This is a genomic window from Eubacterium sp. CAG:156 (assembly GCF_000434315.1).
Taxonomy (GTDB): domain Bacteria; phylum Bacillota; class Clostridia; order Lachnospirales; family Lachnospiraceae; genus Eubacterium_U; species Eubacterium_U album.
The window spans coordinates 1-57671 of sequence record NZ_FR878188.1; the positions used below are offsets into that span (position 1 = coordinate 1).

Below are 57671 nucleotides of genomic sequence, written 5' to 3' on the forward strand. Positions count from 1 at the left end.
GTAACAGTTAATGATTTTAAGACAGCAACAGAAGCTGAAGAACCTGATCCTGCAGATTATGGAGTTTGGGTACCAGGTGTTCCTGTGATTATTGGAAATGCACTTGAAGCAATTAACTGTGCAGGCTGGTTGCAGGGATTAATCCTTGATGGTATTGTAGCCGGTGTTGGTGCTGTACTTGGTTTCGTACCACAGATGCTTGTATTATTTATTTTCTTAGCTTTCCTTGAAAGCTGTGGATATATGGCAAGAGTTGCGTTTATCATGGACAGAATTTTTAGAAAGTTCGGTCTTTCAGGAAAATCATTCATTCCAATGTTAATTGGTAGTGGATGTGGTGTTCCGGGTATCATGGCATCAAGAACAATTGAAAATGACCGTGACCGTAAGATGACAATTATGACAACAACATTTGTTCCTTGTGGAGCAAAACTTCCTATTATCGCATTAATAGCAGGTGCGTTTTTTGGAAATGCAGGTTGGGTAGCAACAAGTGCATACTTTATTGGTATTGCAGCAATTATCTGCTCAGGTATTATTTTAAAGAAAACAAAAATGTTTGCAGGCGATCCGGCTCCATTCGTAATGGAACTTCCTGCATATCATTGGCCAACAGTTAGCAACGTACTTAGAAGTATGTGGGAAAGAGGATGGTCATTCATTAAGAAGGCAGGAACAATTATTCTTCTTTCAACAATCGTACTTTGGTTCTTAATGAGCTTTGGTTGGGTAGATGGAAAATTTGGAATGTTAGAAGCAGAACAGTTAAACGACAGTATTCTTGCTTCAATTGGTAGTGTAATCGCCCCTATCTTCACACCACTTGGATGGACAAAAGCAGGTGAAGGATGGAAGATGGCTGTAGCAGCTATTTCAGGTTTAATTGCAAAAGAAAATGTAGTAGCAACATTTGGTATGTTATTCGGTTTTGCAGAAGTTGCAGAAGATGGTACAGAAATCTGGGGAAATCTTGCACAGATTATGACACCAATCGCTGCTTATGGTTTCTTAGTATTTAACCTTCTTTGCGCACCATGTTTCGCAGCTATGGGTGCTATTAAGAGAGAGATGAACAACAAAAAATGGTTCTTCTTTGCAATTGGATACCAGACAATTCTTGGATATGTAGTTGCATTATGTATTTACCAGTTAGGTACATTATTTACAGCAGGAACATTTGGAGTTGGAACAGTAGTGGCAATCTTACTTGTAATCGGATTTGGATACTTATTATTCAGACCATACAAGGAAAGTACATCTTTAAAAATTGACTCTAAAAAATTAGCAAAAAACTAATTTAAACATAATAAAATATTTATACAGAGGACTTTATAGGATATGTAGGTTAATGCCAATCGTATCCTGTAAAGTCCTTTTTTGTTTTTAGCGTACTATCTTCCAATATATGGTGTAAACAAGACATTAAGGTTTTGTTTACACTAATTTTTTTGTATGTTAAGATATAATTTATAAGGAGTTTTACAATAGTTGCACAGTTATAAATAACGGATTTTAATATTTGAAAATAAAGTTATGAGGGTGTAGTGGTTAATTTTAAAATTACGAAGAGTAGGAGGATACAATGATTAATATTGCAATAGTTGAGGATGAGAAATTATACGTATCTCAATTAAAAGAATATATATCAAGATATGAGAAGGAAAGCGGAAACAGAATTAATGTAAGAGTATTTCCGGATGGAGCGGAAATAGTTGAAAATTATTCAGGAGATTTTGACATAATTCTTATGGATATTCAGATGAAATATATGGATGGAATGACGGCTGCTGAACAGATTAGAAAATTAGACAGCGAGGTAATTATAATGTTTATTACAAATATGACCCAATATGCAATAAGAGGATATGAAGTTGATGCATTAGATTACGTTGTAAAACCGGTTGAATTTTTTCCGTTTTCGCAGAAACTTGATAGAGCGATAGGAAGACTACAAAATAAAAAGAAAGTATTTGTATCAATTCCTGTAGAAGATGGTGTTTTAAAAATGGAAATTGATGATATATATTATGTTGAAAGTATGGGACATTCTCTCATATATAGAACTAAGAAAGGCGAATTTACTGCAAGAGGTACAATGAAAGATATGGAGGAAATATTATCGCCATATGGATTTTTCAGATGCAATAAAGGATATATTGTTAATCTCAAATACGTCGATGGGGTAAAAGAGGGAGTGTGCCTTATTAATGACGAGGAGTTATTAATAAGTAGAGCAAAGAAAAAGCCGTTTATGGAGGCTTTAGTTAATTATATGAGTGGGGTGACTGAATAATGGAAACAATTTATCAGGATATTCCAAGATTTTATACGGCATTAGCAGAATGGGGAGCGTGTGTAATTTATATTTGCCTTATTAAGAAGAGGTTCAATAATAAAATAACAGTTGCATTATCAACGTTATTTTTAGTTGCACAGATTGCGTTGTTAGTTCCAACGGGAGATTTGCCAACAGTATGGTGGATTCCATGTATGGTGGCTGCGGCACTTTTAATGTATTTATTCATATATACGGTAGGAAATGTGCATTCAATTACGGCGGCATATTTATGTGCGAGAGCATTTCTTATTGCTGAGTTTACAGCATCATTTCAGTGGCAGTTGGATTGTTATCTGAATGCAAGAGTTGATGTTGAGCATTTTGTATTTGCAAAGATAGTAATGCTGGTTGTTATATATACAGCAATTTTTGTATTAGTTGCATTTATGGAAAAGCCGTTAATGAATCCTGAATATTTAAATAAAATTACATATAAAGAATTTATTGCAGTTATAGCTATAGTGGCAGTAGCATTTACATTTAGTAATTTAAGTTTTATTTGGAAAAATACTCCATTTTCAAGTGGATTTAGAAGTGACATATTTAACATTAGAACATTATTTGATTTAGCAGGAATGACAATTCTTTATGCTTATCAAAGTAGAGTTTGTGAACTTATGGCTGAGTCAGAAATTGTAACAATGGATTCAATGTTAAAGAGCCAGTACAATCAATATAGAAATTATCAGGAAAGCATAGATTTAATTAATATGAAATATCATGATTTAAAGCATCAGATTGCAGGTCTTAGGGCAGAAACGGATATCGATAAAAGAACAGAGTGGCTTGATGCAATGGAAGATGATATTAGAGGATTTGAGAGTGTTACTAATACAGGAAATAAGGTATTAGATACTATTATAGCGGGAAAGATAATGCATGGACAGAAATATGATATTAAGTTTACCTGTGTTATTGATGGAAAATTACTTGAGTTTATGCATGTTACTGATATTTGTACTATATTTGGAAATGCAATTGATAATGCAATTGAAAATGTAGTAATGATTAAGGATATTGAAAAAAGAATTATACACGTGACTGTTTCTGCAAAGAATAAATTTGTACTTATTCAATTTCAGAATTATTGCGAAGTTAAACCAAATGAGGATAAAAGAGGAATTAGATTATTTGAGAGTTCAAAGGCTGACAAAAGAAATCATGGATTCGGACTTAAGAGTATTCAATATACAGTTGACAAATATGACGGAACCATGAAAGCAGGAATGAATAAAGATTGGTTTGAACTCACAATATTAATTCCTTGTAGTAACAAATAATTGTTAAATAAATGTGAAAAGTGCACATATAAGTGCACTTTTTTTGTGCAAAAAGTATATGTAAAATGCAGTTGATGAGTGATTTTCGACAGTTTATGACAGAAAACTCAAATTAAATTAGGATGTGGTAAATTATAGTTACAAGGAAACAGCGGATATCGCTCAGATGAAAAAGGAGGAAATGAGATGTTAGCTATTAACTGGGATGACGTTATAGGAGTTATTCAGAGTATTTCAACACATTTAATAGTAGGTGTAATAGCAATTATTGTCGGTATAATTGCTATCGTAGCAGTAAAAGGATTAAAGAAACCTTTAAAGCGTTTGGTTCGTGGAGAGGTTTTGGTAGCAATGGTATTGGTAATTGTTGTGTTAGCAAATTTAATTTGTACAGGACCAATGAACACATTGTTAACATCAGTAGCAGGAAAGCCGGTTAGCAAAATCGACGCAAAGACAACTGAAGAAGCTACTGATTTAGTTTCAGAAATTGTGGAAGAAGGAGCAGTTCTTTTAAAGAATGATGATAACGTTCTTCCTGTAACAAGTGGTAAGTTAAACGTATTTGGCTGGGGTTCAACAAATCCTTGCTATGGTGGTACAGGTTCAGGTGCATTAAATGATGCATATCCTACAGTTAATTTAATCAAAGGTTTAAATGACGCAGGAATCGAAACAAACAAGGAATTAACAAAATTTTACACAGATTATGAAGATAAACATCCTGAAGTAGGAATGATGAGTTGTGATTGGACATTACCTGAGCCAAATGTAAGTCTTTACACAGATGAAATGATGAACAATGCAAAAGAATTTTCAAACACAGCAATGGTAGTTATTTCACGTGTAGGTGGTGAAGGTGCTGACCTTCCAACAGATATGGCAGCAGTTGCTGACGGAACATACAAAGCAGATATTCCGATGACATATGACGATTCAGTAAATGAAGGAAAAGACTGGGACAAAGGAGATCATTTCTTACAGTTATCAAACAGAGAAGAAGAAATGCTTGATCTTGTATGTAAAAACTTTGACAACGTAATTGTTGTATACAATGGTGCAAACCCATTTGAATTAGGATTTATTAATGATTACAAACAGATTAAGGGTGCATACTGGTGTGCAGGTGCAGGTCAGTCAGGATTTGACGGATTTGGACGTATCGTATCAGGTGAAGTTAACCCATCAGGTAGATTAGTTGATACATTTGTATATGATTTGACAAAAGCTCCAACATGGAATAACATGGGAGAATTTGAATATACAAATATGAGTGATTTCAAGGTTGATGCAACAGCTTTCAGTCCTGAAACACAGCCAACTTTTGTAAATTATGTTGAAGGAATTTATGTAGGATATAAGTTCTATGAAACAGCAGCTACAGAAGGTCTTATTGATTATGATAAGACAGTTCAGTACCCATTTGGATACGGACTTAGCTACAGCACATTTGAACAAAAAATTGTAAATTCAAGCACAGAAGGTGATACTGTAACATTGACAGTTGAAGTTAAGAACACAGGATCAGTTGCTGGTAAGGATGTTGTAGAAGTATATTATAATCCTCCATATACAAATGGTGGTATTGAAAAATCAAGTGCAAACTTAGTTACATATACTAAGACAGGTTCAATTGAACCGGGTGCAACTCAAACAGTTGAGGTTTCATTTGATAAAGAAGATATGGCATCTTATGATTCAAAGACAGCTAAAGCATATGTTTTAGAACAAGGTGACTATGTGGTATCTATAAATTCAGATTCACATACAGTATTAGACAGCGTTAATGTAAATGTTCCTGAAACAATTACATATGGCGAAGATAACAAACGTGAAAGTGATGTATCAGTTGCAACAAACGAATTTGATTTCGCAGAAGGTGATGTAACATACCTTTCAAGAGCAGATAAATTTGCAAACTATGAAGAAGCAACAAAGGCTCCAACAAGTACAGAAATGTCAGATGAAGCTAAAGCAGGATTTTATAATGTATCAAATTATGATGCAAAAGCAGGTGAAAAAGATGAAGATCCTGATGCAGAATATCCAACAACAGGAAAGAATGCAGGAATTAATTTAGTTGACATGCGTGGTGTAGACTATGATGATGAAAAATGGGATACATTTATGGATCAGTTAACAATTAAGGAAATGAACAGTATGACATCTCTTGGTGGATATCAGACTGCAGCAATTAAATCAGTAGGAAAATATAGAACAAATGACTGTGATGGTCCGGCTTCTATTAATAACAACTTTACAGGACAGGGTTCTGTAGGATTCCCTGCAGCAGTAGTAATTGCAGCTACATGGAATAATGAATTAGCAAATAAATTTGGTGATTCAATCGGAACAATGGCAGATCAGATGGATACAGCAGGTTGGTATGGCCCGGCTATGAACATTCATCGTACAGCATTTGCAGGACGTAACTTTGAATACTATTCAGAAGATGGTGTATTGTCAGGAGATATCGCTACAAGCGCAATTCAGGGTGCACAGGCTCACGGAGTATATGCATATATGAAACACTTTGCATTAAATGATCAGGAAACAAATAGAACAAGTATGCTTTGCACATGGGCAAATGAACAGGCAATCCGTGAAGTTTACTTAAAGCCATTTGAAAAATCAGTTAAAGACGGTGGCTCATTAGCAGTTATGTCATCATTCAACTACATTGGAAACTGCTGGGCTGGTGGATGCTCAGAATTATTAGAAGATGTTCTCCGTGGTGAATGGGGATTCAAGGGATTTGTTGAAACTGACTACTTTGGTGTATATGGTTACATGAACGCTGACCAGGCAATTCGTAACGGTACAGACATTATGTTAGTAAACTATGCAACAGAAGCAAATGATATGAAATATACTGAAACAGCAGGAGCACAGCAGAAATTACGTCAGTCAGCAAAACGTATTCTCTATGTTGTAGCAAATAGCCGTCAGTACAGTGAACTTGGAATTGAACAGTCACAGCAGCCAAACCGTTGGGAAACAATTCTTAAAGTTGTAGATGTTTGCGCAGCAATTATCTTAATTGCCTGGGAAATCTTATTAATAGTAAACTTCAACAAGAGAAGAAAAGAAGTTGTTGTAGAACAGGCAGAATAATATAGTTGTTTAAGAATAATTATAGATTATAACTAAAGGTAATCATGCTATTTGTAGGGCATGACGACCGGAAAACTCCCTCAAATGCATCCTTACTTAAGTGATTAAAACTTAAGTAAGGATGCATCTTTTTTATGCACAATGAAAGAGTTTCAGCCTGATTAATGTCAAACTGATTTAAAGATATAATGTCCTGGGTTTAAGATAGTATTTATGCTTACAAGTAGTGAAAGTGCTCTGCTAGTCCGGCTGACAATTATGCTTATAAGTAGTGAAAGTATTCTACTAATATATCTACAACTGTGATTACAATCAGTAAAAGCATTCCTTAAAGATACCCGTATAAAAGCACCGTTTATGTCTCTAAAACGGCAGTTTATGACAAAAGAATATATTTGATATTTTAGATGATATATTAAGATTAACAAAATGAAAGAAGAATTTAGCAACAAAAAAGAAAGTTAGTACATAAATATTGCGATTAGAAAAGGAGAGTAAAATGAAACATCAGGACTTACTTAATAAAATGACTTTGGACGAAAAAGCAGCAATATTAAGCGGAATGACAGAGTGGGAAACAAGAAATATTGACAGATTAAATATACCGTCAATGTTTTGCTCTGACGGACCTCATGGGATTCGTAAGCAGGAAGGTGATGGCGATCATTTAGGATTAAATGCATCAGTTCCAGCAACATGTTTCCCAACAGCAGCAACAGTTGCAAACAGCTGGGATCCGGAATTAGGCGAAGAAATAGGAAAAGCTTTAGGCGAGGAAGCAGTAGCTTTAAATGTAAATGTAATACTTGGTCCGGGATTAAATGTAAAAAGAAATCCTTTATGTGGAAGAAATTTTGAATATTTTTCAGAAGACCCATATTTAGCAGGAAAAATGGCTGCTTCATATATTAAGGGAATTCAAAGTAAAGGTGTTGCAGCATGCCCAAAACATTATGCAGTAAATAGTCAGGAATTAAGAAGAATGGCTTCTGATTCTGTATTAGATGAAAGAACATTAAGAGAAATATATTTAACAAATTTTGAAATTGCCGTAAAAGAAGGAAATGCGAAAGCTATTATGAGTGCATATAATCAGGTAAATGAAGTATATGCAAATGAGAATAAGCATTTATTACAGGATATTTTAAGAGATGAATGGGGATTTGATGGAATAGTTATTACAGACTGGGGAGCATCAAATGACCATACAGCAGGCGTTGCAGCAGGATCTAATTTAGAGATGCCGGCACCGGGACTAGGTTCAGCAAGAGAACTTTTAAAATCAATTGAAGAAGGAAGACTTACTGAAAAAGAATTAGATGAGTGCGTAGATACATTATTAGATGCAATTTTAACATTTGCAAAAAAAGAAAAAAGCAATAGTAAGTATGATAAAGAATTGCATCATGAGATAGCAAAAAAAGCAGCAGGAAAGAGTGCTGTATTACTCAAGAACGAAGAAAATATTCTTCCATTAAAAGAAGGAACAAAGGTAGCAGTTATAGGAGATTTTGCAATTGAACCAAGATTTCAGGGAGCAGGTTCATCGGTTGTAAATGCTACAAAAATAGAAACAATAGCAAATACAATAGCACAATATAAACTTGAAAATATAGGAATAGCAAAAGGTTATGACAGAATAGGTAAGGAAAATAATCAATTGCTTGAAGAAGCGAAAGAAATAGCTTCAAAAGCAGATGTAGTTCTCTATTTCTTTGGATTAGATGAATTAAGCGAGTCAGAAGGATTAGACAGACAACATATGAAAATTCCTGCAAACCAGATTAAATTACTTGAAGAATTAAGCAAGGTAAATAAAAACATTGTAGGAGTATTAAGTGCAGGTTCAGCAATTGAAACACCTTGGGATGTTAATTGCAAAGGACTTTTGCATGGATATTTGTCAGGACAGGCAGGAGCAGGCGCATTACTTGATATTATTACAGGAAAGATAAATCCATCAGGAAAATTAAACGAAACATTACCTGTAAAATATGAAGATGTACCATCATACAATTATTTCCCATCAAAGGAACGAACATCAGAATACAGAGAAGGAATATTTGTAGGATATCGTTACTATGACACAGCTAAAGTTCCTGTAAAATATCCATTTGGATATGGACTTTCATATACAACATTTGAATATTCAGATATAAATGTTGCAGAGGACAAGGTTACATTTACAATCACAAATACAGGAAAAATGGATGGCGAAGAAATTGCCCAGATGTATGTAAGCTGTAAGTCAGATAAAATATACAGACCTAAAAAAGAATTAAAAGGATTCAAAAAAGTATTTTTGAAGGCAGGCGAATGCAAACAGGTTGAAATACCATTTGATGATAAGACATTTAGATATTTCAATGTAAAAACAAATAAGTTTGAAATTGAAACAGCAGAATATGTTATTAACATAGCTTCAAATGTAGAAGACGTAAGAATTTCAGCAGAAATTTCTATAAAAGGAACAGAGGCAGAAAATCCATATGACAAAGAAAAAATGCCATCATATTACAATGCAGATATCAAAAATGTAGATGATAAGCAGTTTGAAACTTTGCTTGGAAGAAAAATCCATGATGGAAGCTGGTCAGGTGAACTATCAATGTATGATGCATTTTGCCAGTTATATTATGCTAAAAGATGGGTTGGAAGATTAGTTTACAAAATTTTAACAAGCATAAAGAAGAAGAGTGAAGCAAAAGGAAAACCGGATTTGAACATATTGTTCATTTACAACATGCCTTTTTATGCATTAGCAAAAATGACAGGTGGAATGGTTAGTACAGAAATGGCACAGGGAATTGTAAGCATTTGGAATGGACATTTCTTTAAAGGTGTCGGAAGGGTTATTAAAGGATTCTTTGCAAATAATAAAGCAAATAAAGAATACGAGAAAAGACTTTTAGAAGAGAAATAAATATTAAGCAAAGATAGAAATTGTTAGGAACAAAATTAAAATTATTGATTAATGTGAAAACTTAAAAAGATATAAGAAGTACAAGGAGAGATAAAATGAAACAGATTTGGAGCAATTTTAAAGAAAAACATCCTGAATTAGCAAAGTGGTTATACCAGATTTTTTACTTTATAGTATTCAGCGAAGGTGTAACAATATTTCAGTATTTAATATTTACATTTATGCCAAAGATGTTAGGAGTTGGACTTGCAGGAACAGAATTTATGTGGCCACAGATTGACATGCATATATTCGGTGTGGATTTCACTTGGAGTTTACTAGGATACAATGTTGTAAAAAATGCAGCAGGTGCAGTAGTAATCGGTGGTGGATTAGGATACTTTATTAGTTATGAGGTAGGCTCATTTTTAGCACAGTGTATTAACTTCCCATTACAGAGAAACATTACTTTTAAAAGTAAAGGAAATCCATGGTATCAGGCAATGTGGTATTTCATAGCATGGGTTGTAATTTCACTTATCTGTAACGGATTTAATAATTTATGGATGCCTATAGCATCAGCATATGTATCACCTGCAATTTATAACATACTTGTAACATTTATTACAGGCGGTGTATCAATGGTAATATTCTTCTTCGTATTTAAAATTATTTTCCCTGAAGGAGAAAAGGATAAATAGATTACTTTATAGTAAATAAAATTATATAAAATTTAAAAAGCCATAAATAATAAAGAGGATGCTTTCAGAAAATAGAAGTGTCCTCTTTTGCTTGAAAAAATAATATCTTAAAAAATAAATTGAAAAAACAATAAATGAAGAATAAAATAAGGTAGAGAATTTAACAGTCAACAAACAGAAAAGAGGTAATGAAATATGTACAATTTTGAATATTACACACCGACATTTATAGAATTTGGAAAAAAATCAGAAGAAAAAGTGGCACAGCTTATAAAGGCACAGAATGGCAAAAAAGTATTGATTCATTACGGTGGACATAGTGCAAAAAAATCAGGATTAATTGATAAAATTGAAAAATTATTAACAGAAGAAAATATACCATATGTAGAATTAGGAGGAGTGGTTCCTAATCCAAGGCTTTCATTAGTTTATAAAGGAATTGAGTTAGCGAAAAAAGAGAATGTTGATTTTATTCTTGCAGTAGGTGGAGGAAGCGTTATCGACTCTGCAAAAGCAATCGGATATGGAATTGCAAATGAAGGAGATGTATGGGATTTCTATGCACAGAAACGTGTTACGGATAAGTGTGCTCCTGTAGGTGTCGTTCTTACAATTGCAGCAGCAGGAAGTGAAATGAGCAACAGCTCAGTTATTACAAATGATGAAACAGGACTAAAGCGTTCATATCATACTGAAATTTCAAGACCAAGATTTGCAATAATGAATCCTGAATTTACAATGACATTACCAGAATATCAGACGGCATGTGGATGCACAGATATAATGATGCATACAATGGAGCGTTATTTTACAGCAGGAGAAACGATGGAACTTACAGATAAAATAGCAGAATCTGTAATGCAGATAGTTCTTAAAAATGCCCCAATTCTTTTAGAACAACCGGATAATTATGAATCAAGAGCAGAAGTAATGTGGGCAGGAAGTTTGTCACATAACGGACTTACAGGATGCGGTATTAAAAACAAAGATTTTGCAACGCACATGTTAGAGCATGAATTAGGCGGAGTATATGATGTGGCACATGGAGCAGGATTAGCTGCTGTATGGGGAAGCTGGGCAAGATATGTATATAAAGAATGCCTTGGAAGATTTAAGAAATTTGCAATAAATGTAATGAATGTTGAAGAGGTAGGAAGTGATGAAGAGATTGCTTTAAAGGGAATAGAAGCAATGGAAAAATTTTATCATAGTATAGGAATGCCAACATCGATAAAAGAACTGGGATTAGAATTGTCAGATGCAGATATAGAGAAACTTGCAGACCAGTGTTGTGATGCGTGTGGTGGACATAAAGGTTCAGCAAAAGTTTTATATAGGGAAGACATTGTAAAAATATATAAAATGGCAAGATAATTCGATGCCGGGGCCAAAAGTCCTAAGCCCACATGAGTTTACGCATAAGTTGGTAACTTTTACCCTTAACATCATAATATTAGATTAAGTGAAATATGGAGAAAAAATGAGTAAAATAAAGAAAAAGCAAATGGACATGATACATGGACCAATGTTTTATAAGATATTGTTCTTTGCACTTCCATTAGCCGCAAGCAGCATTCTGCAGCAGTTATTTAATTCGGCAGATGTGGCTGTAGTTGGAAGATTTGCAGGAAGTGCAGCTTTAGCAGCTGTAGGAGGAAACAGTCCCGTAATTAATTTGCTTATAAATATGTTTGTTGGATTATCAATAGGTGCAAATGTAATAATTGCAAATTTTATAGGACAGGGAAGAGAAGACAAGGTTAAAGAAGCAGTACACACTGTTATGTCAGTGGCACTTATAAGCGGAGTATCATTGCTTGTTATAGGTATAATCATAGCAAAACCAATTCTCTTAATGATAAATACACCATCAGAAGTTATAAATCTTGCAGTACTATATTTAAGAATTTATTTTTTAGGAATGCCATTTGTCATGGTTTATAACTTTGGAGCAGCGATACTAAGAAGTACAGGTGAAACCAGAAAGCCTTTATATTGCCTTATTATTTCAGGAATTATAAATATATTACTAAATTTATTACTTGTAATAGTATTTCATTTAAGCGTTGCAGGTGTTGCCATAGCAACAGTTATAGCAGATGGAGTTAGTGCTTTTTTAGTAGTATATTTTCTATCGCATAGTGATGATGCAATAAGATTAAATATTAGAGAATTATCGTTAAATAAAGAAATAGTTGTTAAGGTAATCAAAATAGGAGCACCGGCAGGATTACAGGGAGTTGTATTCTCTTTGTCAAATGTATTTATTCAGTCAGCTATTAATGGATTTGGAACACATGCGATGGCAGGTTCTTCTGCGGGATTAAATTACGAATATTTTACATATTACATGATAAATGCTTTTAATCAGACAGCGGTTACATTTACAAGCCAGAATTATGGAGCAAAGGATCTTGAAAGATGTAAGCGGGCATTTAGAATAAGTCTTGTTACAGGTATGGCATTAACACTTGTCATGAGTTTTATTTTTGTGGGCGCAACGGACTTTTTCGCAGGTATCTATACAAATGATCCTGTAGCAATAAAATATGCGATAATAAGAATGAAACATGTAACTTTGCTGGAATGCCTTACAGGCGTATATGAAATATCAGGAGGAGCGCTCAGAGGAATGGGACATTCACTTCTTCCGGCACTACTTACTGTAATAGGTTCCTGCGGATTTAGAGTAGTATGGTTATATACAGTATTTAAGGTTGTTCCGACATTTACAATGCTTATGAATGTATATCCTGTAACATGGGTAATAACCGGGACAATGGTAATGACCTCATATTTGATTATTAGAAAAAGAATAGAAGCAGGACAATAGGTAAAGATTAGTAAAAGACTATATAAAATAAATTAAGACAAAAAATTTCGGAGGGATTAGTTTAGTCCTCCGAAAATTTTGCAATGAAATTATGAATTTTTTTATTTCTGCATATGATTGCATAAATAAAAGAAGTAAGAGGTATTATTATTAAGCAACCAATACATGATAATAATAAAGAAAAGATTTCCTGAAAAAATGAAGAAGAATTAATAATGGTATTAGTTGAATATACATAAGTACGGTAATAAATAAACAACATAAGAGATTCACCAAGGAAAACAAATGATAAAGTGTTTACTGTTGTTCCTAATATATCTTTCCCAATAACAGCTCCTTCATAAATGAGCTTTCTTTTAGAATAGTCTGGATTATGAATAAATATTTCGTGTAAAGATGAGGATATAGCCATACTTGTGTCAATAACTGCACCTAATTGGCCCCACACAAAAGCAACCATTAAAATATTTACCATTTTAAATTCAACTGCGCTTCCTAAAAAGAAAACCTCTTCTTCCTGCATTTCAATCTCATTAAATCCACCAATATGTCCTTTAATACTGAAAATATAAATAATCACGCATGAAAAAATGCAGACCATTAAAACAGAAATCAGGCTGCTAACAGTTTTAATGTTCAATCCATTCTGAAATTTTATTGTAACAAGGCAAAATACCAAAGAACTTACAATTATAATCAAATAAGGTGAAACTCCAATTAAGAGGAGAAAAATACTAATTGCCCCAATAAAAACATTGCAAACTAAAGTTATAAATGATTTTGCACCTCTTTCGCCACCTAATACAAGCATTAGAACAAACAAAATGAAAAATAATATATAAACTATTCGCATTTTCTAAATCCTTTCTTAAATAGTAAAACAGCAATAATTCCTGAAATTGGAAGAGAAATAACAATCCCTATAGAACCAATTAAAAATCTTACAATATCAAAAATATAATCAATAGTAAAAACGGATATCAGATTGTATCCATTACTCAATTTTAAAATAATAATAGGTAAAGAACTGCTTAAGTAAGCAAAAAATAATACATTAATCATTGTTCCCATTACATCATAAATAATTTCATATATTGAATTTACAAGTTTACTGTAGGAAACAGATGGACTTGTGGCAACAATTTCACTTACAGCAGTATTAATGGTAATTGCATTGTCCATAACCGCACCTAAAAGACCAAGTAATGAACTTAAAAAGAATATATCTTTTAGAGGCAGTGATGCAACTTCGTATTGTTGCATGTCGTAAGGCAAATCACCATTTGCATAAATTGTTACATAGTATAAAGCGGCAATGATTAATACAGATGCTAAAGTTGAAATAATTGCTCCTAAAGTCTTTATATGAAAACCGCTTACCAGAATAAGAGTAACAACTGTGAAAAGAATTATTTCACATATCCACACGGGAAAATTGACTGAGTCTTCTGTAATAAAATTCATACAATATATAAAAGAGCAGATATTAATAATAACTGAAATTATAGTTAAAAATCCTAAACGTCCTGAGGTAAAGATAAGTAAAAGTATAACCATTCCAATAAGTAAAAATAGAAATGAATCACGTTTTTGAGAAATATTTGTTGCAGTTAAATTATCGTTACTTTTTTTTATAGAAGCAAATAATTTATCACCCTTATTATATTTTACAGAGGTAATTTCTGATTCAGAGTATGAATTATCAAATGAAACAGTATGACCTTTGTATTTACCATTTAAAATTTTTGCCTTAATGTTTTGCACAAATGTATTTTCTGTTTTACCGGTCGGACTTGTATTAACACCCGCATTTGATGTGGAAATATCAGTAATTTTTATTATTGTCCTTTTGTAAAAAGATTCATTATTAAAAATAAATAATGTCATTATAAGAAAGCAACCGATTAAAAGACAGAATTTAAATATAAGTTTTTTATTGCTTTTTAAAAGTGCTTTAAAGTTCATAATAACTCCTGTTTTTTGTAATTATTCAGCCATGAAGATAAGAATAAATCATTGTTGATATATGAAAATTTTTTAGCACATATTCTGAATAATTATTATATTTTATTTAATCTATTCTAACAAAATAATATAGATTTTTAAAAGTAATTTGTCAAATGCAATTGTTATCTAAATTGTTAGCATAAATTTTTTATTAGTATAAATTTTATTTGTATTATTAGTGTGAAAATTTGGTGGCAAAATTTTTTTGTTGTTAATGTAAATTTTGGCAACAAAAATTTTATTCGTTTATAATATTTTAGATATGTGATAGTATATTATTGCTTAAATTAAGAAAGATAAATATACGTGAGGTAATGTATGATAGATAAATTGTTAGATATAGATGGTAATATTCTTCTTTGGATTCAGGATAATATAAGAAATGATATTTTGACTCCAATTGTTAAATTTATAACTTCACTTGGAAATGCAGGAATGATTTGGATTGCAATAACATTAATTTTGCTAATTTTTAAAAAAACAAGAAAATTAGGTGGAATATGTGCATTATCTCTTATATCATCACTTGTAATTAATAACTTTATTTTGAAAAATCTTGTGGCAAGAGTAAGACCTTATGATCAGATTTCTGCATTAAATTTGATAATTGAAAAGCAAAAAGATTGGTCATTTCCATCAGGTCATACTGGAAGTTCATTTGCATGTGCATGGGCAATATTTAGAAATGCTCCAAAGAAATTTGGGGTACCGACATTAATCCTTGCAATATTAATTGCACTTTCACGATTATATGTCGGAGTTCATTTTCCGAGTGATGTTTTAGCAGGAGTTGTCACAGGAATATTGTCAAGTTATGTAGGTCAGTTTGTATTTGAAAAAATAAGCGAAAAAATTAAAACTGATAAACAGTAGGTAATCTATATGCTTTTAAATTAAAAAGAAAGACTTTAAAAAGTATATATAAGAAAAAATATAAGTAAAAAGCAATATAAAAAATTATGCATACAAAGAACATAATAAAAGGTGTATTTGCCATTTATGTAATAGTAATCTGTTACTGATTATTTTAATGGCTAATACACCTTTTATTTGCTATTTAACCTCCAAAATAAGAGAAGTGCATATAATCTTTACGCTCGCCCCAGAATCCTCGGCTAAATCCATATTTTTCAAGAATTTTTACCAAATTACATTTCAAAGGTATTGAGTATTTATTTTTCTTTGGCTTCCAGAAAGAACCGGCAAGAATTTGTTTCCCCTGGACCATATAGTTTTCGTTTGAATTGATGTCAAAGGCAAGGCCTAAGCAATGCTCAGAAGTTGATGAATTTCCGCGCCAATTATAACAACCGATATCATGTATTGGGAATCTTTCCTTGCTTTTATAAATTTCTTTAAACATTTTATCTACAGAAGGAGCAACACCTTTATGAACATAGAGATAAAAAGTTCTCGTATATTTTTTACCATGCCTGTTTATATCCCAAACTTTAGCTTTTACTAATTTCATATTTTTCCAAGCTTGTTTGCTGTTTTTGTATTTATAAATATTTTTATTACCAAATATACGTTTATGTCTGCTTGTGTAATCTTCATCTTTGTATGTGTAGTAATCACAGTATTTTGTATATGTCTCAGGTTCAATACTTTCTAATTTTTTACCTTTTACATTTACATATCCAAATACTTTGTAATAATAAGCAACTCCATTTGTAAGTTTTTTCTGTGTATAAGAAGTGGTTGAGTTACTTTTTATTGTTTTTAATTTTTTGTAACCTGAGTCATAGGATGTTGAGTAATAAATAATATATCCGTCAGCATCATTTAAATTTTTCCAGGTAATTGTATTTGTACCAGGTTTATTAGATGCAGATTTTTTAATTTTAGTTGCATCGATTCTTACGATATCTGATAAAGCAGAAGAAATTGTACCTGAATATTTTTGGCCATTAAATAACACATAAGGGCATACTTTATAATAATAAGTTTGTCCTACAGTCAGATTACAGTCCGTATATGATAATGCTGAATTTTCATAGAAAGAATCATAATATGACAAATTATTATTTGTGGCTGAAGAATTTATATAATCACAAATTAAAGTAAAATCAGAATCCGGATTAGTGCTTCTATAGATATAATAACCTGAAGCATCTGATACAGGATACCAGTTTACTGTCATTGATTTTCCACTTGAAGCTGTAACAGATTGAAGTGCGACCTGATTAAGAGGTATGAGTATCTGATTAGAAACAACTTCATCACTACATATTTCGCCAAAATAATAGTCGTAAGTATAAGCTACGATTTTATAATAATAAGGAACACATTTTGAAATATTGTAATCAGTGTATGATGTGCTGTATCGTGACAATGTAGTTAATAATTCATAAGCCCCATTTTCTGAAGTGGCTCTGTAAATATAAAATCCATTAACATAATAGTTGTCATAGTTCCACGTAAGTGTAACAGATGAAGAGTAAGAATCAGATGAAACAGTTGCGGTAAAATCTGTAGGGGCATTAGGTTTTGTAACAGTTGTTTCTGTCTCTTTCTCGTCAAATGCAAATGCATCTACATGAAAAAATGCTCCTAGTGAAAGAGCAAATATAATAGTCATAACAAGACTAAACTTTTTCATAATAAAAATCCTCCTTTATTTACAAATTCATAGTGTGCTAATAAACATATTCTTGAAAGAATACCTGCGCTATTTGTTACTTTCCGGATTAGACATAATTATATGTATCAAACACGTCATTTTTTCTTTTTTTCTGCGCCGTTTATGGTACCTAAAAAAGTAAAACTCGCCTAAAGGCTCAAACATTACTTTTTCAGGTACACTATGCTAGCAAAAATAGAAAAAATTTCCTATCGTTTGATACATATAATTATGTCTAATCTGAGATAAAAACAAATATCTGTGGTATTAAACAAAAATTGCTTTTGTTTTGAACTGACAAAAATAAATGTTGATTCCAGACAAAATAGTAACATATATATAATATGACATGTTTCTATAAAAATCTACTTTTATTAATTAGAATATTCAGCAAAAAATTTTGAACTAAAAATTTTGATTCCCCCAATATATATAATTAAATCCACTCTAGTAAAGATAAAAAATAAACAGTATATAACAGTTGACAGAACAGTTTGTGCTGTTATATACTGTTTATATAAGGAGGGAGTTATATGAATCTTATAATTAATAATTCCTCGCAGACACCTATCTATGAACAAATTGTTGATCAGGTTAAGGAACAGATAATAAGAGGAAATCTTAAGGAAGGTAATGCACTGCCTTCGGTAAGGGCAATGGCGAAAGAACTTAGAATTAGTGCTTTAACAGTAAAGAAGGCATATGATGCATTAGAGCAGGAAGGTTATGTTGTAACAGTTCATGGAAAAGGCAGCTATATTTCTAATATTGGTAGCAATATTAAGTTAGAGGAACTTAGAAGAGAAGTGGAAAAAGATTTTGAAACTGCCATTAGAAAGGGAAAGAGAAGTGGAATGACTGATGATGAGATAAAAGAATTGTTAGAACTTATTTTGGAGGATATGTAATATGATTGAGATTAGTAATATAAAGAAAAACTATCAGAACTTTAGGCTTGAATGTTCGTTAAATATTGCGCCGGGTAGAATAACAGGAATCATTGGAGCTAATGGAGCGGGAAAGAGTACTTTGTTTAAGGCGATTCTTGGTTTAATTAATCTGGATGAAGGACAAATAAAGATTTTTGGAAAAGACAGCAGAAAGTTAGATGTACACGACAAAGAAAAATTAGGAGTTGTGCTTGCAGAGAGTGGATTTAGTGAATATTTAAAAGTTAAGGCACTGGTTCCGATATTAAAAAATATGTATCCGGATTTTGATAAAGATATGTTTTTGAATAAATGTAACAATTTTAACATTCCACTTAATAAGATGATTAAAGATTTATCTACGGGAACAAAGGCGAAATTAAAAGTAATAGTAGCTATAAGTCACAATGCTGAAATATTGATTCTTGATGAGCCAACAGCAGGATTAGATGTTATAACAAGAAATGAAGTTTTAGATATTATTAGAACATATATGGAAGAGGAAATGCGAACTGTAATCATAAGTTCTCATATATCAAGTGATTTAGAAAATTTATGTGACGATATTTACATGATTAATGATGGTAAAATAATTTTGCACGAAGATATGTATAAACTTTTAGATTTGTATGGAGTTATAAAGGCAAATGAAGAACAGTATGAAAATTTAAAATCAGATACAAATTATAAAAATATAATTCTTTGCTGCGAAAAGGAAAAATATGGATATAAATGTATAACTAACGACAGAAAATATATAGTTGATAATTATCCGGAAATAGTTATAGAAAAAGGCAATATAGATGAATTAATTATGGTTTTAGTGAAAGGTGAGAAGATATGAAAGGTTTAATAATAAAAGATTTTCAATTACTTTTTAGTAATAAAAGGATTTTGTATATAGTATTTGCTATAGCACTATTCAGTGCGATGATGGGAGATGGAATAACACTTACATATATTTCATCTTTTGTTGCAGTAATGTTACAGGTTAGTGCATTATCTACGATTTCGTATGATAATTATCAACATGGAAACACTTTTTTAATGACATTGCCGTTAAGAAGAAAAGATTATGTGATAGAAAAATATATTTTTTGCAGTATTATTGCATGTGTTGGAATAATGTTTTCATTAATTCTGGGTTTATTAGCCAGAATGAGAACAAATCATATGAAAATAGAAATAGCTGTCGGAATAGTTATTGCATTAGTATTTTTAATTTACTCCTTTATAGCAATTCCTCTGGAATTAAAGTTTGGAAATGAAGTAGGAAGGACAATACCATTTATTATAGGAGCGGTAATATTTTTAATTGCACAGATTTTAATACAGGTTAATGATAGCTTATTTGATTCAATTATGAATTGGTTAAATAAATTAGAAAATATAAGTGATATAACAGCTTTAATGATTGCGATTGCAGCATTTGTGATTGCATTAACAATAACGATTCCAATTAGTATAAAAATCATTAATAAGAAAGAATTTTAAAAAAATATAAAATCAAACGGTTGAAATTTATTTTATTAAGTGATACTATACTAAAAGATTAGATTAATAAAGGCTGTGAAGGAGAGGAGTAACTTTCGGAGAGTTTATAGAGAGAAGATGGTAGCTGGAAATCTTCAATGAACCGTTAGTGAAGCAGTTCCGGAGCTTTGAACCCAACGGCATTATTGCTTAGTAGGCTTCAACGGGTTCTCCCGTTACAGAGAGATGATGTGGATGTGCATCAGCAGAGTGCAGAATAATAAGTTCTGAATATTAGGTGGTAACACGGAGTAATTCGCCCTAAACGTTTAACAACGTTTAGGGTTTTTTTTATGCATGACAAATTCATATTTATGAAAGTCCGTTTTAAAAGAAAACGAAATTTTGATTATCAGGAGGTAAATGAAATGAGAACATTTGAGAAATCATCAAAATTAGATTATGTATGTTATGATATTAGAGGACCAATTATGGACGAAGCCCAGAGAATGAGTGAACAGGGAATTGATATTTTAAAATTAAATATTGGAAATCCTGCACCATTTGGATTTAAGGCACCAAAAGAAATAGAAGAAGCAATTGGAAATAATGCTGCAATTACAGAGGGATATTCAGATTCAAAGGGACTTGTATCAGCAAGGGAAGCAATCCTTAAATATTGTCAAAGTAAGAATATGCCGAATGTATCAATTGATGATATTTATACAGGAAATGGTGTAAGCGAATTGATTACAATGTCAATGAATGGATTATTAAATTATGGAGATGAAGTTTTAGTGCCAATGCCTGATTATCCATTGTGGACTGCATCAGTTACTTTAGCAGGTGGTAAAGCAGTTCATTACAGATGTGATGACAAGCAAAACTGGTATCCTGACATTAAAGACATGGAAAGTAAAATCACTCCGAAGACAAAGGCAATTGTTGTTATAAATCCAAATAATCCAACAGGTGCATTATATCCGACAGAAATATTAGAGCAGATAGTTGATTTGGCAAGAAAACATGAATTAATATTATTTGCTGATGAAATATATGACAGACTTGTTATGGATGGAAAAGAGCATATAGCTCTTTCATCATTGGCACCTGATTTATTAACTGTAAGTTTTAACGGATTATCCAAATCACATTTAATAGCAGGTTACAGATGTGGATGGATGGTCCTTTGTGGAGAAAAGAAACATGCAAAAGGCTACATAGAAGGAATTAAATTACTTTCAGCTATGCGTTTATGTTCAAATGTTCCTGCACAGTCATTAATTCCGGTAGCACTTGATAATTTGGAAAGCACAAAAGAATTACTTGTTCCGGGTGGAAGAATTTATGAACAGAGAGAAGTGATTTATAATGCTTTAAATGAAATAGATGGGCTTTCAGTAGTAAAACCTACAGCAGCATTTTATATGTTCCCTAAGCTTGATATTAAGAAATTTGGTATTATAGATGATGAAAAATTTGTTCTTGATTTCCTCAAGGAAAAACATATTTTATTTACTCATGGTGGAGGATTCCATTGGGATCAACCGGATCATTTTAGAGTTGTATTTTTACCTGAAGTGTCTGTTTTATCGACAGCAGCAGACAGACTCAATGACTTCTTAAGCACATATCATCAGAATTAAAGTATTATAATGAATTAATTTGAATATCGTGGTAAAATGAGACTAGGAATGTTCTTTGACTTGAAAGAAACTTTCCTAGTCTTAAATATGCAGTAAAAAAGTCTGCATAAAAAGAAATATATAACGGAGGTTGCTAAAATGAGTAATTTTAAAGAGATTACACCGGAAGAATATAAAGGAAACGTATTTAATGATATAGGAAAAAAATGGATGCTTATAACAGCTGCTAAGGATGGAAAAGTTAATACAATGACTGCTTCATGGGGCAATATGGGAGTTATGTGGGGAAAAGATATTGTATCAGTGTTTATAAGACAGACAAGATTTACAAAAGAGTTTGTTGATAATGCAGACTGCTTTTCAATTTCATTCCTTGACCATGAAAAGTATGCAAAGGAACTTAGTTATTTAGGAACAGTATCAGGAAGAGATGAAGATAAAATAAATAAAGCAAATCTTCATGTAGAATTTAGCGGAGATGTTCCTTATATAGAAGAAGCAGATGATGTTATGATTTGTAAAAAGATGTTTAGACAGACTATGGAACCGGACGCTTTTATTGATAAAGAAGCATTAGAAAAATGGTATAGCGATAAGAATTATCATGACATGTATATGGCATCAATAGAACATATATTAGAAAAAAAATAATAAATGCAGGGTATTTTGTACCACATGCAAAAGAAAGGATAAGTATTGAAAGTAGGGCATATTAGAGATTATTTCATCCGTGGAATACTAAAAACTGACACATTTCAGAAAGTGCATGAAAATATAATGCCAATGAATGAATTAATGGCATATTACAGATGTGCTATTATGGAGGTAGAAACTAAGTTTAAAGTACTGAATGAAGAATTTTCACTTCAGTATGACAGAAATCCAATTGAAACTATTAAATCAAGATTAAAATCAGCAGATGGTATTGTTGAAAAATTGAACAAAAAGAATTTACCATTTACTGTTGAGGCAATAGAAGAATATATTAAAGATGTAGCAGGTGTAAGAGTTATCTGTTCATTTGAAGAAGATATATATCTTTTAGCAGACTGCTTATTAAAGCAGGATGATATAGTTTTATTAGAGATGAAAGATTATTTCAAAAATCCTAAGGAAAATGGATATAGAAGTTTACATTTAATTGTAGAAGTACCGATTTTCCTAAAAGAGGGAAAGAAGTATATGAAGGTCGAAGTTCAGCTTAGAACTATCGCAATGGATTTTTGGGCTACGCTTGAACACAAACTAAGATATAAAAAGAACATAAAACCGGAAATACTAGAAGAATTATCACAGGAATTATATGACTGTGCAGAAATGACAGCAAAGCTGGATGCTAAGATGTCATTGATTAAGAACAGACTTTCACAGGAAAACGGAGAAGAAATCAGATGAAAAAACTAATATCATGGAATGTAAACGGATTAAGAGCCTGTCTTGGAAAGAATTTTATGGAATTTTTTGATTATGTAGATGCAGATATATTTTGTTTACAGGAAACAAAGATTCAGGAAGGACAGGTAGACTGGAATAAAGAAGGATATTATGCATATTGGAATTATGCAGAAAAGAAAGGATATTCAGGAACAGCAATCTTTTCAAAAGAAAAGCCTTTAAACGTTACTTATGGCATAGGCATTGAAGAACATGATAAAGAAGGAAGAGTAATTACATTAGAATTTGATAATTACTATATGGTTACAGTGTATACTCCAAATTCTCAAAATGGTCTTGCACGACTTGAATATCGTATGAAATGGGAAGATGATTTTAGAAATTATCTATTAAATTTAAAGAAAAATAAGCCTGTTATAGTAACAGGAGATATGAATGTTGCACATAAAGAGATAGACCTTAAAAATCCTAAAACAAACAGAAAGAATGCAGGATTTACTGATGAAGAAAGACAGAAAATGACGGAACTTTTAGAGGTAGGATTTATAGATACATTCAGATATTTTTATCCTGATACAGAAGGAATATATTCATGGTGGTCATATAGGTTTAAGGCAAGAGAAAAGAATGCAGGATGGCGTATAGATTATTTCCTTGTATCTGATGATTTAAAAGATAAAATAATTGATGCACATATTCATACTGAAATAATGGGCTCAGATCATTGCCCTATTGAGTTGACAGTAGAATTATAAAAGAAATAGGTTGTGATTCAGTTAATACAATTGGTGATTGAGGTTGAGTTAACAGTAGAGTAATAAAATAAAGGTTACAGATTATCATATATAGTGATTAGTCTGTAACCTTTTTATAATAAGTTTAATTAAACATTTCTTCTTGTAAATGCATCATGTGCAATAAACAGGAATAAGAAAATGTGTATTGCAATAACGCTAACTGAAAAAATAGGCGTCATACCAAAGAATGTAAATGAATTTTCAACAATGTTTGAGAATGACATATTTGCAAATATCGTGTAACGTACAAAGTCTAATGATAACATTTGTGCAATTGAAACAGCCATATCCGAACCTAAGTAAATCATGATTGGAATTGCAATTGCTATAGCTGAATTCCTAAATAATGCTGATAACATAAATGCTATGATGGCAGTAATCATTATTGCTCCAAATGTCATGAAGAAATTAGAGAGGATATGTAATAATCCTGAACTTGCAATAATGCTTCCGTTTTTAACTATTAACAGAGGTGTAGATAATTCTCCCGTACCAAACAAGATAATAGTGAGTAAAACAGATAATACATATGATAATAATGTTAAAACAAATCCATATGTTAAAAATGTAATAAATTTGCTCCAAAAGATTTTGTATCTTTTCACAGGTGTTATAAGTAAGAATTTAATTGTTCCATTAGAAAATTCAGATGAAACAGTGGTTCCGGCTAAAATAATCAAAATAAGAGCAATAATAATTGTAGCATTAATACATCTTTTTAAAGATAAAAATGCATTGCCTGTGTATATATATGGTTCATATGATGACATCTGAGAATCAGGGTTTTTATAAATAACTGAATCAGTATTATTTTCTAACTGATATTTTGCTATCAGATAATTTGATTCAGTAGTATTAAATTCTGTTTCGTCATATGAAGCACCACTTTCTTTTGTTGAAAGTAAATCGGAATAGCTTATATCATATTGTGAAAAATTAGATATAAGACTGTATTTTTGAGTGTTTGAATCAGGATCTATATCATTTTTTAAATAGTTTTCATAAGTATCTTTTAATAATTTAGCACCGTCTTTTGTATGACCATCGTTGTTAATTGAATCGGCAGTTAACTGAATATAACTTTTCCAATCATTATCTTTAAGTGAAGAAACAATTGTATCACATAATTTTTGATAATGTTCACGGTCTTCATTTGAGTTGACTAAATCAGATGAACCATCTTTATCAAATGAATTAATTGAACTTAAATATGAATAGTAATCGCTTAAAGCATTTGATTCCCAACGTGAATTGTCATATATATCATGCATTGTATAATCAAGAGATTTAGCAAGTTTTAATTCTTCTATATACGCATCGTCTCTATATTCATCAGTTTCAGTAGTTGCATATTGTAATTCCTGATCAATAGAAGAGTAATAAATATCATCGTTATTATCACAGGAAAATTTTGTAAAAACTGAAATGCCAATTATAAATAATACAATGGCTGCAAGAAAGAAATAAGTGCTTTTTTTATGAAATAATTTTGAATATTCGTTTTTGATTAAATTAAGCAATTTGGTTACCTCCTTTTACGTTAGTTATTTCCATAAAGGCATCTTCAAGTTTCTGGTTTTCAATAGGAATAATGGCGTAAATGCTGATTTTGTTTTTAACAAGTAAATCTGTAATTGTAGAAACAATGTCTTTAGATGAATCCCTGTTAATCTTTAATTCAAATGTAGTATCGCCTGTTATTGAATTTACAATATCAGGGTTATAGTCTGTAATGATAGTAATAGCAGAATTACTGTCTGATACTTCAAAGTTGTAAGTTACATCCTGACCTGATACAATATGAAGCATATTTTCCATCGTATCAACACTTAAAATATTTCCGTTTGACAAAATAGCTACTCTGTCGCACATTAATTCCATTTCGCTCATAAGATGACTTGATACTAAAACACAAACATCTTCTTTGTGAGCCATGTTTGTTAAAATATCACGTAACTGTTTAATTCCTGCAGGGTCAAGACCGTTAGTAGGCTCATCTAAAATTAACACTTTAGGATTGTGCAATAATGTAATAGCAAGTCCTAAACGCTGTCTCATACCTAGAGAATATTTGCCTACTTTTTCATTTATACGATTTGATAAACCGACAAGCTCAATTACTTCGTTAACTCTTTCAATAGTTACTGACTTGTGTAAACGTGCATATTGTAAAATATTTTGCTTACCGGTCATATATTTATAAAATTCAGGATTTTCAACGATAGCTCCGATATTTTCCATGGCAGCTTCAAAGTCATGCTCAAGACTTTTTCCGTTGATTAAAATTTCACCATCATCTATATTGAGTAAACCTGTAATCATTTTAATTAAAGTTGTTTTACCGGCTCCGTTTGGACCAAGAAGACCGAATACTTCACCTGTTTTTGTTTCAAATGATACTTTGTTTAAAACAGTTCTGGAACCAAATTTTTTTTCTATATTCTTAATTTCCAATGCTGTACTCATGTTAATCCTCCTTATCGTCAAGTTTTGTGCAGTTTGAGTCTGTAACATAACTGTCCCAGGTACTTATTTTCCATTTGCCTGATTCATAAGTGTAGTAAATAGTACCTTCGCAAGTGCAGTTTACTTTATAATAATCATTAGTTGAGGCGTTGTTGGAATCTTGTGAATCTTCAGAACCATCATCGTAATAATCATTATTGTAATCGCTAAGTGTACAAATAGTACCCGGTGTAAATACTGTAGATGTTTCTTTTCCAACGATATCTACTGTGTATTTTATATTTGCACTGGCAATTTTAGGACCGGCTTTTGAAATCTTAACTGACTGAACTGAACCTGATGCATCTTTTATATCAAATAAAGAATTGTCAGCGTCAAGAGTGGAATCTAAAGTTGCTTTCATGCCTGAGATAGTAGAACCACTTGATGAATAATGTTTATCTGTCCAATAATTATTTAATATGTCTGTAATAAGTTCGCGATGTTTATTTAAATCAACTGATTCAGAGTTTGTTTTTAAAACATCGTTTATATAATTTTCAGTTGTTTGTCTAATAGTATCTTTTTGAGTTGAGAATGTTATGTAATCGACAGAAACATAGATTACAAGAATAACAAGACAAATAGCAGACAATATAATTCCACGATTTGTCTTCTTTAAAAATTTCTTCATAAAAAATAACCTCCAATTTGTTTTGTGAATTTATAATATCAAACTAAAAAATGTTTTTCATTTATAAAAAATTAAAATTGTCTTAAGATATGAGCATCAAAGTCGGGGAATATGACTTCGACATTTATAAGTAACATATAATAACAAATAATAAAAAATAATAAAAAATGATAGCGAATAATAAAATGTGTTTGAAAAAACATAAAAGTAATGTAAAATTAACTATATGAATGATAGGAAAGATTAAAAATATAGTTGGAAAAAGAATTTGTTTTATATATACTATTCCAACCAATATCAGTTAATCAAAGGTAGGAAACAATACATATTAAAAGGAGAAAAGTGAATGATTAATTTTGCAACGATAGGAACAAATTTTGTAGTTGATTGGTTTTTAGAGGCGGTAGAACAATGTGATAATTTATGTTATGTGGCAACATATTCAAGAGATAAGGAAAAAGGAGAAACATTTAGCAAAAAGCATAATGGGAAAATGGTGTTTACGGATTTGAATAAGCTTGCTAAATGCGATGAAATTCAGGCAGTATATATTGCAAGCCCTAATAGCTTACATTATGAACAGGCTAAACTTTTGATTGAAAATGGAAAACATGTAATGATTGAAAAGACAATTACAAGCAATCAAAAAGAATTAGAAGAATTAATAAATTTGGCAAAAAAGCATAATGTAGTAATAATGGAAGCAATGAGAAATGTAATTGACCCGGGATTTTTTGCTATAAAAGAAGCAATAGAACTTGTTAAGCCTGTTAGAAGAGTAAGCTTTCAATATTGTCAATATTCATCAAGATACGATAAATATAAGCAGGGAATATTTGAAAATGCATTTCGTAAGGAATTCTCAAATGGAGCATTAACGGATATAGGTGTATATTGTGTGCATCCGCTTGTAAAATTATTTGGTATGCCACAGGAAATAATGGCAATGGCACAAATATTACCTGATAGTATTGATGGACAGGGAACAATAATTGCAAAATATCCTGAAATGTTGGCAGAAGTATTGTATTCAAAGATAACAAATTCAAAGATACCTAGTCAGATTCAGGGAGAAAAAGGAGCAATTATTATTGAGGACATACCTAACCCGAGAAAAGTAAAAGTTATTTTTAACGATAATACGGAAAAGATAATTAAAGTGCCTGAATGTGAAAATAATCTTGTATTTGAAGCAAAAGAGTGGGCACGACTTATTGAAATTGGAAAATTTACAGACGAACACATTAAATATTCACATATGTGTGTTAAAGTTATGGATGAAGCAAGAAGGCAACAGGGGATTGTATTTCCAGCAGATTAGGGAAGAGGAGAAGTATGCAAAAAAAGAACTTGTTGATAGTATGGCGAGTTCAAATTCAAATGATACACCACAGGAATTTGTTGTAATTAGAATGAAATAGTTATATTTAAATTTTAAATCAGAACCACGTCTTTTAGGCGTGGTTCTGATTGTTTAACTTGCTAATTATATATACAAAAGAATAATTGTGCAAAATTATCTATCTCTTTTCTACAAATTGGAAGTTTTATTCAGCATCAGGAGCCTGACCATCATGTGCTAACCACTTACATTCTGTTATTTCCATATTTGTAAATGTCGCTTTAAATGAAGAATCTTCAGGACTACATGCATAAATTCCAAACTGGATTTCATCAGTTGCTTTATACATATGACAGATTCTCATCTGCTTATAATTAATGCCATCTTCTGAGCATTCAATGCAGTAATCGTCTTCACGTCTACTGAATCTATACCACATAGATTTAATTCCAGCATCAATTTCTGTTGTAGCCCAATCTGAATATCCTTTATTCGTTACAACGCTTCCAAGATGCTGAAACTTTTCATTTTCATATTCAATAGAACCTTTCAACCAGTTTTCACTATCGAGATACATAACAACACCACACTGGTCAAAGCGTACCTTAGTTTCAAATTCTGTCTTTACAATAAAAGAAAACATCTTTTTGGAAGTCTTAATCTGAAGAACGGGAGCATTATCATTTCTAAAATGGTAGTAAGTACGCTGCCATAAATCTGTATGTGGATTTGTTATTACTTCAATTTTATCTTCAGAGATAGTAAAATCTTTAGGTTTTCTTGTCCATTTCCATTGGTTATTATCTATTTTCATTTTAATCTTCCTTTCGTGGATAAATTTCAATTTGTAAATTCATATCCGTATTATACCATAAAAATAACAGCACTGTATATTAATATTGTAACATACAGTGCCGTTATTTTTATTATTTACATAAGGAGTCATTCCGTCTTCGTTTAGCCTCTCCTTATGAAAACTAGTGGACTAGACGGGAGTTGAACCCGTGTCCAAAAGCCTCTCCATTGTACTTCTTCTATCATAGTCAGTTATTTAACATTCCCTTAAACAAACCGGAACTAACACCGTTTTGCTCTTGGTAGCTTCATAAAATCACTGAAAGCGCAAAGCTTAGCAATCAGAGTTTCCTGCTAAAGTCGATGCCAATATCAGGGCCGCAGGCAACCTTGTATTGACAGCTGCCATTAATTAGGCAGCGTAAGCTAAATTATCTTCAGCGTTTAATTTTAATTGTATGATTTAACGCATCATCTACGGATAGCTTCTCCAACTTCAAAACCCCTGTCGAAACCAGTACTAGCCCTTACTGGGGGTAGGTAAAAGTCTACCTTGGTCTTATATTTTAAATCATATTTTAAATATAGTCAATTGGAAATATTGGCTATTTTTGCTTTGGTGTATATAAGTTAGAATACCAATATAAAACACCAATTCCAACACCACCAATGATATTACCGATAGTTACAGGCAATAAATTTTTAACGATGAAGTTCCACCAACTAAGACCTGTTACATCTAATCCGTAATTTCCATACATCTGATTAATGAATAAACCACCACTTATATAACTCATATTTGCAACGCTATGTTCAAAAGCACAAATAACGAAAACGATAATAGGGAAGAATAAACATATAATTTTGCTTGCAGCAGATTCGGCCATAAATGTCATAAATACTGCAACACATACTAAAATATTACAAAAAATACCTTTAATAATGGCATCAGTAAATGAAATATTGCATTTAGATACAGCAGTACTTAAAAGATTTGTTGCTAATTGTCCATTAAATAAAGTATAAACATGACCGTATGTGCATAAAAATGTAAATACAACACTTCCTATAAAACTTCCGATATAAACAACAACCCAGTTCTTAAGCATTTTCGCTACAGAAAGTTTTTTCTCAAGAACAGAAATAATCATAAGGTTGTTACCTGTAAATAACTCACTTCCGTTTAAAACTACCATTGCTAAACCGGCAGGGAAGATACATGCATTTATCAATCTTGCTATAGCTGTATTTTCTAAAGAACATGATGCAGTGGCAGCACCGGTTCCGGCTATGGAAATAAAGAATCCGGCTATAATTCCTAATACCAACATTTTTAATGTAGGTAAATTACCTTTGACAACACCTACTTTTGAATAACGTTCAGTTGCTTCTCTTGTACTAATCATTTTTGTTACCTCTATTTTTATTTTTCTTTTTTGTCCCCTCAAATATATAAAAACCAAAGATATTTTTACCATATATTAACGTGAATGTAAAGGTTGTAAACATAGAAGAAACACAATAAATGACAACAAATTATATAAAGTAACAAAATTGTTATTAAAAATTAATAAAATTTACGACAAAAATAATATTTTCTTTTTAAACAAATTATTGTATTATAGGCGTATCGTAAATAAGTATGCCTATTTAATAGGTAAGAAATAAAAATAATAGTTACGCTGTAGCAGGAGGGATTATGAGAAGATTAGCATTATTAATGATTTTTAGCATTGTAGCTACTATGACTTTTGGATGTGGAAAAACGGAAGGAGAAGAAAAGAGTACAAAAGAGGAAGTAACTACAATTCAGGAAACAGAAGAGCCATTGGAAACAAAAGATGACAAGGTTGATTTGTTAGAATACATAGATGAATTAAAAAGAGTAGCTTATTATTTTAATATGAAAGAATCTGATAGTGAAAAAGGAAATGTAGAGCAACATTGGAAAGGAAATGGCATCGAAATAAATGTAATTAAAGGTTCAAGTCAGAAACTTCATGACTATAACTATCCTGATTTTCAAATTATTGTAACTGATAATGATGAGATTTCAGTGCTTGGATACTCTTTAGGGGATGAGATTAATTATTACATGGATCCTGTAGTTGAAAAATTGGGATGGGATGTTAATTATGATGGAAGACTTGATGAAAAAAGAAGTGTTATATTTACGAAAGTTGCAGATGACAGAATACTCTATGTTTCATTTACATCAGATGACAAAGATATTACACAAATGGAAATATATACAGATTATAAAGAAGTAGTAAATGAAGTAGTACAGGATAAACAGAAAGAACTATATGAAAAATACGAAACAACTTTGTATAAATTACAAAACAAAGACCCAAATCAAAATGTTGAGTTCGCAAAAATAGGAAATAATTATTATCCATGTATGCTTGTGTGGAGTAAGGAAAGCCGCGAAATGAAACTTTATTATTTAAATAAAAAAGGTAAAATTGCCCATACTAAAGCATTTCAGTCTATGACATATAATCAGGATGGAACAGTTACGCTTGTTAATAATATAATTGGGAATACACAAATTGTTGTATGCCAATACAAGGATGAAAAGTTGAAAGTTATTTCAAGACTTGTAACTGACAACTCAGGAAATACAAAAAAATATCTAATAAACGATAATGAAGTAACAGAGAAAGAATATAATAAAGTCGTAAACTCATATAAGAGAGATAACGACAGATATAGAACATATTCTTATAATGGAGCTGAATACAGTGGATATGAAGACGTTTCGCATGCACTTTCAGCATTAGAAACAAAAATTCAGCAAATTGAGCAGGCAGAAGCAGAAAAATAACTATATTTCATAAAATCATCACATATTTTGTGTTATATTTTACATTATAGAAGTTGAAATGTTATTTCTATATGAAATATTAGTGCTGCGGAGGTACACATAAATGGATGAATTAAAGATTTTAGTTGTAGATGATGAATCAAGAATGAGAAAACTTGTTAAGGATTTCCTTGTAAAGAAACAATATAAGGTATTAGAAGCAGGAGACGGCGAAGAAGCAATTGAGGTATTCTTTGGAAACAAAGACATTTCATTGATAATTCTTGACGTTATGATGCCTAAAATGGACGGTTGGGAAGTATGTAAGGAAATAAGAAAATTTTCAAAAGTCCCAATCATAATGCTTACAGCAAAAAGTGAGGAAAATGATGAACTTAAAGGATTTGAACTTGGAGTTGATGAATACATATCAAAACCTTTCAGTCCTAAAATATTAGTTGCAAGAGTTGATGCAATTTTACGACGTGCTAATAAAATTGGCGCTGATATGACAATAGAAGCAGGAGATATTAAGATAGATAAGGCTGCTCATATTGTTAAGGTTAAAGATAAGGAAATTGAACTAAGCTTTAAAGAATTTGAATTGTTGACATATTTTATTGAAAATAAAGGAATTGCTCTTTCAAGAGAAAATATTTTAAATAATGTATGGAATTATGATTACTTTGGAGATGCCAGAACAATAGATACACATGTCAAGAAACTTAGAAGTAAATTAGGTGACTGTGGTGATTACATAAAGACTGTTTGGGGCATGGGATATAAATTTGAGGTAAACTAATGAAACATTCAATTAAGTATAAACTGCCAATATTAATTATTGTAATTATGACAGTAGCTATTGCGCTTGCATCAACATTTGGAACAGCTTTTATTGAAAAATATTATATTTCACATAAAAAAGACGTTATTGTTGATGTATATAATAAGATGGCTCAAGTTGTAAAAGAAGATAAGGATTTATCTGAAAGCGACAACGTACAGGCGCTAAATGATGAGTGTGAAAATGCCGGTGTAACAATAATTATGATAGACAGTTCCGGAAACACAATATATGAATATGGTGCAGGAAAGACATTACAAAGACGTTGGCAGGAAATGATATATGGTGCGGCATTTGGAGCCGAAAGAGAAAGAACTATTATAGAAAAGAATGACAATTATACGATGCAAAGAGCCAGAGATTTATTGTCTGACCAGGAATATTATGAATTGTTTGGAACATTAGATTCAGGCTATTACTTTGTAATCAGGGTATCGGTTCAGAATATGAGGGAGACTCTTAACATTACAAATAAATTCTATTTGATTCTTCTTATATCTATGACTGTTGTAATGACAATTATGATGATTATAGTAACGAGAAGATATACGGACCCGATACTTGAACTTGCAACAATTTCAACAAGAATGTCAAATTTGGATTTTGATGCTAAATATACAGGAAAACATAAAGATGAAATAGGCGTTCTTGGAAATAGTATGAATGAGTTGTCAGCTAAATTGGAAGGGACAATCCTTGAACTTAAAAAGGCAAATATAGAACTGCAAAAAGATATCGAGCAAAAGATTGAAATTGATGAGATGAGAAAAGATTTTATTTCAAATGTATCTCATGAATTAAAAACACCGATTGCTCTTATTCAGGGATATGCAGAAGGTTTAAAGGATAATATTAATGACGACCCTGAAAGTATGGAATTTTATTGTGATGTAATTATTGATGAGTCAGATAAAATGAACAAAATGGTTAAAAAACTGCTGGCACTTACACAGATTGAATTTGGAAATAAACAGGTAAATATCGAAAGATTTAATCTTGTTGATGTCATGGAAGGCATTATTAAATCCGTTCAGTTAAGAGCGGAGCAGGAGAATGTTAAAATAATATTTGAAAATAAAGAACCTGTATATGTTTGGGCAGATGAATTTCAAATTGAGGAAGTAATTACAAACTATGTAAGTAACGCATTTAACCATATTGACGGAAAAAGAATAATTGAGATGAAAATTGTAGAAAAAGATGGTATAGTAAGAATGTCAGTCTTCAATACCGGTAAACAGATTCCTGAAAATGAATTGGAAAATGTTTGGATTAAATTCTATAAAGTAGATAAGGCAAGAACCAGAGAATATGGTGGAAATGGCATTGGACTTTCTATCGTTAAGGCGATTGCTGACAGTATGAATAAAAAATGCGGAGTATTTAACCATGAGGATGGTGTTGAATTCTGGTTTGAATTAGATGGAAAAGCTTCAGAGGAAGGACTGGAATATGATAGCAATAATTGACTATGATGCAGGAAATATTAGAAGTGTTGAGAAGGCGTTTCAATTTCTGGGAGAAGAAACGATACTAACACGAGACAAGGATGTAATCTTAGATGCAGACAAAGTTGTACTTCCGGGCGTAGGCTCATTTGGTGACGCTATGGAAAAGCTTAATAAGTATGATTTAGTTGATACTGTGAAGGAAGTTGTGTCACGAAACATACCATTTCTTGGAATATGTTTAGGCTTACAGTTATTATTTGAAGAAAGTGATGAAACACCGGGAGTAAAGGGACTTGGAATTCTACCGGGCAAGATTATAAAGATACCTGAAGGTGAAAGTTTGAAAGTTCCACATATTGGATGGAATTCGTTAGATTTTCATAATAATGGAAGATTATTTAAAGGAATAGATGAGAAAGCATATGTTTATTTTGTTCACTCTTATTATTTGAAAGCAGATGACGAAAACATCGTAACAGCAACTACTGAGTATGGTGTACATATACATGCGTCCGTTGAGAAAGAAAATGTATTTGCATGTCAGTTCCATCCGGAAAAGAGTGGAGATATAGGACTGAAAATATTGAAAAATTTTGCAGAGATAAATTAAATTTTTTCGAGTAGGAAAATTCCTACTCGATTTTGTCGTATTTTATATTAGGAGGAAAATATGCACACAAAGAGAATTATACCTTGTTTGGATGTTAATAATAACCGAGTTGTAAAAGGAGTAAATTTTGTAAATTTGCGTGATGCAGGAGATCCCGTAGAGGTAGCAAAAGCATACAATAAGGCGGGAGCAGATGAATTGGTGTTCCTTGATATTACAGCATCATCTGACAATAGAAATACAGTTGTAGATATGGTAAGAAGAGTAGCTGAGCAGGTTTTTATACCATTTACAGTTGGAGGCGGAATCAGAACTGTAGACGACTTTAAGACTTTGCTTAGAGAGGGAGCAGATAAGATATCTATAAACTCATCGGCTATTATGAATCCAAGACTTATAAGTGATGCAGCTGATAAATTTGGAAGTCAGTGTGTAGTTGTTGCCATAGATGCAAAAAGAAGAGCAGACGGATCAGGATGGAATATTTACAAAAATGGTGGAAGAGTAGATGTTGGAATAGACGCTGTGGAATGGGCGCGTAAAGTAGATAAACTAGGGGCAGGAGAAATACTTCTTACAAGTATGGATTGCGATGGAGTTAAGAGGGGATATGATGTAGAACTTACAAGAATCATATCTGAAAATGTGTCAATACCTGTAATTGCATCAGGTGGGGCAGGTAAAAAAGAGCATTTTTATGATGCACTGACAGAAGGAAAGGCTGATGCAGCACTAGCAGCATCATTATTCCACTATAAAGAATTAGAAATAAATGACCTGAAACATTATCTTAAGGAAAAAGGTGTTCAGGTTAGAATATAATTGGAAAAACGAATTAAGATTCAGTATATAGAATTTTCCAGACAATAGCCTTAATTTAAAGTTAAGGCAATATAGATTATTATATAGAGCGAGAGATTAAAATGAAATATTATTTTATAATTAATCCAGAAAGTGGCAGATTTGCCAATGATAAAGAAGGGTTTATTGAAAGAATAGATAAAGCGTGCAGGCTTAGAGACATAAAATACGAAATTCATTACACTGATGGATTTGGTAAAGCCAGAAAAGTGGCAGAAAGCATCCCGGATGATGAAGAATGCATTGTGTTCTCAGTAGGCGGAGATGGAAATTTAAATGAAATAATAAATGGTGTTGTTAAGAAACATATGACAGTAGGTGTTATACCGGCAGGAAGCGGAAATGATTTTTACAGAACATTGTCTGCACTTGGAAAAGGCGAACACAGATGTGACTTAGGAATTATCAATGACAAGTATTTTATAAATATTGCATGTATAGGCTTAGATGCTGATATAGCAAATAACATAAGTGTAATCAGACAAAAGAAGTGGATACCTGTAGGTCAAAGATATACATGTAGCATAATTTATTCGTATTTTAAATATAAATTTAAAGAATTAACTACAATATTTGGTGAACAGTCTAAAAAAGGTGAGTATACAATAGTTACTGTATGTAATGGACAATATTATGGTGGAGGACATAGAATTGCTCCACATGCGTTAATAGACGACGGATATTTTGAAATATATATGGTTGATAAAATGCCTAAAATACTAATACCGGGACTTCTATTAAAATTAAAAAGCGGAAGACATGAAAAGTCAAAGAGAGTGGTAAGATATACAGACAAAGGATTGAAAATTCAGTCAGATACTCCTGTGACATGTAATGTAGATGGAGAAATGTTAACAGATACGGATTTTGAAATCAGAATTGAAAAGAGTGCTATAAAAGTATTTAATGATCCTCAGTTTGTAAAGGAAATAGTTGGAAATAATATTTGACAGAGGTTAAATAAATGGGAATGATAACAAATGATTGGTTAGAGGCAATACAGCCTGAATTTTCTAAACCATATTACAAAGAATTATACAGTTTTGTTAAAGATGAATATAGTAAAACGATAGTATATCCTCCGGCAGAAGATATATTTAATGCATTTCATTTTACACCACTTAAGGATGTAAAAGTGTTGCTGCTTGGGCAGGACCCATATCATAATGTAAATCAGGCACATGGATTAAGCTTTTCAGTATTGCCGGGAAATGACATACCACCATCGCTTCAAAATATTTATAAAGAATTGCATGATGATTTGGGATGTTATATACCAAATAACGGATATTTGAAAAAATGGGCAGATCAGGGAGTGTTATTGCTTAACACAGTATTAACAGTTAGAGCTCATCAGGCAAATTCACATCAGGGACATGGCTGGGAGCAATTTACGGATGCGGTTATAGAAGCCGTAAATGCACAGGACAGGCCAATAGTAATATTTTTGTGGGGTTCGCCTGCACAAAAGAAAGCTAAGATGTTAACTAATCCAAAACATCTTGTATTAAAATGTCCACATCCAAGTCCACTTTCAGCATATAGAGGATTTTTCGGATGCAAGCATTTTAGCAAAGCAAATGAATTCCTAAAGGCAAATGGAATAGAACCAATAGACTGGCAAATAGAAAATATTTAATTTACCTAAGATGAAAGGAAAAATATGAGCATATTAAATGTAGAACATTTAACACATGGTTTTGGCGATAGAGCAATTTTTGATGATGTATCATTTAGATTATTAAAAGGTGAACATATAGGACTTGTTGGAGCAAATGGTGAAGGTAAGTCAACGTTTATGAATATAATAACAGGTAAATTGCAACCTGACGAAGGCAGAGTTGAATGGGCTAAAAATGTCAGAGTAGGATATTTAGACCAGCATATCGTTTTAGAAAAAGGAATGACAATAGAGGATGTTTTAAAATCGGCATTTGACTTCCTGTTTGAAATGGAAGAAAACATGAATGACATTTGCAATAAAATGGGTGATGCGGATGAGAAGCAACTTGAAATATATATGGATGAACTTGCCGTTATTCAGGATATGCTTACAATGCATGATTTTTATTTGATAGATTCAAAGGTAGAAGAAATAGCAAGGGCATTTGGATTAACAGATTTAGGGCTTGATAAAGATGTAAATGATTTAAGTGGTGGTCAGAGAACAAAGGTATTGCTTGCAAAACTATTGTTAGAAAAGCCTGACATTTTATTGCTTGATGAACCGACAAACTATTTGGATGCTGAACATATTGAATGGTTAAAGAGATATTTACAGGATTATGAGAATGCTTTTATTTTAATATCACATGATATACCGTTTTTAAATAGTGTTATTAATTTAATTTATAATATGGAAAATCAAAAACTGGACAGATATGTAGGCGATTACGATAAGTTTAAAGAAGTACACGCCGTAAAACAGGCACAACTTGAGGCTGCATATAACAGACAGCAAAAAGAAATTGCTGATTTAAAGGATTTTGTGGCAAGAAATAAAGCTAGAGTTTCAACAAGAAACATGGCAATGTCAAGGCAGAAAAAACTTGATAATATGGATTTAATTGAACTTGCAGGAGAAAAGCCAAAACCGGAATTTAGATTTAAGGAAGCAAGGACGTCCGGCAAATTTATAATAGACACAATGAATCTGGTAATCGGATATGATAAGCCATTATCTGTGCCACTTAATTTGTCTATGGAAAGAGGACAGAAAATTGCAGTAATAGGAACAAATGGTATTGGAAAAACAACTCTTTTAAGAAGTATTTTAGGAGAAATTAAACCTATAGATGGAAAAGTTGAATTGGGAGATTATCTGCAAATAGGCTATTTTGAACAGGAAATAAAGGAAGAAAACCGTTCTACATGCCTTGAGGAAATCTGGGATGAATTTCCTTCATTTAACCAATATGAAGTAAGAAGCGCGTTGGCTAAATGTGGACTTACTACAAATCATATTGAAAGTCAGATAAGAGTGTTAAGCGGAGGAGAGCAGGCAAAAGTCCGTCTTTGCAAATTAATTAACAGAGAAACAAATCTTTTGGTTCTTGACGAACCTACAAATCATTTGGATGTAGATGCTAAGGCAGAATTAAAGAGAGCGCTTACAGAATACAAGGGAAGCATACTTATGGTATGTCATGAACCTGATTTTTATGAGGATTGGGTAACAGATGTGTGGGATGTAAGCCAGTGGAGTCTGTTAGATTAAGATATAAGACATATAATAAATTAGATAGAATATCACAAAACAAGGCATGGGTTCATTTCCAACCCATGCCTTGTTTTGTGTAATGTACCAAATGGTATATGTTTTAATTTTGTTTTTCTTTTAATCTTTTATTTGCAGTTGCAAGCATAAGTTTAATTCTATTTAACTGGTTAACTTCACTTGCACCGGGATCATAGTCAACAGCTACAATATTTGCTTCAGGATGCATTGCACGAAGCTTTTTGATAACACCCTTTCCAACAATGTGGTTAGGAAGGCAGGCGAAAGGCTGTGTACAAACTATGTTTGGAACTCCATCTTTTATTAAGTGGAGCATTTCACCTGTAAGGAACCATCCTTCACCGGTCTGGTTACCAATTGAAACAACTTCCTCAGCCATTTCTGACATTTCCCAAATATCGCTTGTAGGAGTGAAGTGTTTGCTCTTTATTAAAGCCTCCTTAGCTGTTTTTCTGAAGTATTCTATAGCTTTTATTCCAATGGTACTTAGAATTACTGATGATTTTTTAAAACCTAATTTTTCGGCCTTAAATGTAGAGTTTCTAAATCCATATAAGAAGAAGTCTACAAGGTCAGGCATAACGGCTTCAGCACCTTCAGATTCCAATAAGTTTACAAGGTCATTGTTAGCAGTAGGAGAGAATTTAACAAGAATCTCACCAACAATACCAACACGTGGTTTTTTAATATCTTTTACAGGAATAGCATCAAATTCTTCAACAATCTTGCGAAGATTATTTTTATATCGTTTCATTCCAAATTTATTATCTGCAAGTTCAGCACATAATTTATCTTCCCATTTTTTATGAAGTGCATCTGTTTCGCCGTGATTTACTTCATAAGGTCTTGTTCTGTATACAACTCTCATAAATAAATCGCCGTACATTGCTGCCTGAACTGCTTTAACTGCAAATTTAGGAGTAATCTTAAATCCACTGTTCTTTTCAATACCGGATAAACTAAGGGAAAGAACAGGAATGTATTCTAATCCGGCTTTCTCTAATGCACGTCTGATAAATCCGATATAGTTAGTAGCACGACATCCGCCACCTGTCTGAGTAATAACAACAGCCACTTTGTGTAAATCATATCTTCCAGATAATAATGCTTCCATAATCTGACCTACAACAATAAGTGAAGGGTAGCAGGCATCATTGTTAACATACTTAAGACCCATATCAATGCATGATTGTTCACTTGGAAGAACTTCAAAGTTGTATCCACATGAATTCATTGCAGATTGAAGCATCTTAAAGTGAATTGGACTCATCTGAGGTGTAAGTATTGTATATTTTTCATCAAACATCTGCTTTGTAAATTCAACTTTTTTGATTGAAGATGGCTTGATGTCTCTTTGATAATTTCTTTCTTTTCTTATTCTAATGGCTGAAAGAAGAGAACGTATTCTGATTCTTGCAGCGCCTAAGTTATTAACTTCATCGATTTTAAGAACAGTGTAAATCTTTCCTGATTTAGTTAAAATATCATTTACGCAGTCAGTCGTAACGGCATCAAGACCACATCCAAATGAATTGAGCTGAACTAAATCAAGATCATCTCTTGTTTTTACATAGTTAGCAGCTGCATAAAGTCTTGAATGGTACATCCACTGGTCAGATACAATCAAAGGTCTTTCAACAGGAGCTAAATGTGAAATAGAATCTTCTGTTAAAACGGCAAGACCATAACTGTTAATCATTTCAGGAATACCGTGGTTGATTTCAGGGTCAACATGGTATGGACGACCTGCAAGTACGATACCGTGAAGATTATGTTCCTTTATATATGCTAATGTCTCTTCGCCTTTTTTGCGAATGTCATCTCTTGAAGCTAATAATTCTACCCATGCAACATGTGCAGCCTGAGTAATTTCGGCTTTAGGAATATCAAATTCTTTTGAAAATTCTTCAACAAGTCGGCTTGTAATAGTTCCCTCATTTGTTAAAGCCATAAACGGATTCATAAATTTGATAGAATTATCGTTTAATTCTTCAACGTTATTTTTTATATTTTCTGCATAAGATGTAACAATAGGGCAGTTGTAGTGGTTATTAGCATCCGGTGTTTCATTTCTTTCGTATGGTATACACGGATAGAAAATAAAATCAATACCGTTTCTGATTAACCAGGTAACATGACCGTGAGCAATCTTTGCAGGATAACATTCTGATTCACTAGGAATTGATTCAATACCTAATTCATATATTTTTCTTGAAGACTCAGGTGAGAGAACAACTCTGTATCCTAATCTTTTAAAGAAAGTAGCCCAGAATGGGAAATTCTCATACATATTAAGTACACGTGGAATTCCTACAGTTCCTCGTTTAGCATTTTCCTCAGACAATGGTTCGTAATCAAACATTCTGTGGAATTTATATTCAAATAAGTTAGGAATGTTATCTTTATTTTTCTCTTTTCCAAGACCTTTTTCGCAACGGTTTCCGCTTATGAAACGTCGTCCGTCAATAAATTTATTTATAGTAAGCATACAGTTGTTTGTACAACCTTTGCATCGTGTCATTGTTGTTGTGTAATCAAATTTGTTAATTGCATCGATAGAAAGCATTGTTGTTGCTTCGCCGTGATAACGTTCTCTTGCAATAAGGGCAGCACCAAATGCACCCATAATACCTGCAATGTCAGGACGGATAGCTTCACATCCTGATATTTTTTCAAAACTTCTTAAAACAGCATCATTGTAAAATGTTCCACCCTGAACAACAACTTTTTCCCCAAGGTCTTTAGGGTCTGTAATTTTAATAACTTTATATAAAGCATTCTTAATAACAGAATAAGCAAGTCCGGCAGAAATATCTGCAACTCTTGCACCTTCTTTTTGTGCCTGCTTTACATTTGAATTCATAAATACTGTACAACGTGTACCAAGGTCTGTAGGATTCTTGGCAAATAAAGCTTCTTTAGCAAAATCGACAACTGAGTAATTAAGCGATTTAGCAAATGTTTCAATGAAAGAACCACAACCTGATGAGCAGGCTTCATTTAACTGGACGCTGTCTACAGTCTGATTCTTTATCTTAATACATTTCATGTCCTGACCGCCGATATCAAGAATACAGTCAACGTCAGGTTCAAAGAATGCAGCTGCATAATAATGTGCAACAGTTTCAACTTCACCTTCATCAAGCATTAAAGCCGCTTTAATTAAAGCCTCACCGTATCCTGTAGAACAAGAACGTACAATTTCAGCATCTTTAGGCAATTTAGAGTAAATATCTTTAATTGCACCAATAATAGTTGCCAAAGGATTTCCATTGTTACTGCTGTAGAATGAATATAATAAAGTTCCATCTTCTCCGACAACAGCTGCCTTAGTAGTAGTAGAACCTGAATCTATACCTAAGAAACATTTTCCTGAATAAGTGCTTAAATCACCTTTCTTTACTGTATCTTTGTTGTGTCTTACAGTAAATTCAGTATATTCAGCTTCATTTTTAAATAAAGGTTCCATACGTTTGATTTCCATATCCATCTTAATTCCTTTAGAAAGACGGTTATACAAATCTGTTATATTAACTAAAACTTTTGAATCGTGATTCATTGCAGAACCTGTAGCAGCAAATAAATGTGAATGCTCAGGTGCAACAATATGTTCATCATCGAGATTAAGAGTTCTTATAAATGCATTTTTTAATTCAGGAAGGAAGTGAAGAGGTCCTCCTAAAAATGCAACTGTACCACGAATAGGTTTTCCGCATGCCAAACCCGAAATGGTCTGGTTTACAACTGCTTGGAAAATAGAAGCAGCCAAATCTTCTTTTGTAGCTCCTTCGTTAATTAATGGCTGAATATCTGTTTTGGCAAATACACCACAACGTGCGGCAATTGGATAAATTGCCTGATAATTAGCAGCATATTCATTTAAACCACTGGCATCAGTCTGAAGAAGAGAAGCCATCTGGTCAATGAAAGAACCTGTACCACCGGCACAGATACCGTTCATACGCTGTTCAATTCCATTTGTAAAATAAATTATTTTTGCATCTTCGCCACCAAGTTCAATTGCAACATCTGTCTGAGGTGCATAATCATTTAATGCTGTAGAAACAGCTACAACCTCCTGAACAAATGGAACTCCTAAGTGTTTTGACAAAGTAAGTCCGCCTGAACCTGTAATCATAGGTGATAAGGTAATGTCACCTAATTTTTCTTTAGCCTTTTTTAATAATCCGGCTAAAGTTTCCTGAATATTTGCATAGTGACGCTCATAGTCAGCAAACATAATTTCATTATCATTATTTAAAATTGCAATTTTTACAGTTGTTGAGCCAATGTCAATACCAAGGCTGTAATATGCTTTATCATTCATTGTTGTTTACCTTCCTCTTAAGTTATAAAAATCCATAAACGTTATACATTATATTATAATTTGCGACAAATAACAACATATAAATAAGTACATAAGAGTAACAAATTTGTGAATTGTTTGTAAAAATGTCCTGATTTTTTAATTAAAATTTAACAATCAGGGTGTAACATTTGAATGTGTCAAAAAAGATATGTAAAAAATGTATTGTATGTTTGACAAAAGATACTAATAAAATTATACTTGTATAAGATTTTAGAATAGGAGATTTCTATGAAACAATCAAACTTTGAAAGAAAATTCAGCAGATATGCGATAAGCAATTTGTCATTATATTTGGTAATAGGATATGCCATAGGTTATGCAATTTATTATTTGATTCCGGGTCTATATGAATATATTACATTTGACCCATATTTAATATTACATGGACAGATTTGGAGACTTGTATCATGGGTAGTTACAATGCCTGAGGCATTAGGTCTGTTTACTATAATTATGCTTTTCTTTTACTATTCAGTAGGAAATAATCTTGAAAATACATGGGGAAAGTACAGATATAATGTATATATTTTCTCAGGTATGTTGTTTACGATTATAGGTGCATTCCTTTTGTATGTGATTTTAGTAATAATATGTAATACAACAGGTGAATATGAGACAGTGTTAAATGCAGTTGGCATGAGCTATAGTGGCACAAGTGTAACGGATTTAGCAGTAATATATAGAGGTATTGGCATGGGAATAGGTAATTTTGTAAGTACTTATTATATCAATATGTCAATATTCCTTGCATTTGCAGCTACCTATCCTAATGCAGAGGTATTGCTTTATTTCATAATTCCTATAAAGGTAAAATGGTTAGGAGTATTATATGGAGCGTTCATTTTTGTAGAAATACTTCAAGGCTCATGGGTAACAAGAATGATGGTAATTACATCATTACTTAATTTTATGATTTTCTTCTTTCAAACAAGAAATAAATTATCACCATATCAGATAAAACGAAAAAGAGAATATCGAAAGAATATACGTCAGGCTACACAGCCTAAATATGAAAATGGCGCTAAGCATAAATGTGCAATCTGTGGAAGAACAGAATTAGATGATCCTAATTTGACTTTCAGATATTGCTCAAAATGTAGTGGAAATAAAGAGTACTGTCAGGACCATTTATTTACACATACACATTGTTAATTGAAAATGGAGGAATAAAATATATATGGCTCAAAAAGAATTTGAAAGAGGTGCGGGAATATTGATGCATATTAGTAGTATTCCTTCACCTTACGGAATAGGTTCTTTTGGAAAAAATGCATATGAATTTGTTGACAGATTAGTTGCTGCGAGACAAAAGTACTGGCAGGTTCTGCCACTTGGAACAACAAGTTATGGAGACAGCCCATACGCTTCTTTTTCTGCGTTTGCAGGTAATCCTTATTTTATCGATTTGGATACATTAATTGAAGAAGGTCTTATTACAAAAGAATATGTAGATAGTTTTAGATGGAACATTGAAGAACAGTATGTTGACTATGGTTTGATATATAATTCCAGATTTATTGTTTTAAAAGAAGCTTATAAGAATAGTAATCACAAGGCATTGAAAGAATATAAAGAATTTGTTAAAGAAAATGATTTTTGGATTGATGATTACTGCTTGTATTGTGTATGCAAAAATGATGCTGAGTCGACTTCGTGGCAGGATTGGGAAGAGGATATAAGATTCAGAAAGCAGGAAGCGTTAGATAAAAAGATAGAAGAATTTTCAGATGAACTGGATTTTTATAGGTTTTTACAGTTTAAATTCTTCGAACAATGGTTTAAACTAAAAGAGTATGCCAACGAAAAAGGAATCGAAATAATAGGAGACATTCCAATTTATGTTGCTATGGATTCAGCAGATGTATGGTCTCATCCTGAAATTTTTCAGCTAGATGAGAATCTGGAGGCAAAAAAAGTGGCAGGAGTTCCGCCGGATGCTTTTTCTGATTTAGGTCAAAGATGGGGGAATCCGTTATATGATTGGAAAAAGTTAGAAAAAGATGATTTTTCATGGTGGCGAAAGAGAATGGAACACTCCGCAAAATTATACGATATAGTTAGAATTGATCATTTTATTGGAATGACAAAATACTATACAATACCTGCAGAAGATGAGGATGCCAGAAACGGAAAATGGGAAAAAGGTCCGGGAATGAAACTTATAAAAGCTATATCAGAAGCAACGGGAGATAAGAAAATCATTGCTGAAGATTTAGGTGTAAAAATACCTGAAGTAGTGGAAGCCCTTGAAAAGAGTGGATTTCCTGGAATGAAGGTTTTAGAATTTGCATTTGACGGAGACAGAAAGAATGAGCATTTGCCATATTTTTGGACGCAGAATACTGTGGCTTATGGTGGAACTCATGATAACGATACCTTAATGGGATATTTTACAGGTTTGCAATATTGGGAGTTAGGATACATAAGAGAGTTCTTAGAATGTAGACATGGCTCGATTGAAGATATTGTGGATAAATTATTTACATGCGCCTATGCCAGCGTGGCGAATGTTGTAATATTCCAAATGCAGGATGTTTTAAAAGTTGGCAATATTGGCAGAATGAATCTGCCATCATCAATGGGAACTAACTGGCGTTGGAGAATGACCAAAAACCAGTTTGGTGATAAAGAAGTTGAGAGACTTAGATATTTAACCGATATATACGGCAGATAATTATTAGGAGGACTGAAAAAATGGAAAAGAAACCGTTTGTAACACTTGAACAACTTAAGGAAATTGAAAAGACTTATCCTACGCCATATCATATTTATGATGAAAAGGGTTTTATGGAGAATGCAAGAAAAGTTAATGAAGCATTTTCATGGAATAAGGGATTTAGAGAATATTTTGCTGTTAAAGCTGAACCAAATCCATTTATCATAAAGAAGTTAAAAGAAGTCGGATGTGGTGTTGACTGTTCATCATATACAGAACTTATGATTGCTGACAAATTAGGGTTTAGAGACGATGAGATTATGTTCTCTTCAAATGAAACACCTGAAGGTGAATTTGGATATTGTGCAAAACTTGGCGGAATTATTAATCTTGATGATATTACAATGATTGATTTCATGGAAAAAGAAGCAGGCATTCCTGAAACTGTAAGTTGCAGATATAATCCGGGTGGAGTTTTTGAAGCATGTAACGGAATTATGGACAATCCGGGAGATGCTAAATACGGAATGACTCACGAGCAGATTATTGAAGCTTATAAAATTTTAAAAGAAAAAGGCGTAAAGAATTTTGGAATTCATGCATTCTTAGCTAGTAATACAGTTACAAATGAATATTATCCTAGACTTGCTAAGACAATTTTTGAACTTGCAGTTGAGTTGAAGGAAAAGACTGGAGCACACATTAAATTCATCAATTTATCAGGTGGTGTTGGAATACCTTACAGACCGGATCAGGAACCAAATGATATTATGGTTATTGGCGAGGGAGTAAGAAGAGTATATGAAGAGGTGCTTACACCTGCAGGAATGGATGATGTAGCTATTTATACTGAAATGGGAAGATTCATGATGGGACCATACGGTGCACTTGTAACAAAGGCTGTACATGAAAAGCATATTTACAAAGAATATATTGGCGTAGATGCATGTGCTGCTAACTTGATGAGACCTGCAATGTATGGAGCTTACCATCATATTACTGTTATGGGTAAGGAAAATGAACCTTGCGACCATACATATGATATTGTTGGTTCATTATGCGAAAATAATGACAAATTTGCAGTAGACAGAAAATTGCCAAAGATTGATATGGGAGATTTCCTTGTAATTCATGATTCAGGAGCTCATGGATTCTCAATGGGATATAATTATAACGGAAGACTTCGTTCTGCAGAATTATTGTTACAGGAAGATGGAAGCGTAAAATTAATTCGTAGAGCAGAAACTCCAAAAGATTATTTTGCTACATTTGATTTCTGTGACATAATGAAATAGTCATGGAGGAAAATATGAGACAGATAATTAATGAGATTTCTAAGGGTAAAAATATAGATGATAATCTAAAAAAATATGCAGATGGATTTAGCAAAATAAATAATAAATTTGCATATATCAGACTTGCGCTTAACTACTATACTTTTTTGCAGATGCAGCAGGATGAAAATGATGTAATAAGTTCTGATATTGTCTTAGAATTAAATAAGATGAATGAAGTTATTGCAGACATGAGTGAAGAAGATATAAGTGTAGTTGAGGATATGCGTAATAACATCATTAGAAAAATGCAGGCCTTAACATATTATGTAGATAAGTATAATGTATACGAATTTGCGTACAACAGAGTTGAATATAAATATCACGATTATGATATGCCGGCAAATTATAGTGATGAAGAATTTACAAGAAAAATAATGAAATATATATTCGATGATGAAGACGCGACAATAATTAACAGTAAAATATGTGAAATTATAGGTCAGCTTCCAATCAGAATGACTAAATCAAAGTTTTTTGAATATGTAAATTCGGGATTAGATGTATATAATCAGGGCGAAAAGAGTAGTTTAGATGATTTTGTTTATAGAATAAGAACAAGTGCTATTTTAGAAGAAAAGGAAGATTACAAACTTTTATATCCGGAAATTCATGATACATTTGAAGAATTAGATAAATATGATTTGAAGAATATAACAGAAGATGAAGTTAATGAATTTTCTGAAAAATTATCAGAGTTAACAGCTTATATTGATGATAATGTGTCTGCAAATATGATGATGCAGGAATTGATTAATGATGTTTTGCTTGTGCTATATACATCAGAGAGTCAGGAAAATGATGACATTACAGCAATATGTAGCGAAGTTGTCAGTGAAACTAATTTGATGTTTACAGGAAAATTTGCTCATAAGACAAATGAAGAATTAGAGGCGATGTTTGTTAAATTAGAAGGCAAACAGGAAGAACTTTATCACAATATAATGAATTACGATATTGTTGACCAGATATTAGATAAGAATAAAGATGACATTATCAGAAATAATCTTGAAAAAACATATGAAAAGGTATCAAGACTTCCTCTGTTAAATTCAGACAGTTTATTTGTGGAATTTGACAAAAAACAGGATAAGGATAAGGTAAATGAAGAATATTTAGAAAAGGTAAAGGAAAATCTGTACAAAGAATTTATCGACAAATTCGCTAATAGTCAGAGGCTGATAAAGAAGTCGATAATGTCTGCAACATTGAGTGAATTACCTGTATTTTTCAACAATATAAGTGAATTACAGGATTTCGTATACAATTGTTTAAAGGGATGTACTGATATGGCAGAAAAAAAAGGATGCTTAGAAATTATTTCATCGATGATTGTATAAATGGAGGTGCATATGAAATGGTGCGATGATTTGTATATAGGACATGAAGCAATGGACGATAAGGATAATATTGTCTCTAAAATAAAAGAAGGAAAAATGCAGTTTAATATTTATGTATTGGCTGCACCCTTCAATGATACGGATGTCCTTGACATTTATCCGTCATATGTGCTCTTACAAAAGAGATATCTTAATTCGGAACTTATGATTTATGGTATAGCTAAAGGCAAGGAAGAAGCTTATGATATGACCCAGTTGATTATTATGGATTGTTTCCGCGCAACCGGGCAATTTAAACTAAAGGAATATATGGAAAATAATCATAGTTTCACTTGATTGCAACAGAAGGAGTAAAATGTTACATATTTTATTAATTTTATTAAAAATAATAGGAATTATTCTGCTGGCAAGTCTTGCTTTAGTTGCGCTGTTGTTTATTTTACCGGCATCATATAAGATTGAAGGAATAAAAAATAAAGAACAAAGTTATTTAACAATTCATGGTGGATGGCTTTTTCATCTTCTTCATTTTAATATGGAATACAGTGAAGAACTGAAGTATTCATTGAGAATTTTTGGATTAAAAATTTTTAGTGATGATACTGATGAAAATGAATATGATTCTTATGAAACATTTGAAAATGACAAAAAATATGAAAAACGTGGCAGTACAGAAGATAATGATAAAAATATGAATTCTGTAGAGAGTGACGATTTCATAAAAGCCGGACAAGAATTTAAGGGTGATAACATTGAGGAAAATGCTTCGGCAAACAACCAGAAACATTTAGATAAAGAAAGTGTAGATGAACGTCAGTCTTATATTAACAAAGAAGAATCATCAACCGATGAAGAGAATAGTGATTTAGACTATAAAGTAAAGCAGTTAATAGAGTTTATTAAAAATATATGGTTTAAATGTAGAAAACTATTTGGTAAAATAAAGCATAAGGTTCGAAGCACAAAACACAAATTTAAAAATAATCAAAAAAAATTTAAATATTTAATAGAGTATTTAAAGAGTGAAGAAGTAAAAACTGCATATAACTATATTAAAAGTAAGACAAGTCAGATTGTAAAGTTACTGAAACCTAAAAAAATAAGAGGAAAACTTGAGTTTGGATTTGAAAGTCCGGACAAGACGGGGAAGATGCTTGGAGTTATTGCAGTTGTATGTACTGCGTTAAAGCTTAATATGGATAATTTTCAAATAGAACCTGATTTTGAAAACAAGAAATTTAATGGAATAATCAAGGCATGGGGACATTTTTCTATAGGAGTTGTAGGTGTTTATATTTTACAGATTTATATGAAAGATGAAGTGCATGCCGTTATTGATAAGTTTAGTTGACAGGAGGTATTTATATGTCAGAAGATAGAAAAGCCACAGATGATTTACTAAGAGCAATGGAAAAATTTATTACTACAAAATCTGTTGTAGGTGAAGCAATAACTGTTGGAGATACAATTATTCTTCCTATGGCTGATGTTTCTTTTGGAATGGGTGTTGGTACTTTTTCAAAAGATACAAGTGCAGGTGGAGGAGTTGGTGGAAAGATAACACCAAGTGCCGTATTGGTTATAAAAGATGGTTCTTCAAAACTTATCAGTATAAATGACCAGGATGGGTTCTCGAGAATCATTGATATGGTTCCTGATATTGTTAATAAATTTACAAGTAAAAATGATGATGCAGATACATTTGATGAAGAGTAAATGAAAATTAAGAATTATTACAATTGATTTTAGAAATAAATTAATAAAAATGGCTTGTTTATAGGTTATTTTTATTAATTTTTTTCATATAATATCTATATAAAAACACTAGGAATTAAAATGGGAAAAGTTTGTGGATTTGCTCTATTTTGGGTTGCGCTTGGAATGACTATAGCGTTAATAATAAGTAGCACTTTTTTAGTGGTCTGCTTGATAATTATGTGCCTGATTTTAGGGTATAATCTTTTTTGCTCATGCAAATAAAATACAGAAAGGTAAATGAACAATGAACATAGCAGATTTATTTGAAGAAGGAAAAACAATATTTTCTTTTGAGGTATTCCCACCAAAGAAAGAAAGTGGAATAGAAACGGTATATGACACAATAGAAAAACTTACAGATTTGAAACCTGATTTTATTAGTGTTACTTATGGAGCAGGTGGAAGTGGAGTAACAAATCCTATAACAAAGGATATTTGCTCAAAAATTAAGAATGAATATAAATTAGAAACAATAGCTCATTTGTCATGCATTAATAACACAAAGGATGAAATAGATAAGATTCTTGAAGAATTAAAAAAAGAGGGAATAGACAATATTTTAGCCTTAAGAGGTGACAGAGTTGAAGGGTTAGAGCCTAAAAAAGATTTTACATATGCATCTGATTTGACTAAATATATTATGGACAAGGGCGGATTTCATGTTTCAGGAGCATGCTATCCTGAAGTACATATGGAAGCAAAAGATGCAGTTGATGATATAAAGAACTTAAAGAAAAAAGTGGATGCAGGAGCAGACCATTTGATTTCTCAGTTATTTTTTGATAATAGAGTATTCTACGATTTTTTGGAAAGAGCCAGAATTGCAGATATTAATGTACCGATTGAAGCCGGAATTATGCCTGTAACAAGTAAGAGCCAGATTGAAAGAATGGTTACAATGTGTGGAGCAAGTATTCCTGCATCATTATCAAGAATAATGCAGAGATATGAATCAAATCCGGAAGCTTTAAGAGATGCAGGAATTGCATATGCGATTAATCAGATTATTGATTTGGCAGCTAATGGAATTGATGGTGTACATATTTATACAATGAACAACCCTTATGTAGCAAGAAAAATTACAGAAGGAGTTGAAAGTGTGGTTAAGCACAACAGATAAGGAATAAAATGAGAGATAAAGACATAATACTTGACTATGTAAATGTAAATGAAGCTTTAAGATATTTAGGATATGGGGATAATAAACCTGACGATAATACAAAAAAATTATTGGATATATGTAGTGAAGAATTGCTAAAGGTTATACAGCCTAAATATGTTTATAGAGTATTTGATTTAAATGAAGATTATTCTATAGATGGTGTGGATTTTGAATTAAAAGGAGAGGCAATAAAAAATCATCTTAAAGGATGTGAAAAAATTGCTATGATGTGCGTTACATTATCTGCTGGAGTGGATTCTTTAATTAGAAGAAAACAGATAGGAGATATGGCACAGGCTGCCATAATTGATAGTATGGCTTCGGCTGCTGTAGAACAGGTATGCGACAAGGTTGAAGAAATTATAAAAAAAGAATTTCCTAATTACGAATATACATGGAGATTTGGCATAGGATATGATGATTTTCCGTTAGAATTGCAACAACAGTTTTTAAATGTTGTAAATGCATCAAAACAGATAGGCGTATGTGTTAATGATAGTTTTATGCTTACACCTACAAAATCAGTTACATGTATTATTGGTATGGGATATAATCTTAAGACATCAAACAAGAAAAGTTGTGATAATTGTAGCTTTAGAGAAAAATGCCAATATAGGAAGGCGGGAAAGAACTGTGGACGTTAAAGAATTATTGAAAAAAGGATATATTGTTTTAGACGGAGCTATGGGAACCATGCTTCAGAAAAAAGGAATGAAGATGGGAGTGGTTCCTGAAACTTTGGGAATTACCAAACCTGATTGGATTATTGATATTCATAAACAATATATTGAAGCCGGTTCGGATATTGTTTATGCAAATACATTTGGCGCAAACAGATATAAGTTAAAGGGTACAGGATATTCAACAGAAGAAATAATAAAAAAGGCAATTGAAAACGGTAGAAAAGCATGCGAGGGAAGCGAAAGCTTCGTTGCACTTGATATAGGACCTATAGGACAACTTCTTGAACCAACAGGAAGTTTAAGCTTTGAAGAAGCATATGATATTTTTAAAGAAGAAATTCTTGCCGGAAAAGATGCAGATGTAATTGTAATTGAAACAATGACTGATTTGTTAGAAACAAAAGCTGCTGTTCTTGTGGCTAAGGAAAATTCAAACTTACCAGTGTTTGTTACAATGACATTTGAAGAAAATAAGAGAACATTTACAGGATGTTCAGTCTCAGCAATGGTACTTACAATTGTGGGACTTGGGGTTGATGCAATTGGTGTAAATTGCTCTCTTGGACCTGACCAGTTAGCACCAATAGTAGAAGAAATAGGAAAATGGTCAGATATTCCGGTAATTGTAAAGGCTAATGCAGGTTTGCCTGACCCTGTTACAAATGAATATGATGTAACACCTGAGCAGTTTGTTGAAGATTATAAACAGATGCTAAAATTTGGTGCTAGAATATTTGGCGGATGTTGTGGTACAAATCCTGAGTATATTCGTGCCGTTAAAGCAATGCTTGTAGAAGCACAGAAGAATAATGAATTTGAATCAAACAGACAGGAAAGACAACTTGCAATATGTTCTCCAATTAATACCGTAGTGGTAAACCAACCTAGAATTATCGGTGAAAGAATCAATCCTACAGGTAAAAAGCGTTTTAAACAAGCGTTAGTTGAAAAAGATATGGACTATATTTTAGGACAGGCAACTGAACAGATAGAAGCCGGAGCTGAAATATTAGATGTAAATGTTGGTCATCCTGAAATCGATGAAAAAGAAATGATGATTAAGACTGTAAAAGAACTTCAAAGCATTGTTTCAGTTCCACTTCAGATCGATTCAACAAAACCGGAAGTTATTGAGGCGGCTTTGCGAGTTTATAATGGTAAGGCAATTGTAAACTCGGTAAATGGCGAAGATAAGGTGTTAGATACCATTCTTCCTATTGTTAAAAAGTATGGTGCTGCAGTTATTGGACTTGCATTGGATGAAAATGGTATTCCGGCTGATTACAAAGGCAGAGTTGAAATTGCTAAGAAAATATTAAATAAAGCATTAAGTTATGGGATTCCAAAAGAAGACGTTATTATAGACTGTCTTGTTTTAACGGTTTCAGCAGAACAGAAAGCTGCAGGAGAAACTTTAAAGGCATTAAATATTGTTAAAAATGAATTAGGATTAAGAACTGTTTTGGGTGTATCGAACATTTCATTTGGTTTACCAAACAGAGAATTAGTAAATAAGACATTTTTGACAATGGCACTTACAAATGGACTTGATTTGCCTATTATGAATCCGAATGTTCCGTCAATGGTATGGGCTGTAAGAACTTATAAGGTGCTTGCAGATATAGATAAAAATTCAATGGAATTTATTTCCCATGCGGATGAATATACAGAGGTAGTTGGAAACAGTAAAACAAAAGAAGGCGCAGTTCCAGCTGATAATGGTGATGCAAATGACGGTAAGAACAGTAAATTGCTAAAGGCAATGGAACAGGGACTTAAAAATGAGGGGGCAGAACTGACAAGAGCGTATCTTGAAAATAAAGACGCCATGGAAATAATAAATGATATGCTTATTCCGGCATTAGATGTTGTGGGTGACAAATTTGAAAAAGGAAAAATATTCCTTCCACAGCTAATTATGGCAGCTGATGTTGCAAAAGTATGTTTTGATGAAGTTAAGAATTATATGTCAGCTAAAGGTGGTCAGTCAGAACAAAAAGGTAAGATTGTAATAGCTACTGTAAAAGGTGATATTCATGATATCGGAAAAAATATTGTGAAAGTAATTCTTGAAAACTATGGTTATAATGTAATTGACCTTGGAAGAGACGTGGACCCTATGAAGGTAGTAGAAGCCGTAAAGGAAAATGATGTAAAACTCGTAGGTTTATCAGCACTTATGACTACGACATTAGGTTCAATGGAAGATACTATTAATCTTTTAAAGGAAAATAATCTTGATTGCAAAATAATGGTCGGTGGAGCTGTGCTTACTGAAGATTATGCAATGAAAATCGGAGCTGATTATTATGCAAAGGATGCAAAACGAAGTGCAGATATTGCTAAAGAAGTTTTGGGTTAGAGAATATAAAAATAGCGGTGGTAATAGATGGAAATCTGACCACCGTTTTATTATTGTGCTACTCCAATTCTTGACAAAGAGTTAAGTTTGGATATTTTAAATATAAAAATAAAAAAGAACCAACAGTGTTGGTTCTTTTTTATTAAGCACGTTCAACCTTACCTGATCTTAAGCAAGAAGTACAAACGTACATTTTCTTTGCGCCTCCGTTAACTTTAACTTTAACAGATTTGATATTTGATTTCCACATTTTATTTGAACGTCTATGAGAATGGCTCACAGCGTTACCAAAATGAGCACCCTTATCGCAAATTTCACATTTAGCCATAATAGCACCTCCTTACACAAAACAATTAGGTCAAATTAACGTAATTGACCTGACACAAAGAGCATTCTAACAGAAAATATTGCAATTTGCAACAGTTTTTTGTATAAATATAAAAATAAATCCAACAAATTACCTATTTAAATAAGAAACAGTTCAGCCAAAAGCTCGAATCCGCAGATAAATCTGCTACTTCTCGCTTATTTAGCTTACCAAATGCCACCATACCATTAGGCCCAATAGCCTGCGAGCAGTCTTTGAACCTAATGGTATGGTGGCGCTTGACTGAACTGTTGATAAAATCTGCTTTTATTTTTTTAGAAAAGAATGTATAATATAGTAAGCTATGTATAAAAATGATTTTGAGATATACAGGAGGTATATATATGAAAGGAAAGATGAATACTGATTTAGGTCAGGTTTTAATTAGCCCTGAAGTAATCGCTAAATATGCCGGAACAACAGCATGTGAATGTTTTGGTATTGTTGGTATGGCAATGGTAAGTGTAAAAGACGGTCTTGTTAAATTATTAAAGAGAGACAGCTTATCAAAAGGAATAAATGTTACAATTGATGAAAATAATGAGATTTCAATAGAATTCCATGTTATTATCGCTTATGGTGTTAATATTTCTACAATAGCTGAGAATATTATTTCTAGTGTTAAGTATAAAGTAGAAGCTTATACAGGAATGACAGTTAAGAAAATTAATATATATGTTGAAGGAGTTAGAGTAATAGACTAACTAATTACTCAAGGAGGAAATTATTTTGGTTAATAAGATTGATGCTAGTATGTTTCAAAAAATGTTCTTAGCAGGAGCAAAAAATCTTGAAGCAAAGAAAGAATGGATTAATGAATTAAATGTATTCCCTGTACCGGATGGAGATACAGGTACAAATATGACATTAACAATTATGTCAGCAGCTAAAGAAGTAGGCGGAATTGAAAATCCTGATATGAAAGTAATTGCTAAAGCAATATCATCAGGTTCCTTAAGAGGAGCCAGAGGTAATTCAGGTGTTATCCTTTCCCAGTTATTCAGAGGATTCACAAAGGAAATTAAGACATGTGAAGAAATTGATGCAATGGTTTTAGCAAAAGCCTGCAATAGAGCGGTTGAAACAGCATACAAAGCAGTTATGAAACCTAAAGAAGGTACAATCCTTACAGTTGCAAAAGGAATGGCAGATAAAGCAGCACAAGTAGCTGAAACAGAAGAAGATTTAACAGTAATGATTGATGAAATCATTAAACATGGTGATGATGTACTTAATCAGACACCTGAAATGCTTCCTGTTTTAAAACAGGCCGGAGTTGTTGATTCAGGTGGACAGGGATTAATGCAGGTTGTAAAGGGTGCTTACGATGCATTCCTTGGAAAAGAAATAGACCTTACAATAGAAGATGCAGCTAAACCGGTTGACAAGTCTAAATTAGAAGTTACAGATAATTTTGATATTAAATATGGATACTGCACTGAATTTATTATTAATTTAGATAAAGAAATGCCTATTGAAACAGAAAAAGAATTTAAAGCATATCTTGAATCTATAGGTGATTCTATTGTAGTTGTTGCTGATGATGAAGTAGTAAAGGTTCATGTTCATACTAATGATCCGGGACTTGCTATTCAGAAAGCTCTTACATTTGGATCTCTTTCAAAGATGAAGATTGATAATATGAGAGAAGAGCATCAGGAAAGATTAATTAAAGATGCTGAGAAAGTAGCAGCTCAACAGGAAGAAGAAAAAAAGAATGAGCCTAGAAAAGACTATGGATTTGTAGCAATTTCTGTAGGTGAAGGCTTAGATGAAATATTTAAGGGATTAGGAGTTGACTATATTATTTCAGGTGGTCAGACAATGAATCCAAGCACAGAAGATATTTTAGAGGCAGTTGATAAGATAAATGCCGATACAATATTTGTTCTTCCTAATAACAAGAATATTATTCTTGCAGCACAGCAGGCTGAAAGTTTAGTTGAAGATAAAAAGCTTGTTGTAATTCCATCAAAGACAGTTCCTCAGGGAATTGCAGCTATGATTGGATTTGTACAAGAATCTTCAGTAGAAGAAAACAAGGAATCAATGATTGAAAACATGTCATATATAAAGACAGGACAGTCAACTTACGCAGTAAGAGACACAGTTATTGATGATAAGGAAATTCATGAAGGAAATATTATGGGTATAGGTGATGACGGAATCCTTTCAGTAGGTGAAGATATTGCTGATACAACAGTTGATATGATTCGTGAAATGGTTGATGAAGAATCAGAAATTGTCAGCCTTTACTATGGTAGCGATGTGACAGAAGACGATGCAAATGAATTAGCAAAAAAAGTTGAAAAAGCACTTCCGGACGTAGAAGTAGAAGTTTATCCGGGTGGACAGCCAATTTACTATTATATAGCATCAGTGGAATAGGCTTGGAGGAATACGTATGGAAGAAACATTTGTAGAATATATTGTTAAAACAAAAACATCACTTTCAGCAATTGGAATTAGAATAGGATGCATATTTATTGTTATATGTTGCTTTTTACTTACAGCAG

Annotated in this window: 48 protein-coding genes, 1 other RNA gene and 1 other annotated feature (1 of these 50 running past the window's edge); of the genes, 38 read left to right on the forward strand and 11 right to left on the reverse strand. The window is 32.2% G+C overall.

Annotated elements, in window-relative coordinates; genetic code table 11:
• From feoB to ABMA45_RS10215, 8 genes are all read left to right on the forward strand, one after another.
• Nucleotides 1-1296: ferrous iron transport protein B (gene feoB / locus ABMA45_RS10180; protein WP_348030288.1), on the forward strand; the 1296-nt coding region annotated here is incomplete at its 5' end.
• Between the two features lie 286 nt (nucleotides 1297-1582).
• On the forward strand, nucleotides 1583-2293 hold the full coding sequence (locus tag ABMA45_RS10185) for a LytR/AlgR family response regulator transcription factor (protein WP_022089786.1): 711 nt from the start codon (nucleotides 1583-1585) through the stop codon (nucleotides 2291-2293).
• A complete protein-coding gene (locus tag ABMA45_RS10190) occupies nucleotides 2293-3618 on the forward strand; it encodes an ATP-binding protein (protein WP_022089787.1) in 1326 nt (441 codons plus the stop codon). The genes ABMA45_RS10185 and ABMA45_RS10190 overlap by 1 nt, the downstream gene beginning before the upstream one ends.
• A gap of 186 nt (nucleotides 3619-3804) precedes the next feature.
• Nucleotides 3805-6732 carry a beta-glucosidase gene (locus ABMA45_RS10195; protein WP_022089788.1) on the forward strand — a complete coding sequence of 976 codons (2928 nt, stop codon included), beginning with the start codon at nucleotides 3805-3807 and terminating at the stop codon, nucleotides 6730-6732.
• Nucleotides 6733-7231: 499 nt separating this feature from the next.
• Nucleotides 7232-9655 carry a glycoside hydrolase family 3 C-terminal domain-containing protein gene (locus ABMA45_RS10200; protein WP_022089789.1) on the forward strand — a complete coding sequence of 808 codons (2424 nt, stop codon included), beginning with the start codon at nucleotides 7232-7234 and terminating at the stop codon, nucleotides 9653-9655.
• A gap of 95 nt (nucleotides 9656-9750) precedes the next feature.
• Nucleotides 9751-10335 carry a hypothetical protein gene (locus ABMA45_RS10205; RefSeq protein WP_022089790.1) on the forward strand — a complete coding sequence of 195 codons (585 nt, stop codon included), beginning with the start codon at nucleotides 9751-9753 and terminating at the stop codon, nucleotides 10333-10335.
• Between the two features lie 195 nt (nucleotides 10336-10530).
• Nucleotides 10531-11709, forward strand: a complete 1179-nt coding sequence (locus ABMA45_RS10210) for an iron-containing alcohol dehydrogenase (RefSeq protein ID WP_022089791.1) — start codon at nucleotides 10531-10533, stop codon at nucleotides 11707-11709.
• 106 nt (nucleotides 11710-11815) lie between these two features.
• On the forward strand, nucleotides 11816-13168 hold the full coding sequence (locus ABMA45_RS10215) for an MATE family efflux transporter (protein WP_022089792.1): 1353 nt from the start codon (nucleotides 11816-11818) through the stop codon (nucleotides 13166-13168).
• 61 nt (nucleotides 13169-13229) lie between these two features.
• Here the strand turns inward: ABMA45_RS10215 and ABMA45_RS10220 are convergent, their stop codons facing one another.
• Nucleotides 13230-14021, reverse strand: a complete 792-nt coding sequence (locus ABMA45_RS10220; RefSeq protein ID WP_022089793.1) for a YibE/F family protein — start codon at nucleotides 14019-14021, stop codon at nucleotides 13230-13232.
• Nucleotides 14012-15133 carry a YibE/F family protein gene (locus tag ABMA45_RS10225; RefSeq protein WP_022089794.1) on the reverse strand — a complete coding sequence of 374 codons (1122 nt, stop codon included), beginning with the start codon at nucleotides 15131-15133 and terminating at the stop codon, nucleotides 14012-14014. The genes ABMA45_RS10220 and ABMA45_RS10225 overlap by 10 nt, the downstream gene beginning before the upstream one ends.
• Before the next feature lie 360 nt (nucleotides 15134-15493).
• Here ABMA45_RS10225 and ABMA45_RS10230 point away from each other — a divergent pair, with 360 nt between their 5' ends.
• The gene (locus ABMA45_RS10230; RefSeq protein ID WP_022089795.1) at nucleotides 15494-16048 is read left to right on the forward strand and encodes a phosphatase PAP2 family protein; all 555 of its coding nucleotides are present in this window, start codon (nucleotides 15494-15496) and stop codon (nucleotides 16046-16048) included.
• 184 nt (nucleotides 16049-16232) lie between these two features.
• On the opposite strand, the gene ABMA45_RS10235 is transcribed toward ABMA45_RS10230, so the two are convergent.
• Nucleotides 16233-17777 carry a M15 family metallopeptidase gene (locus tag ABMA45_RS10235; protein WP_022089796.1) on the reverse strand — a complete coding sequence of 515 codons (1545 nt, stop codon included), beginning with the start codon at nucleotides 17775-17777 and terminating at the stop codon, nucleotides 16233-16235.
• 554 nt (nucleotides 17778-18331) lie between these two features.
• On the opposite strand from ABMA45_RS10235, the gene ABMA45_RS10240 reads away from it, so the two are divergent.
• The 7 genes from ABMA45_RS10240 (at nucleotide 18332) to ABMA45_RS10270 (ending at nucleotide 23996) form a co-directional block, all read left to right on the forward strand.
• Nucleotides 18332-18706 carry a GntR family transcriptional regulator gene (locus ABMA45_RS10240; RefSeq protein WP_022089797.1) on the forward strand — a complete coding sequence of 125 codons (375 nt, stop codon included), beginning with the start codon at nucleotides 18332-18334 and terminating at the stop codon, nucleotides 18704-18706.
• Between the two features lies 1 nt (nucleotide 18707).
• On the forward strand, nucleotides 18708-19571 hold the full coding sequence (locus ABMA45_RS10245) for an ABC transporter ATP-binding protein (protein WP_022089798.1): 864 nt from the start codon (nucleotides 18708-18710) through the stop codon (nucleotides 19569-19571).
• Nucleotides 19568-20221 carry an ABC-2 transporter permease gene (locus tag ABMA45_RS10250; protein ID WP_022089799.1) on the forward strand — a complete coding sequence of 218 codons (654 nt, stop codon included), beginning with the start codon at nucleotides 19568-19570 and terminating at the stop codon, nucleotides 20219-20221. Before ABMA45_RS10245 ends, ABMA45_RS10250 begins: the two co-directional genes overlap by 4 nt.
• A 66-nt stretch (nucleotides 20222-20287) precedes the next feature.
• Nucleotides 20288-20527 (forward strand) — a binding site (T-box leader).
• A 101-nt stretch (nucleotides 20528-20628) separates the two neighbouring features.
• The gene (locus tag ABMA45_RS10255; protein ID WP_022089800.1) at nucleotides 20629-21846 is read left to right on the forward strand and encodes an aminotransferase class I/II-fold pyridoxal phosphate-dependent enzyme; all 1218 of its coding nucleotides are present in this window, start codon (nucleotides 20629-20631) and stop codon (nucleotides 21844-21846) included.
• Nucleotides 21847-21984: 138 nt separating this feature from the next.
• Complete coding sequence (locus ABMA45_RS10260) at nucleotides 21985-22497, forward strand: flavin reductase (protein WP_022089801.1); 513 nt, start codon at nucleotides 21985-21987, stop codon at nucleotides 22495-22497.
• Nucleotides 22498-22542: 45 nt separating this feature from the next.
• Nucleotides 22543-23241, forward strand: a complete 699-nt coding sequence (locus tag ABMA45_RS10265; RefSeq protein ID WP_022089802.1) for a GTP pyrophosphokinase — start codon at nucleotides 22543-22545, stop codon at nucleotides 23239-23241.
• On the forward strand, nucleotides 23238-23996 hold the full coding sequence (locus ABMA45_RS10270) for an exodeoxyribonuclease III (protein ID WP_022089803.1): 759 nt from the start codon (nucleotides 23238-23240) through the stop codon (nucleotides 23994-23996). The genes ABMA45_RS10265 and ABMA45_RS10270 overlap by 4 nt, the downstream gene beginning before the upstream one ends.
• Before the next feature lie 128 nt (nucleotides 23997-24124).
• Here ABMA45_RS10270 and ABMA45_RS10275 read toward each other — a convergent pair whose 3' ends face one another.
• From ABMA45_RS10275 to ABMA45_RS10285, 3 genes are read right to left on the reverse strand one after another with little or no spacing between them, the layout of a single operon-like run.
• Nucleotides 24125-25558 carry an ABC transporter permease gene (locus ABMA45_RS10275; protein ID WP_022089804.1) on the reverse strand — a complete coding sequence of 478 codons (1434 nt, stop codon included), beginning with the start codon at nucleotides 25556-25558 and terminating at the stop codon, nucleotides 24125-24127.
• Nucleotides 25551-26504, reverse strand: a complete 954-nt coding sequence (locus tag ABMA45_RS10280; RefSeq protein WP_022089805.1) for an ABC transporter ATP-binding protein — start codon at nucleotides 26502-26504, stop codon at nucleotides 25551-25553. The genes ABMA45_RS10275 and ABMA45_RS10280 overlap by 8 nt, the downstream gene beginning before the upstream one ends.
• Nucleotide 26505: 1 nt before the next feature.
• On the reverse strand, nucleotides 26506-27177 hold the full coding sequence (locus ABMA45_RS10285) for a hypothetical protein (RefSeq protein ID WP_022089806.1): 672 nt from the start codon (nucleotides 27175-27177) through the stop codon (nucleotides 26506-26508).
• A gap of 346 nt (nucleotides 27178-27523) precedes the next feature.
• Here ABMA45_RS10285 and ABMA45_RS10290 point away from each other — a divergent pair, with 346 nt between their 5' ends.
• Nucleotides 27524-28498 carry a Gfo/Idh/MocA family protein gene (locus ABMA45_RS10290; RefSeq protein ID WP_022089807.1) on the forward strand — a complete coding sequence of 325 codons (975 nt, stop codon included), beginning with the start codon at nucleotides 27524-27526 and terminating at the stop codon, nucleotides 28496-28498.
• 226 nt (nucleotides 28499-28724) lie between these two features.
• Here the strand turns inward: ABMA45_RS10290 and ABMA45_RS10295 are convergent, their stop codons facing one another.
• From ABMA45_RS10295 to ABMA45_RS10305, 3 genes are all read right to left on the reverse strand, one after another.
• On the reverse strand, nucleotides 28725-29333 hold the full coding sequence (locus ABMA45_RS10295) for a DUF1349 domain-containing protein (protein WP_022089808.1): 609 nt from the start codon (nucleotides 29331-29333) through the stop codon (nucleotides 28725-28727).
• Between the two features lie 164 nt (nucleotides 29334-29497).
• Nucleotides 29498-29841: a transfer-messenger RNA gene (gene ssrA, locus ABMA45_RS10300) on the reverse strand.
• 78 nt (nucleotides 29842-29919) lie between these two features.
• Nucleotides 29920-30720 carry a formate/nitrite transporter family protein gene (locus ABMA45_RS10305; protein WP_022089809.1) on the reverse strand — a complete coding sequence of 267 codons (801 nt, stop codon included), beginning with the start codon at nucleotides 30718-30720 and terminating at the stop codon, nucleotides 29920-29922.
• A 293-nt stretch (nucleotides 30721-31013) separates the two neighbouring features.
• On the opposite strand from ABMA45_RS10305, the gene ABMA45_RS10310 reads away from it, so the two are divergent.
• From ABMA45_RS10310 to ABMA45_RS10345, 8 genes are all read left to right on the forward strand, one after another.
• Complete coding sequence (locus ABMA45_RS10310; protein WP_022089810.1) at nucleotides 31014-32141, forward strand: hypothetical protein; 1128 nt, start codon at nucleotides 31014-31016, stop codon at nucleotides 32139-32141.
• A 103-nt stretch (nucleotides 32142-32244) separates the two neighbouring features.
• A complete protein-coding gene (locus tag ABMA45_RS10315) occupies nucleotides 32245-32922 on the forward strand; it encodes a response regulator transcription factor (RefSeq protein ID WP_022089811.1) in 678 nt (225 codons plus the stop codon).
• Nucleotides 32922-34433, forward strand: a complete 1512-nt coding sequence (locus ABMA45_RS10320; protein ID WP_022089812.1) for a sensor histidine kinase — start codon at nucleotides 32922-32924, stop codon at nucleotides 34431-34433. The genes ABMA45_RS10315 and ABMA45_RS10320 overlap by 1 nt, the downstream gene beginning before the upstream one ends.
• On the forward strand, nucleotides 34417-35025 hold the full coding sequence (gene hisH / locus ABMA45_RS10325) for an imidazole glycerol phosphate synthase subunit HisH (protein ID WP_022089813.1): 609 nt from the start codon (nucleotides 34417-34419) through the stop codon (nucleotides 35023-35025). Before ABMA45_RS10320 ends, hisH begins: the two co-directional genes overlap by 17 nt.
• A gap of 60 nt (nucleotides 35026-35085) precedes the next feature.
• Complete coding sequence (gene hisF / locus ABMA45_RS10330; protein ID WP_022089814.1) at nucleotides 35086-35847, forward strand: imidazole glycerol phosphate synthase subunit HisF; 762 nt, start codon at nucleotides 35086-35088, stop codon at nucleotides 35845-35847.
• Nucleotides 35848-35948: 101 nt separating this feature from the next.
• Nucleotides 35949-36836, forward strand: coding sequence for a diacylglycerol/lipid kinase family protein (locus tag ABMA45_RS10335; protein WP_022089815.1), 888 nt, complete (start codon nucleotides 35949-35951; stop codon nucleotides 36834-36836).
• Nucleotides 36837-36850: 14 nt separating this feature from the next.
• The gene (locus tag ABMA45_RS10340; protein ID WP_022089816.1) at nucleotides 36851-37525 is read left to right on the forward strand and encodes a uracil-DNA glycosylase; all 675 of its coding nucleotides are present in this window, start codon (nucleotides 36851-36853) and stop codon (nucleotides 37523-37525) included.
• A gap of 24 nt (nucleotides 37526-37549) precedes the next feature.
• On the forward strand, nucleotides 37550-39103 hold the full coding sequence (locus ABMA45_RS10345) for an ABC-F family ATP-binding cassette domain-containing protein (protein ID WP_022089817.1): 1554 nt from the start codon (nucleotides 37550-37552) through the stop codon (nucleotides 39101-39103).
• Between the two features lie 103 nt (nucleotides 39104-39206).
• Here the strand turns inward: ABMA45_RS10345 and ABMA45_RS10350 are convergent, their stop codons facing one another.
• A complete protein-coding gene (locus ABMA45_RS10350; RefSeq protein WP_022089818.1) occupies nucleotides 39207-43451 on the reverse strand; it encodes a 2-hydroxyacyl-CoA dehydratase in 4245 nt (1414 codons plus the stop codon).
• A 270-nt stretch (nucleotides 43452-43721) separates the two neighbouring features.
• On the opposite strand from ABMA45_RS10350, the gene ABMA45_RS10355 reads away from it, so the two are divergent.
• The 10 genes from ABMA45_RS10355 to ABMA45_RS10400 all read left to right on the forward strand — a co-directional run bounded on the left by ABMA45_RS10355 (nucleotide 43722) and on the right by ABMA45_RS10400 (nucleotide 54788).
• The gene (locus ABMA45_RS10355) at nucleotides 43722-44645 is read left to right on the forward strand and encodes a hypothetical protein (protein WP_022089819.1); all 924 of its coding nucleotides are present in this window, start codon (nucleotides 43722-43724) and stop codon (nucleotides 44643-44645) included.
• Between the two features lie 25 nt (nucleotides 44646-44670).
• Nucleotides 44671-46167, forward strand: coding sequence for a 4-alpha-glucanotransferase (gene malQ, locus ABMA45_RS10360; protein WP_022089820.1), 1497 nt, complete (start codon nucleotides 44671-44673; stop codon nucleotides 46165-46167).
• 20 nt (nucleotides 46168-46187) lie between these two features.
• Nucleotides 46188-47444 (forward strand): diaminopimelate decarboxylase, encoded by a 1257-nt coding sequence (locus ABMA45_RS10365; protein WP_022089821.1) that lies wholly within the window; start codon nucleotides 46188-46190, stop codon nucleotides 47442-47444.
• Nucleotides 47445-47458: 14 nt separating this feature from the next.
• Nucleotides 47459-48823, forward strand: coding sequence for a hypothetical protein (locus tag ABMA45_RS10370; RefSeq protein WP_022089822.1), 1365 nt, complete (start codon nucleotides 47459-47461; stop codon nucleotides 48821-48823).
• A gap of 12 nt (nucleotides 48824-48835) precedes the next feature.
• Entirely contained in the window at nucleotides 48836-49159 is a 324-nt protein-coding gene (locus ABMA45_RS10375) for a hypothetical protein (protein WP_022089823.1), read from the forward strand.
• A 19-nt stretch (nucleotides 49160-49178) separates the two neighbouring features.
• Nucleotides 49179-50174, forward strand: coding sequence for a DUF2953 domain-containing protein (locus ABMA45_RS10380; RefSeq protein ID WP_022089824.1), 996 nt, complete (start codon nucleotides 49179-49181; stop codon nucleotides 50172-50174).
• Nucleotides 50175-50188: 14 nt separating this feature from the next.
• A complete protein-coding gene (locus tag ABMA45_RS10385) occupies nucleotides 50189-50539 on the forward strand; it encodes a GerW family sporulation protein (protein ID WP_022089825.1) in 351 nt (116 codons plus the stop codon).
• Between the two features lie 286 nt (nucleotides 50540-50825).
• Nucleotides 50826-51701, forward strand: coding sequence for a methylenetetrahydrofolate reductase [NAD(P)H] (metF, locus tag ABMA45_RS10390; protein ID WP_022089826.1), 876 nt, complete (start codon nucleotides 50826-50828; stop codon nucleotides 51699-51701).
• Between the two features lie 8 nt (nucleotides 51702-51709).
• Nucleotides 51710-52387 carry a vitamin B12 dependent-methionine synthase activation domain-containing protein gene (locus ABMA45_RS10395; protein ID WP_022089827.1) on the forward strand — a complete coding sequence of 226 codons (678 nt, stop codon included), beginning with the start codon at nucleotides 51710-51712 and terminating at the stop codon, nucleotides 52385-52387.
• The gene (locus tag ABMA45_RS10400; protein ID WP_022089828.1) at nucleotides 52377-54788 is read left to right on the forward strand and encodes a homocysteine S-methyltransferase family protein; all 2412 of its coding nucleotides are present in this window, start codon (nucleotides 52377-52379) and stop codon (nucleotides 54786-54788) included. The genes ABMA45_RS10395 and ABMA45_RS10400 overlap by 11 nt, the downstream gene beginning before the upstream one ends.
• A gap of 142 nt (nucleotides 54789-54930) precedes the next feature.
• On the opposite strand, the gene rpmB is transcribed toward ABMA45_RS10400, so the two are convergent.
• Complete coding sequence (gene rpmB, locus ABMA45_RS10405; RefSeq protein WP_022089829.1) at nucleotides 54931-55116, reverse strand: 50S ribosomal protein L28; 186 nt, start codon at nucleotides 55114-55116, stop codon at nucleotides 54931-54933.
• A 383-nt stretch (nucleotides 55117-55499) separates the two neighbouring features.
• On the opposite strand from rpmB, the gene ABMA45_RS10410 reads away from it, so the two are divergent.
• The 3 genes in view from ABMA45_RS10410 to ABMA45_RS10420 are tightly spaced (at most 22 nt apart) and all read left to right on the forward strand, a layout consistent with a single transcriptional unit that may run on beyond the window.
• Nucleotides 55500-55859 (forward strand): Asp23/Gls24 family envelope stress response protein, encoded by a 360-nt coding sequence (locus tag ABMA45_RS10410; RefSeq protein WP_022089830.1) that lies wholly within the window; start codon nucleotides 55500-55502, stop codon nucleotides 55857-55859.
• A 22-nt stretch (nucleotides 55860-55881) separates the two neighbouring features.
• Nucleotides 55882-57543: a DAK2 domain-containing protein gene (locus tag ABMA45_RS10415; protein ID WP_336306544.1), complete on the forward strand. Its 1662-nt coding sequence runs from the start codon at nucleotides 55882-55884 to the stop codon at nucleotides 57541-57543.
• A gap of 16 nt (nucleotides 57544-57559) precedes the next feature.
• Nucleotides 57560-57671 carry the beginning of a DUF6106 family protein gene (locus ABMA45_RS10420; RefSeq protein ID WP_022089832.1) on the forward strand. Its footprint extends 395 nt past the window's final position, so the window shows 112 of its 507 coding nt (coding positions 1-112); its start codon is at nucleotides 57560-57562; its stop codon lies beyond the right edge, outside the window.

Bases quoted from the DNA above. Each gene is read 5' to 3' on its own strand.
- malQ (WP_022089820.1), top strand. From the start codon at position 44,671: ATGGCTCAAAAAGAATTTGAAAGAGGTGCGGGAATATTGATGCATATT.
- ABMA45_RS10185 (WP_022089786.1), top strand. From the start codon at position 1,583: ATGATTAATATTGCAATAGTTGAGGATGAGAAATTATACGTATCTCAA.
- ABMA45_RS10200 (WP_022089789.1), top strand. From the start codon at position 7,232: ATGAAACATCAGGACTTACTTAATAAAATGACTTTGGACGAAAAAGCA.
- ABMA45_RS10310 (WP_022089810.1), top strand. From the start codon at position 31,014: ATGAGAAGATTAGCATTATTAATGATTTTTAGCATTGTAGCTACTATG.
- ABMA45_RS10280 (WP_022089805.1), bottom strand. From the start codon at position 26,504: ATGAGTACAGCATTGGAAATTAAGAATATAGAAAAAAAATTTGGTTCC.
- ABMA45_RS10295 (WP_022089808.1), bottom strand. From the start codon at position 29,333: ATGAAAATAGATAATAACCAATGGAAATGGACAAGAAAACCTAAAGAT.
- ABMA45_RS10190 (WP_022089787.1), top strand. From the start codon at position 2,293: ATGGAAACAATTTATCAGGATATTCCAAGATTTTATACGGCATTAGCA.
- ABMA45_RS10410 (WP_022089830.1), top strand. From the start codon at position 55,500: ATGAAAGGAAAGATGAATACTGATTTAGGTCAGGTTTTAATTAGCCCT.
- rpmB (WP_022089829.1), bottom strand. From the start codon at position 55,116: ATGGCTAAATGTGAAATTTGCGATAAGGGTGCTCATTTTGGTAACGCT.
- ABMA45_RS10340 (WP_022089816.1), top strand. From the start codon at position 36,851: ATGGGAATGATAACAAATGATTGGTTAGAGGCAATACAGCCTGAATTT.
- ABMA45_RS10250 (WP_022089799.1), top strand. From the start codon at position 19,568: ATGAAAGGTTTAATAATAAAAGATTTTCAATTACTTTTTAGTAATAAA.
- ABMA45_RS10230 (WP_022089795.1), top strand. From the start codon at position 15,494: ATGATAGATAAATTGTTAGATATAGATGGTAATATTCTTCTTTGGATT.
- ABMA45_RS10255 (WP_022089800.1), top strand. From the start codon at position 20,629: ATGAGAACATTTGAGAAATCATCAAAATTAGATTATGTATGTTATGAT.
- ABMA45_RS10350 (WP_022089818.1), bottom strand. From the start codon at position 43,451: ATGAATGATAAAGCATATTACAGCCTTGGTATTGACATTGGCTCAACA.
- ABMA45_RS10355 (WP_022089819.1), top strand. From the start codon at position 43,722: ATGAAACAATCAAACTTTGAAAGAAAATTCAGCAGATATGCGATAAGC.
- ABMA45_RS10270 (WP_022089803.1), top strand. From the start codon at position 23,238: ATGAAAAAACTAATATCATGGAATGTAAACGGATTAAGAGCCTGTCTT.
- ABMA45_RS10345 (WP_022089817.1), top strand. From the start codon at position 37,550: ATGAGCATATTAAATGTAGAACATTTAACACATGGTTTTGGCGATAGA.
- ABMA45_RS10290 (WP_022089807.1), top strand. From the start codon at position 27,524: ATGATTAATTTTGCAACGATAGGAACAAATTTTGTAGTTGATTGGTTT.
- ABMA45_RS10235 (WP_022089796.1), bottom strand. From the start codon at position 17,777: ATGAAAAAGTTTAGTCTTGTTATGACTATTATATTTGCTCTTTCACTA.
- ABMA45_RS10260 (WP_022089801.1), top strand. From the start codon at position 21,985: ATGAGTAATTTTAAAGAGATTACACCGGAAGAATATAAAGGAAACGTA.
- ABMA45_RS10285 (WP_022089806.1), bottom strand. From the start codon at position 27,177: ATGAAGAAATTTTTAAAGAAGACAAATCGTGGAATTATATTGTCTGCT.
- ABMA45_RS10305 (WP_022089809.1), bottom strand. From the start codon at position 30,720: ATGATTAGTACAAGAGAAGCAACTGAACGTTATTCAAAAGTAGGTGTT.
- ABMA45_RS10335 (WP_022089815.1), top strand. From the start codon at position 35,949: ATGAAATATTATTTTATAATTAATCCAGAAAGTGGCAGATTTGCCAAT.
- ABMA45_RS10385 (WP_022089825.1), top strand. From the start codon at position 50,189: ATGTCAGAAGATAGAAAAGCCACAGATGATTTACTAAGAGCAATGGAA.
- ABMA45_RS10220 (WP_022089793.1), bottom strand. From the start codon at position 14,021: ATGCGAATAGTTTATATATTATTTTTCATTTTGTTTGTTCTAATGCTT.
- ABMA45_RS10210 (WP_022089791.1), top strand. From the start codon at position 10,531: ATGTACAATTTTGAATATTACACACCGACATTTATAGAATTTGGAAAA.
- metF (WP_022089826.1), top strand. From the start codon at position 50,826: ATGAACATAGCAGATTTATTTGAAGAAGGAAAAACAATATTTTCTTTT.
- hisF (WP_022089814.1), top strand. From the start codon at position 35,086: ATGCACACAAAGAGAATTATACCTTGTTTGGATGTTAATAATAACCGA.
- ABMA45_RS10195 (WP_022089788.1), top strand. From the start codon at position 3,805: ATGTTAGCTATTAACTGGGATGACGTTATAGGAGTTATTCAGAGTATT.
- ABMA45_RS10395 (WP_022089827.1), top strand. From the start codon at position 51,710: ATGAGAGATAAAGACATAATACTTGACTATGTAAATGTAAATGAAGCT.
- ABMA45_RS10245 (WP_022089798.1), top strand. From the start codon at position 18,708: ATGATTGAGATTAGTAATATAAAGAAAAACTATCAGAACTTTAGGCTT.
- ABMA45_RS10365 (WP_022089821.1), top strand. From the start codon at position 46,188: ATGGAAAAGAAACCGTTTGTAACACTTGAACAACTTAAGGAAATTGAA.
- ABMA45_RS10315 (WP_022089811.1), top strand. From the start codon at position 32,245: ATGGATGAATTAAAGATTTTAGTTGTAGATGATGAATCAAGAATGAGA.
- hisH (WP_022089813.1), top strand. From the start codon at position 34,417: ATGATAGCAATAATTGACTATGATGCAGGAAATATTAGAAGTGTTGAG.
- ABMA45_RS10215 (WP_022089792.1), top strand. From the start codon at position 11,816: ATGAGTAAAATAAAGAAAAAGCAAATGGACATGATACATGGACCAATG.
- ABMA45_RS10375 (WP_022089823.1), top strand. From the start codon at position 48,836: ATGAAATGGTGCGATGATTTGTATATAGGACATGAAGCAATGGACGAT.
- ABMA45_RS10370 (WP_022089822.1), top strand. From the start codon at position 47,459: ATGAGACAGATAATTAATGAGATTTCTAAGGGTAAAAATATAGATGAT.
- ABMA45_RS10225 (WP_022089794.1), bottom strand. From the start codon at position 15,133: ATGAACTTTAAAGCACTTTTAAAAAGCAATAAAAAACTTATATTTAAA.
- ABMA45_RS10205 (WP_022089790.1), top strand. From the start codon at position 9,751: ATGAAACAGATTTGGAGCAATTTTAAAGAAAAACATCCTGAATTAGCA.
- ABMA45_RS10380 (WP_022089824.1), top strand. From the start codon at position 49,179: ATGTTACATATTTTATTAATTTTATTAAAAATAATAGGAATTATTCTG.
- ABMA45_RS10240 (WP_022089797.1), top strand. From the start codon at position 18,332: ATGAATCTTATAATTAATAATTCCTCGCAGACACCTATCTATGAACAA.
- ABMA45_RS10320 (WP_022089812.1), top strand. From the start codon at position 32,922: ATGAAACATTCAATTAAGTATAAACTGCCAATATTAATTATTGTAATT.